This window comes from Brevundimonas sp. AVps31, assembly GCF_058681355.1.
In genome coordinates this window covers 1,665,888-1,721,577 of the sequence record NZ_CM178736.1, presented here as the reverse complement: position 1 = coordinate 1,721,577, position 55,690 = coordinate 1,665,888, and the positions used below count along the sequence as shown (strand labels likewise).

The following is a 55,690-nucleotide window of genomic DNA, read 5'->3' as shown; positions in this document are numbered from 1 at the left end:
CCGTCAGATCATCGCCCAGCATGACCGGAACGGCGCCCGCGAACGGGGCCTCGTCCATGAAGGCCTTCAGCGCCGTTCCCTTGCTGGCTCCCGGCGTCTTCAGCTCAATGACCATGTGACCGGGCTGCAGCGACAGTCCCGTCTCGGCCGCCAGACGGCGGGTCAGGGCCTCGGCGTCCCGGGCCGCCTCGGGCGCGCCGCGGTAATGCAGGCCGGCGGCGACAGCCTTGTCCTCGACCACCACGCCGGGGCGGGTGCGGGCGAATTCCTCGAAGGCGGCGACGGCGTTGCGCACACTCTCCGACGCCTCGGCGCGCAGGAAGGCGCCGTCGGCCCGACGGCGTTCCAGCCCGTGCACGCCAGAGGCCGAGGCCATGCTATCGTCGGAAATCCGGTCGATCTCGGCGATGGTCCGACCACTGATGATCGCGACACGCCCGCCCAGTCTGGGCGCCAGCGCGCGAAGGACAGCGGTCCGCCGCGGCTCGGGAACGACGGCGTCGGGCGTCTCGGCCAGTTCGGCCAATACGCCATCCAGATCCAGGAAAAGAGCGATCCGGTCCAGCCGCGCCGGCGGCGCGGGCAAACGCGGGAAGGTTTCGACCGCCGCATTCACGGCGTCGAGAGTCAGGTCAGACGTCCCCATGGCGGTCTTAACGGCCGCGAAGCCGAAGGGTTTCGCCCAGCTTGGCCTTTTATTTCGCAGGTGCAGCAAACATCGGTCTGCGGCGACGATTGTGAAACGCGCCCGGATGGGTCAATTCCCCGCCATGACCGAACCTGCCCTGCCCGCCGATCACGCCGCCATGGTCGCTCGCGCCCGTGAGGTGATCGCCCTGAACGTCTCCGCCCTGCAGCAGCTGGAAGCGGCCATCGACGACAGCCTGGCCAGGGCGGTCGAGATCATTCTGGCGCGGCCCGGCTATCTGGTCGTCACCGGCATGGGCAAGTCGGGCCACATCGGCGGCAAGATCGCCGCCACCCTGGCGTCCACGGGCACCAACGCCTTCTTCGTCCACCCGGCCGAGATGAGCCACGGCGACCTCGGCATGTTGCGCAAGGATGTGACCCTGCTGGCCATTTCCAACTCGGGCGAAAGCCGCGAACTGCGCGATCCGCTGATCTATTGCCAGCGTGAGGGCATTCCCGTCATCGGCATCACCCAGCGCCCGAACAGCTTCCTCGGACGATCGTCAGCCGTCTGCCTGACCCTGCCGAATGCGCCGGAAGCGCATCCGGACGGCTTGGCCCCGACCACCTCGACCTTGATGACCCTGGCGATGGGCGATGCTCTGGCCATGGTCCTGACCGAGCGCCGCGGCTTCACCGCCGAGGACTTCGGCCTGCACCATCCGGGCGGCAAGCTGGGCATGAGCCTGCAGAGCGTGCGCGACTGGATGGGCGACCGACCGCCCGCGCCGGCCACCGTGCCCCTGACCGCGACCTTCGCCGAGGTCGTCTCCGCCATCACCGAAGGCCGCAAGGGCGCCGCCGCCGTGGTCAACGCCGACGGGACCCTGGCCGGGATCGTCACCGACGGCGACATCCGGCGCGCCTTCGCGCGCGGCGAGCTGACCGGCCTGACGGCGGCCGATGTCATGAGCCCCCGGCCCAAGGTCATCGACCCCAGCGCGCGCATGAGCGACGCCATCGACCTGATGACCCAGAACAAGATCGCCACATTGCTGATTGTCGAGGACGACCGTCCCGCCGCCATCGTCCACATCGCCGAGCTGATGCAGGCGGGATACGTGAGCTGAGGCGTGGCTGGTAACTAGTGGCTAGTGGCTAGTGGCTAGTGGCTAGTGTGCGCGCATTCGCTGGTTGCGGAAGGGCGGCGCGGACCGTGCCGGAGCAGACTGGCGGCCAGTCACTAACCACTAGCCACTAACCACTCTTCAGTAGGCCCTGAACCCGTCGATATTGCCCGGCGGATTGTAGCGGCAGGCCAGCACCGAGCGATCCCCCCGGCTGACGACGGCGCAGCCGACGTGGGTGGTGCGGCTCCAGACCAGCTGGGTGTAGTGGCCGACCGCCGTCCAGTCGCCGTGTCGGCTGACGTCCGGGAAAATCCGGTGACGATACAGCCGCTTCTCCTCGATCCAGTCTCCGACCATGTCCTCGGGCGTGAAGACGCGACCGCCCCAGCCCATCCAGAGGTTCTCTCCGTGCCCGTGCGGGGACGGGTCGTGGGCGAAGGTTCCACTGTCCAGCAGATGCCGGGCCCAGACCCGCGCCTCGGCTTCCAGCGCGTCGTCCCAGATCAGGGGCGCGACGCGGTGGCGCGCCCGTTCCCGGTTATGCGCCATCAGGAGGCGCCCCTCGACCTCGGTTGACGGCCGCGAGTCCACCGGCGGCGCGATCGGCTCCAGCGGGCGCGCGCGGGGGTCCGCCTGCTGAAACAGCACAGGGTCTTGCGCGGCCATCGCGGGGGTGGCGAGCGACAGGGTCAGACTAGCGAGGCAGGCGAGGCGGCGCATGGGCGCTCCGGTCAGATCGAACCGATCAAAGCGTACGCCGCCCCTTCCCGTTCCGCCTAGCGGCGACCTTCCAGCGGCACGCCCTGGCCGTCCATCGGTTCGTCGGTCATCGCGCTTTCGACGTCATCGCCGTGCATGACGCGGGTTTCAGCGGGTTTGCCGGCCTGGAACTCTTCCATGGCCGTCATCTTTCGGGCCCGCATGCGGTCCGCCAGATCGTCCATGTCCAGACCGGCGTCGCGCGCCTGGCTGAACATGCCCTCGACGCGCTGTTCCTCTTCCTTGACGTGATGCTCGATCATCTCGGACAGCACCTTGACCTTGGCGTCGTAGAAGTCCTCGTCCGGGCTGCCGGCCTCGATCTCGTTGATCAGGGTCTTGGCCGAGTCGTGCTCGACATAGCTCTCGTCCAGCAGGTCGTCCTCGATCCGGCCGCGGCAGGCCGGGTAGAAGATCTCCTCCTCGATGGTGGTGTGGACCTTCAGCTCGAGACAGGCCTGCTCGGCCAGCTTCTGCTTGCGGTCACGGCTGGTCGCCTTCTCGAACGCCTCGAAGATTTCCTCCACCTTGCGGTGGTCGGCCTTCAGCATCGCGACGGCGTCCATCTGTTCGTAGGTCTGGGCCATGGTAGTCCTCCTTGGCAATGGCTTCGGGGCCGTAAGCCGGAGCGACAGTCCACGTTCCCGACGCGTGGCCAGCTGAGAGTCGTTCGCTGGATTTCGGCCGTTTGGGCGTCGGAGAGCCGACACAACGGCCGCTTTCGCGCGTTGTAACGCCGGACAGAGGGAGTTCGCGCCATGCTCGACCACATCGGCCTCGACGTCACCGACATCACTCGCTCCCGCGCCTTCTACGAACGGGCCTTGGCCCCGCTCGGCTATGCTGTCGTTCAGGTGATAGAGGAGGGCGGGTCTACCGTCGTCATGTTCGGGGTGAAGGGTCAGGTCGACTTCGTCATCGCCGACAAGGATCGCCCCGGCGAGGCCAACCACGTGGCCTTCCGCGCCACGACGCGGGATCAGGTCTACGCCTTCCACGCGGCGGCGCTGGCGGCGGGCGGGCGCGACCATGGCCCGCCCGGCCTGCGCCCGGACTATGGCCCGAGCTATTACGCCGCCTTCGTCTTCGATCCTGACGGGTTCAATGTGGAGGCGGTCTGCCACGCGGACGGGTGAGCCGATCCCGCATTATGCGATCAATGGGTCATCCACCCCTTTCGGAGACGTGACCACGTCCATACTTGACGTTGACGTAAACGTACGCTTTCTGACGCCCAAGTTTCAATTCCGCACCCTCCCCTAATGCAAAGGCGCCGCGCGCCGAGCGACAGGGGACCCAAGAAAGAGACCTTCCATGGCCGAGGCCTATATCTACGACGCCGTGCGCACCCCGCGCGGCAAGGGCAAGAAGGACGGCTCGCTGCACGAGATCACCGCCCTGTCGCTGGCGACCCAGGTGCTGGAAGCCCTGCGGGACCGCAACGGGCTGGACACCTCGAAGGTGGACGACGTGATCCTGGGCTGCGTCTCGCCGGTGGGCGAGCAGGGCTCGGACATCGCCCGCACCGCCGTTCTCAGCGCCGGCTGGGCGCAAACGGTGGCCGGCGTGCAGATCAACCGCTTCTGCGCTTCGGGCCTCGAAGCCGTGAACATGGCGGCGGCCAAGGTGAAGGCCGGTGAGGCCGACTTCGCCGTCGGCGGCGGCATCGAGGCCATGAGCCGCGTGGCCATGGGTTCGGACGGCGGCGCTTGGCCGATCGACCCGACCTCGGCCTTCCCGACCTATTTCGTGCCGCAGGGCGTCTCGGCCGACATGATCGCGTCGAAATACGGCTTCAGCCGCGACGACGTGGACGCCTATTCGGTCGAAAGCCACAAGCGCGCCGCCCGCAGCTGGGCCGAGGGCCGCTTCAAGGGCTCGGTCATCCCGGTCAAGGACCAGCTGGGTCTGGTCCGCCTCGACCATGACGAGACCATCCGTCCCAACGCCGACATGCAGACGCTGGGCGCGCTGAACCCGTCCTTCGCCCAGATGGGCGAGTTCGCCTTCGACGCCGTGATCAACCAGCGCTACCCCGAGGTCGAGCGCGTCAACCACGTGCACACCCCCGGCAACTCGTCGGGCATCGTCGACGGCTCGGCCGGCGTGCTGATCGGTTCGCTGGAAGCCGGCAAGGCCCTGGGCCTGAAGCCGCGCGCCCGCATCAAGGGCGCCGCCTCCATCGGTTCGGAGCCCTCCATCATGCTGACGGGTCCGGAGTTCGTGACCAACAAGCTGCTGGGCAAGCTGGGCATGACCACGGCCGACATCGACGTGTGGGAGCTGAACGAGGCCTTCGCCGCCGTGGTCCTGCGCTACATGCAGGCGCTGAACATCCCGCACGACAAGATCAATGTGAACGGCGGCGGCATCTCGATGGGCCACCCGCTCGGCGCCACCGGCGCCATGATCACCGGCATCGCCCTGGACGAGCTGGAGCGCTCGAACAAGGAAACCGCCCTGATCACCCTGTGCATCGGCGGCGGCATGGGCACCGCCACCGTCATCGAACGCGTCTGATCCGAGGGAATATGACCATGGAAAACTTCAAGATCGACGTGGATGCCGACGGCATCGCCCTGATCACCTTCGACGTCCCGGGACGCTCGATGAACACCCTGACCGGTTCGGTGATGAACGAGATCCCGCAGTGGGTCGAACGCATCAAGACGGATGACGCCATCAAGGGCGCGGTCCTGACCTCGGGCAAGGCGAGCGGCTTCTGCGCCGGCGCCGACCTAGGCGACATCGCCGGCGGCATGATCGGCGGGACCAGCCTGCAGGACGCCTTCGACGCGGGCTGGAAGATGAACGGCGCCCTGCGCGCCCTGGAAACCTGCGGCAAGCCGGTGGCCGCGGCCATCAACGGCCTGGCGCTGGGCGGCGGCCTCGAGCTGACGCTGGCCTGCCACTACCGTGTGGTGGCCGATGACTCGAAGATCCAGCTCGGTCTGCCCGAGATCAAGGTCGGCCTCTTCCCCGGCGGCGGCGGCACCCAGCGCCTGACGCGCCTGATCGGCGTGCAGGCCGCCCTGATGGCGATGAGCGAAGGCAAGCCGTGGCGTCCGAACGACGCCAAGGGCGCCGGCGTGGTGCACGAAGTCGTGGCGAAAGGAACCGAGGTCGAGGCGGCCAAGGCGTGGATCAAGGGCGGCGGCAAGGCCACCCAGCCGTGGGACGACAAGTCGTTCAAACTGCCCGGCGGCGGCCCCTACCACCCGGCGGGCGTGCAGACCTTCATCGTCGGCAACGCCATGCTGCGCAAGCAGTCCTACGGCAACTACCCGGCCGTGCTGAACCTGATGAAGGCCGTCTATGAGGGCGTTCAGGTCCCGATGGACGCGGCCCTGCGGATCGAGACCCGCTATTTCATCAAGACCCTGATGACGCCGCAGGCCCAGGCCATGATCCGCTCGCTGTTCCTCAGCAAGCAGGAGCTGGACAAGGGCGCCGTTCGCCCGGCGGGCGTTCCGAAGTCGGACCCCAAGAAGGTCACCGTCCTCGGCGCCGGCATGATGGGCGCGGGCATCGCCTATGTGCAGGCGCTGGCGGGCATCGAGACCATCCTGATCGACCAGACGCAGGAAGCCGCCGACAAGGGCAAGGCCCATGTCGAGGAGCTGCTGAAGAAGCGCCTGTCGCGCGGCGCGATCAATCAGGAGAAGTTCGACGCCTTGCTGGCCTCGGTCACGGCGACCACCGACTATGATCTGATCAAGGGTTCCGACCTGGTCATCGAGGCCGTGTTCGAGAACCGCGAGATCAAGGCCGAGGTGACCAGGCGCGCCGAAGCTCAACTCGCGCCGGGCGCCGTCTTCGGCTCCAACACCTCGACCCTGCCGATCACCGGCCTGTCCGAGGCGAGCGTGCGTCCCGAGGACTTCATCGGCATCCACTTCTTCTCGCCGGTCGACAAGATGATGCTGGTCGAGGTCATCCTGGGTGAGAAGACCGGTGAGGCGGCGATCGCCAAGTCGCTGGACTACATCCTGAAGATCAAGAAGACCCCGATCGTCGTCAACGACGGCCGCGGCTTCTACACCTCGCGCTGCTTCGCCACCTACGTCGCCGAAGGTCTGGCCATGCTGGAGGAGGGCTATGCCCCGGCCCTGGTCGACAACATCGGCCGCATGACCGGCATGCCGCGCGGCCCGCTGGAAATGCACGACGACGTCGCGCTGGACCTGTCGATCAAGGTGGCCAAACAGACCGCTCTCGACCTGGGCGACGCCTATGTGCCGCTGCAGGGCGCCGAGATCGTCCGCAAGATGGTCGAGGACCTGGGCCGCTATGGCCGCAAGAACGGCAAGGGCTTCTACGACTACGAGACCAAGCCCAAGAAGCTGTGGTCCGGCCTGTCCGATCTCGCTCCTGTGAAGATCAACGATTCGACGCCCGAACTGGTCGCCGACCAGAAGGAACGCCTGCTGTACCGTCAGGCCGTCGAAGTCGCGAAATGCTGGGACGAGGGCGTCATCAGCGACCCGCGCGAGGCCGACGTCGGCGCCATCCTGGCCTGGGGTTTCGCGCCCTGGACCGGCGGGCCGATCACCTTCATCGACCAGACCGGCCTGAAGGCCTTCGTGGCCAGGGCGGACGAGTTCGCCGAACGTTACGGCGACCGCTTCAAGGTCCCGCAATTCCTGCGCGACATGGCCGCCAAGGGTGAGACCTTCTACGGCAATTTCGAAGGCAAGAAGGCCGCGGCCTGAGAGCCACAGGAAAGGGGACGCCGGCAGCGGCGTCCCCTTTTCAGTTCGACCTAGAGGTTCACCACCTCGAACCCGTCATCGCCGGCCAGCCGCTCGGCCAACACCGCACGATGGCACCCGGCGTGGTCCGCCTCGAAGCACAGCAGGGCGGTCTTCTTCTCCGCCGCCAGCGCTCGCAGCTGCTGGAACGCCGCCTCAGACGTCGGCTCGGCCATATGGCCGGCGAAGATTTCGCGCATCTCGCCGATCCGGCCCTTCTTCGCCGCCTCCCGCCCGGCCTTGGGCGTGCCCAGCGGACGCAGGTGGACGTAGTCGATCCCGGCCTCGCGCAGGCTCGTCCCGAGAATGGTCTTCGAGAAGCCCGCGCGTCGCGACGCCGCCACGGCCCGCACATCGACCAGCACCTCGACGCCCGACGCCTTCAGCCTGTCGATCACGGCCGCCTGCGGCTCGCCCTCATATCCGATGGTGAAAAGTTTCATGGGACGGAGATGGGGATGGGGCGCTGCCCGGCCAGCTTGACCACAAACGAAAGCGGGACGGCCCTTTCGAGCCGTCCCGTCTTGAGGTCTGAAGCCGTTGGCCCTAAGGCAGGGACGGCTCCGCGGGCGTGATGTAGTGGTAGCCTGAAAGCTTCCCAAGCTTTTCGTGCGGGTTCGATTCCCGCCGCCCGCTCCAGCCGCCTCCCCTAGTGAATGCGGACCGCCCGCACGCCGCGACGGGCGAGGATGTTCTGGACGCTGTCCGGCCCGACGAGGTGGGCCGCGCCGACGGCGATGAAGGCGGTGCCTTCGCCATTCAGCAGCGTCTGGATCTGGCCGGCCCAGTTGGTGTTCCGGTCGGTCAGCATGGCGCGATAGATGGCCGGGCTCTCGCGCCGCATCTCGGTGACGCCCAGACGTTCGACGGCGCGCACATCGCCTTCCGACCAGGACGTGACCAGTCCGTCCAGCTCGGTCGTGGCGTCCTCATAGCCCTCCAGCACGCTCCGCAGGAACTGAAGCTGCTCGGCCTCGGGCAGGTTGGCGAGGATGCGGACCTGTTCGTCGATGGTCTCGAAGCCATGGATCGGCTTGCCCGCCGCCTGGGCGCGGGCCTTCAGCGACAGCTCGACCCCGGACTGCGGGTCATACCCCGCCTTGACCAGCGGCGCGACCGACAGGGTCAGGCCGGCCAGCCACGGGCGAAAAACATTCATCTGGGCGGGCGGCACGTTGATGGCGTTGGCCGCCTCGGTCAGCTCGGTGTTCTCGGCCGCAGTCAGCAGGGTGTTCAGGGGGCGGTCGGGCGAGACCCCGTACTGCTGGATCAGCGGAACCATGGCGGCCTGATCGTCAGGGTTGGAAATCTCGAACCAGATCTGGTCGGCGCTGTCGAAGGCGCGCTCCACATCGCCCCAGCGCCAGACGGTCTGGGGCCGCAGGACGTGGACTGTGCCGTAAAGATAGAGGGTCGAGTCCGCGTCGCGGATGACCCACAGGCCGGGCCCGCCGTCAGGCGCGAGGGCCGGGGCGACGGCGGCGGCGCGCGCGGGGGCGGCAGGGCTGGCCTGGGCCAGGGCCGGCGCCGGCTGGAAGGCGACGGCGGCGATCAGGCCGAGGGCGGCGGCGGTGGACTTCAGGCGGGCGACGAGCGTCATCAGCGAGGGCTCCGGGCAACGATGTGAGGAGATGGAAGGGTCAGGCGAGGCCACGGCGGATGGTCACGACCATCGACACCATGAGGTAGACGCCCATCAGGACGACATAGACGTCCCAGGCGGTGATCGGCGGGGCGGCGGCGAGGCGTTCGGCGGCGGCCCACAGGAAGAGCAGGCCCTGCCCGAGCCAGAAGGTGGCCGCGCCCGCCTCCACCACCGTGCGGCGGAACAGTTCGTCGACCGAGCGGAAGAGCTGCAGGTTCAGGGCCGTGTGCACGACCAGCAGCAGCACCACCGCGCCGAGGGCGATGAAGGGCGGCACGGCGAGGCCGGACAGCGCCATCGGCAGGGCCATGATTACCCCCGACAGACCGAGCACGGCGGACTGGATGCGGGCATCGCGGACCTCGCTGTCGCCGGCGGGGCCTTCAAGCTTCAGCATCTGGCCCAAGCCCTTGCGGTTGAGCGACGACAGGGCCGTACCGATGCCCGCCACGAGCAGAAGGGCGGCCAGGGCGGCGGCGATGACATCAGCCCAGCGCAAGCCGATCCCGTCCGGCGTGAAGCCCGGGAAGGCGTCGGCGGCGACCTTGCCGACGGCATAGCCGATGATGCCGAAGATCGCGCCGGAGAGCACGCCCTGACCGACGCGGCGGGCCCAGGACGGTTTGGAAAACGCGGAGAGGACAGACATCGTTGGCTCCTATTCCGAGAAGATGGATTCGATGGGCTGCGCGAAGACCTTGGCGATCTTGAAGGCGAGCGGCAGGGAGGGGTCGTAGCGACCGGTTTCGAGCGCGTTGACGGTCTGGCGGGAGACGCCCAGCGCCTCGGCCAGGTCAGCCTGGCTCCAGTTACGCTCGGCGCGAAGGACCTTGAGACGGTTGTTCATGACTGTGTCCTTACCGACGCTTCGCCCACCAGACGATCCAGGCGATGCCGTAGCCGACGACCTGGCAGGTCAGCATGAGGAGCATGCCGGAAGCCAGCGCCTGATCGGCCGCCATTCCGGCGAGATCCAGCTCCCCTTCCCGGCTGGTGATGGTCAGAAGGAGGGCTCCACCGACGGCCATGCCCGTGCAGCCGCCCCACCACCAGGCCCATTTGTGGGCCTCCCGGGCGGCCTCATCGATCCGCTCCCACCACCACCGGCACAGAAGGAGCGCGGCGAGCATGGCGACAGAGGTGATTCCGAGAGTGACAGCGAACCCCGCAGGGCCGTTCAGCTCGCTCGCGACCCCCGTGCCGATACCGGCGACGCCCCCCACGAGGAGGGACAGGCCCATGATCGCGGCGAAGGCCTTGGCCCCGGCGATCGGGCGCTTCGGTTTGACGTTTGACATGACAAGCTCTCGCGTCTGTTTGACAAGGGTGTTTTACAACACCCGCTCGCGGTGTCAAGCGCGCTTGTCAAATAGACGCCAAGACTTGTCCTATACGCTGTCGGGGAGACTCAGTCGGGCGCTGTCCGTCAACTCGGGGCGGCTGAGGGTGCGCGGAGATTGCTCGATCGGCGGCAGTTCCGGGATGTCCTTGCCCTCGTGATCGACCTGCAGGTCCTCGAAACGGCGGGCCGAGACCATGACCTGGCTTTCCAGCGAGCCGACGAACTGGTTGTACTTGCCGACGGCGGTGTCGAGCGCGCGGCCGACGGCGGCGGCGTGGCCGCCCATCACCGACAGCCGCTTGTAGAGCTCCTTGCCCAGCTTCGCGACATCCTCGGCGTTCTTCGCCTGCTCCTCGGCGCGCCAGCCGTAGGCGACCGCCTTGCACAGGGCGAACAGGGTGGTGGGCGTGACGATGACCACGCGTGAGGCCATGGCCTGGGTCATCAGCTCGGGTTCGTGATCCAGGGCGGCGGACAGGAAGGCGTCGCCGGGCACGAACAGGGCGACGAAGTCCGGGCTGGGCTTGAACTGGTCCTGATAGGCCTTGGAGGCCAGCTGGCGCATATGGGTCTTCAGGCTGGCGGCGATCCGGACCGAGCGGGCGTGGGCGCGGCTCTCCTCGTCGCCCTGATCGGCGCTGTCGTCAAAGGCCAGCGGCACCTTGGCGTCGATGACGAACATGCCGCCGCCGGGCAGGCGAACGATAAAGTCCGGCCGCTGGTGACGCCCTTCGTCATTGGCCGAGGAGTTCTGCTCCTCGAAGTCGAAGCGCCCGGCCATGCCGGCGGCTTCCAGCACATTGCGGCAGGTCTGCTCGCCCCAGCGGCCGCGCCGGCCGGTGTTGCCGCGCAGGGCCTCGGTCAGCTTGCGCGCCTCGTCGCGGGTGGCGGTGGAGGCGGTCATCAACTGGGCCAGTTGCTCCTTGAGCCCGCCGGTCTCCTCGTTACGGGTCTTCTCCAGAGCGGCGACGTGCTCCTGGAAGAGTCTCAAGGTGTCGGCGACCGGCTTGAGCTGGGCCTCCATGCGCTGCTGGGACATCAGCTCGCGGTTGCGGAAGGTCTCGTCGGTCCGCTTCAGCATCTCCTCGGCGGCGGTCTGGGCCGACTGGGCGGCCTGGGCGCGCAGAAGTTCGGTCTGGGTCGCGGCGGCGTCCTCGGCCATGTGCAGCCGGGCTTCGGTGGCGGCGAAGCGTTGGGACAGGTCCCAGGCCCGCTCATCGGCGGCGGCGGCGCGTCGACGCTCCATGAGCGCCCATGCCAGGGCGATGACGGCGATGAGGGCGGCGGCGAGGGCGGCGACGAGCGAGGCGTTCATGCTCCGTTCCTTAGCGGGAGTCGGCGGCGGCGGACAGGGCGAAGCCAGTCGAGGCGCCGGGATGTGCGCTCAAATGTGTTCCTGAATGCACTTTCGCGGACATTTCGTCGGGGGAGGCGGGGGGGGGGCAAAGCGGCCCACACGCGTCATCGCGCCGGTCTGGACCACCCCTCCGTCATTTCTGGACGTAGGCAAGGAGAGACGGCGGCTCGGTGAAGGGGCCGCCGTCATCGATCGTCAGCGAGGGGATCAGCGGGAGTTCGCCGCCGCGCCGTCGCGCGCCGCGATCATGGCCGACACATTAATGTCCGAGCCGACCACGCAGGTGTCGGCGCTGAGCGGACAGATGCCGAGCGTGCGCTCGATCTCGCGCAGACGCACCACCTCGGGGTTGGAGCGGATGGACTCGGCCAACAGACGGTTGGCCTCGGCCTGACCGCGGGCCTGGGCGATGCGGGCCTCCGCGTTGGCGCGTTCGAGGTTCACGCGTTCCAGCGCGGCGCGGGTGTTCTGTTCGGCGGTTGTGCGCGACTGGATCGCGGCCAGAACGCTTTCCGGGTAACGGATGGAACCGACCCACTCCATACGGATGATCTCGAGACCCTGCGGGCTCCATTCCCGCTGGAGCGCTTGCATGGCCTTCTGCAGCACGATCTGGCGACCGGGGCCGATCAGTTGGCCCGGGCAGTCGTCGCCGTCCGGCGTGCCGACGGTGATCGGCTGGGCGCCCGCCACGGCCACGGGCTGCGTCTCCGGCTGGGCCGACTGCTGGGCATTACAGGCGACCGGCAGCTTTTCCGTCTCGCGGGCGATGGCGGCGCGCACCGAGGTGCGCAGCGGACCATCGATGAAGGCGTCGTACTCCTGCCGCCACGTCGCATAGAGGTCGGCGGCCTTGTCCTCGCGGACCCGGAAGGTCAGGGCCACGTCGGCGGTCATGGGCAGGCCCAGCACATCGGAGAAGGTGATCTCCTCGTTCTCGCGCCCGTCGGAGTTGGGCTCACGGGTGTAGCTGTAGGTGCGCTGGAGCGTCTGGTAGGTGCGGATCTTCTCGCCGATGCCTTCCCAGTGGAAGCCCGGCCCGAGTTCGTTGCGCTGGACGCCGGGGTTGGGACCGAATTTCGTGGTCTTGATGCCCATATAGCCGCTCTCGACCGTGACGCTGCAAGACGAGACGGTGCCGATGCCGACGACGATCAGGAGGAGGATCAGCACCACCATGCCGATGGTGCGCCCCATCCGCGAGCCGCCGCCCGTGGGGAGGCGGGAGATATTGCCGAACGCATTGGTCACAGGGCGTCTCCATTGTCTCTGAGGCGGTCAGCCGCCCAGCGCCAGAGCCGCCACCCGGCCCAGACGAGAATCAGAATCCCGCCGATCCCGACCACCGAGGCGGTGATCAGACTGCCGGCGAAATGGGCTTCGAGGATCAGGGGGACCGCGTAACGGATCAGAACGATGAAACCGAGCACCAGGGCGCAGATGCCTGCCGCCAGAACCAGAACCACCTTCATACGCCCACTCCCCCAAGCCCGGACACTGGAGCCTGTTTGGGCGCGCGCTTCAAGCGGCCATCGACGGTTGTTGCGTCATGCGACGATGTATTCAAACACGGGAAAGCGGGGTCAGGCCGGGCGCCGCGCCCTGAGCGCCTGGACGATGGTGCCGTCGTCCAGCCAGTCGAGTTCGCCGCCGACGGGGACGCCGCGGGCCAGGCTGGTGATCTCGACCTCGCCGCCCGACAGACGTTCGGCGATGTAGTGGGCGGTGGTCTGGCCGTCGACAGTAGCGGGCAGGGCCAGCACGACCTCCTTCGCCTCGCCGCCCTTCACGCGCCCGACCAGTTCGGCGACGCGGAGAGCGTCAGGACCGACGCCGTCCAGCGCCGACAGCAGGCCGCCCAGCACATGATATTTGCCGCGGAAGGCGCCAGAGCGCTCCATGGCCCACAGGGCGCCGGCCTCCTCGACCACGCAGATTAGGCCGTTGTCGCGGCTGCCGTCCGAACAGATCGAGCACGGGTTTCGGGTATCGGGCGCGCCGCAGACGCTGCAGGACGAGACCTTCTCCGCCGTCTCGGCCAGCGAGGCGGCAAGCGGGACCAGCAACTGTTCGCGCTTCTTCAGCAGGGCCAGCGCGGCGCGACGGGCCGACCGCGGGCCCATGCCGGGCAGCTTGGCCAGCAGGGCGATCAGGCGCTCGATTTCAGGTCCGGCGGACGCAGCCATCAGCGTTCCAGCCAGTAGGGCGCGCCGGAAGCCGGAACATCGCCCTGCAGATCGCGACCGTTATCGAGCGGCCGCCAGCCGGGATCGGCCTCATCCTCGGTCGGCGCGCGGACGTGGTCGGTGAAGCGCGGATCGCTGACGCCGGCGGTGATGAAGTACAGCTGGCCCTCGGCCAGGCTGACCGCATTGGCCCCGCCACGCAGCAGGGGATTACGCAGCTGCACGCCGTCGTCTTCCCACCAGCAGATGGCGCAGACCTCGAACGAGCCCCAGCCCTCTGCGAGGGTGCGGTAGCCGCAACAGGGGCAGGTGGTCCGCAGGGCCAGTCCCATCAGAAGAGCTTGGGCATCCCGGGGATGTTCATGCCCGCCATCGGTCCGGCGGCCTCGCGCATCAGGGTGGAGTTCACCTCGTCCAGCTTGCGCTTGGCGTCGGCGTGGGCGGCGACGATCAGGTCGGCGAGGATCTCCGCCTCGCCGGGGACCATCAGACTGTCGTCGATGGCTACCGCAGTGATGTCTCCCGGCCCCCGGAGGGACACGGTGACGAGCCCGCCGCCGGAGGTTCCGGAGGCGGCGGTTTCGGCCATCTTGGCCTGGGCCTCCTGCAGACGCTGCTGCATCTGCTGGGCCTGTTGCATCAGGGCGTTGAGGTCTTTCATGAGTCCTAGATAGGGGGTTCGGCAGCCGTGCAACAGAGGGATGTTTCCTCATCCCGCGCCGATCTGTAACAGAATATGTGCCAGAACCCCTTGGCGCGCCCTGCGCCTCCGCCTATTTAGCACTCAATACTGTTGCAGTTTGTTTTCCGGAGGGACCATCCCATGGCGTTCGACGCCCAAACCACCCGCGACGCCCCGCTGTCGGACGCCGCCCTCGCCCAGCTTTTCACAGACGCCCGCACCCGCAACGGCTGGACCGACCGTCCCGTGCCGGAAGCGCTGCTGCGCAAGCTGTACGACCTGACCAAATTCGGCCCGACGGCGGTGAACAACACCCCGGCCCGCTTCGTCTTCGTGACCTCGCCCGAGGCCAAGGCGCGCCTCGTGCCGCTGATGGCGGAAGGCAACCAGGCCAAGACGGCACAGGCGCCCGTGACCGTGATCATCGGCCAGGACCTGGACTTCCCCGACCACCTGCCAACCCTGTTCCCCCACGCGCCGGGGGCGAAGGACTGGTTCGCCGACGAGGCGATGCGTCGGGAGAGCGCCTTCCGTAATGCCTCGCTGCAGGGCGGCTATATGATCCTCGCGGCCCGCGCCCTCGGTCTGGATGTCGGCCCGATGTCCGGCTTTGATCCGGCCGGCGTGAAAGCCGGGTTCTTCCCGAATTCCAACGTCGAGCCGAACTTCATCATGAACCTGGGCTACGGCTCGGACGAGAACCTCTTCCCCCGCTCGCCGCGCCTCAGCTTCGAGGATGCGTCGCAGATTCTGTGAGGCAGCAGGCAGCAGGCAGCAGGCAGCAGGCAGCAGGCAGCAGGCAGCAGGCAGCAGGCAGCAGGCAGCAGGGTCGCAGACGGGCGGGGAGAGAGCAACCGCGCCTATTGCCTACCTGCCTACCTGCCTACCTGCCTACTGCCTCTGTCAGTCTTCCTCATCCCCCTCGTCGGGGATCACCGGCAGTTCCACCGGCGCGGCCGTCGTGCGGATTTCACCGATGCGGGCGCCCGGGAAGGCTTCCATGATGGCCTTCACGAAGGGATCGGCCGCGACCTCGGCGCGCTCCTCGGCGCGTTTGCGACGGTCGATCTCGATGACGGTTTCACCGCCGCCCTGGCCGTTGGCCGCGATCAGCCAGGTGCGGCCGGTCCACTCCTTGAGCCGGGACGACAGCTTGCGGGCCAGATCGATCGGCGCGCCCTGCACGCTTTCATAGGTGATGGCGCCGGGCTTGAAGGCCACGGGGCGCACGAAGCGCTGCACGTCCATCTGCAGGCCGACCTCGCGCTTCTCGCCGATCAGGGCCACCACCTGTTCGAACGACTGCGGGTCCGGCAAAGCGGGCGCGGCCACCGGCCGGGCGGCCAGCTGAGCCGAAGCGCCTCCACCACCACCGCCCCCGACGCGCTGGCCCGCACCCGGACCGCCGCCACCCAGCGGTTCGCCGTCGCGCAAAGCCTTCAGCGCCTCCTCCGGGCCGGGCAGGTCGGCGGCATAGGCCAGCCGGACGATCGCCATCTCGACCGCGTCGGCGGGGTTGGGCGCGCGCCGGACCTCGTCCAGCGCCTTGAGCAGCATCTGCCACACCCGCGCCAAGGTGCCCGCCGAGATGACCGCGCCCAGCGCCGCCAGCTTCTGCGCCTGGTCGTTAGGCAGGCGCGTCGCGTTCGGCCCCAGCATCTTGGCGACCGAGGCGGCGTGACAGTGTTCCAGCAGGTCGTTGGTCACCTGCACCGGATCGGCGCCGTAGCCGTAGAGGGTGCGGAACAGCTCCAGCGCCTCGGGCGTGCGACCGGCCATGATCGCCTCGAACAGGGCGATGGTCTGGGTGCGGTCGGCCAGACCCAGCATGTCGCGCACGACCTCGGTCTTCACCGTCTCGCCGCGCTCGCCCTGCACCAGGGCCTGATCCAGCAGGGACAGGCCGTCGCGGACCGAGCCCTCCGCCGCGCGGGCGATCAGGGCCAGGGCTTCGTTCTCGACCTTCATCCCCTCGCGGTCCGCGACGCGGGCCAGGTGTTCGACCAGAATTTCCGGCTCCACGCGGCGCAGATCGAAACGCTGGCAGCGCGACAGGATGGTCACCGGGACCTTGCGGATCTCGGTGGTGGCGAAGATGAATTTCGCGTGGGGCGGCGGCTCTTCCAGCGTCTTCAGCAGGGCGTTGAACGCCTGCGTCGACAGCATGTGGACCTCGTCGAGGACATAGACCTTGTAGCGCGCCTCGACCGGGGCGTAGCGGACGCTCTCCAGGATGTCGCGGATGTCGTTGACGCCGGTGTGCGACGCCGCGTCCATCTCCATGACGTCCATATGCTGGCCGGCCATGATGGCGGCGTCGTGGCGGCCATGGGCCGTCAGCTCCAGCGACGGACGGTCGATGACATCGGTCTCGTTGTTCAGGGCCCGGGCCAGCAGGCGGGCGGTCGTGGTCTTCCCGACGCCGCGGACCCCCGTCAGCATGAAGGCGTGGGCGATCCGGCCGGTGGCGAAGGCGTTGGTCAGGGTGCGCACCATCGCCTCCTGCCCGATCAGGTCCTCGAAGGTGCGCGGCCGGTATTTGCGCGCCAGCACCTGATAGGCGGCGCCGTCATCCTCGTGGGCGGCAATCTCGGACGGGGCCGGAGCGGACTTCTGCGGTTGATGGGCAGCGGGCGGGGTTGAAGCGGCCTCGGCCAAGGCGACTTCCTGCGCGGGATCGGGCGCCACCGGCGGCGCGCCGAACATGTCCTCGGTATTGGGATCGCGCTCTTCCACCGCCCCTTCCGGGGCGTCCTCGTCCCACGGGGGGCCTTCGAGACTCGGGTCGATGTCGCTCATGGGCACAGTCTTAGCGTGACGGGGCCGCCGGGCGAAGGGGTTGCGCGAGCGAGTTTCCGGGCGGCTGTGGGTGATCGGGCGCTGCGCAGGCGAAACGGCGGATTGTGAAGCGAAATTCGCGTGCTACGGTCGGAGGGCCGAAGGGGCGTGGGGGATAGAGATGTTGAAGATCGTTCACGCGGCGGCGCTGACCGTCGCCGCCGCCCTGCTGGCCGCCTCGCCGGCGGCGGCCGATCCGTTCCAGTCCTTCCTCAAGGCCTGCGTGACAACCGACGGCGACGCGGCGGCGGCCATTTCCGCGATGGGCGATATCGGCTGGAAGCCGCTGCCGCCCGAGGCCCTCGGAGGCGCCGAACTGGACGATGTGCAGGATCTGACCATCCACATCAATTTCGACCCCGCGTCGAACGTCGCACCGGACTCGCTCGAAATGTTGATGACCGGCATCGCGGACGGCGCTGTCCTCTTCGACACGCCCGGCGTGATGATGAACATCTGCGGCGTGATGTCGTCGGATGCGAACGCGCAGGCGTTGATCGAACAGATGAACGCGTACCTGAACGCCCCGCCCCAGCTGACCGAGAGCGCCTATAGCGCCTGGATCTATTCCCGACAGAATGGCCGGTTCGTGCCGGAGACCGAGCTGATGGAAGCCGAGGACGAAGCCCTGCTCGCCGCCCTGCGGCAGCGTCCGCTCTTTGCGATCTACGTGCTCGAGGAGGACGAACTGGGCGGCCTGATGCTGGGCGCCTTGCGCGCGACCAAGGGCGCCGAGCGTCAGACCGGATCGTCAGAGAGAAAGTAGAGACCGCGACCCGAAGGGGAATTCGTTGTGGCTGCTGCCTTCCGGCCCTGACCAGATTGGCGAAGCCTTCGCCCGCGATCTCCGAGCGGGGATATGACGGTTTGGGCTCGCCGATGCAAGTGTGGCCTTGCTAGAACGAGGTCATGCCCCTCCCCGTCCTGAACACCTTCGCCGGCAATCCGCTCGATCGGGCGGGGGATCGGCGCAACGATCCCGCCTGGCTGACCGAGCAGGCGGGCAATCCCGAGGCGCTGGCCATGGTGATGTGGCAGGGGCGACCGCTGGTCGAGGACCATGCGGACGGGCCGCGCCTGCAATGGCTGGGACTGACGCATGCGCGCGCCGTTGTGCCGGATCGCGAGCTGTTTCTCGGCCTCTGGAAAGACGCGCCCGTGTTCGCGGTCGAGGTCGAGGGATCGGTCGATCCGGCGGCGGGTCCGCTGCAGGGGCTGGGCGCCTTCATGGACATGCGCGAGGCGGCCGGGGCGCTGTCGGGCGTGGACGCGGCCATGGCCGGACTGGCCAAGAGCCTGTTCGACTGGCGCGCGCGGCATGGCTTCTGCGCCGCCTGCGGGCACGAGAGCGACACGGCCTCGGGCGGCTGGAAACGCATCTGCCCGGCCTGCAAGACGGAGCATTTTCCGCGCGTGGACCCGGTCACCATCATGCTGGCCATCCACAAGGGCGGCCCCGAAGACCGATGCCTGCTGGGCCGTCAGGCGGCTTGGCCGGAAGGTCGGATGTCCGCGCTGGCGGGTTTCCTGGAGCCGGGCGAGACCATCGAGGAAGGCTGCGCCCGCGAGATCGAGGAAGAGGCCGGGCTGACGGTGACCAAGGTCCGCTACCACTCCAGTCAGCCCTGGCCCTTCCCGTCCCAGCTGATGATCGGCCTGTTCGCGGAGGTGGACTCCGACGACGCGCGGCCGGATCAGACAGAGCTGGAGGCGGTGGCGTGGCTGACGCGGACGGAAGCCGCCGCCGTGCTGGCGGGGACGCATGAAAGCATCAAGGCGCCGCCGAAAATCGCGATCGCGCGGACGCTGTTGCAGGCGTGGGTGGACGGGTTTGACGTCTGAGGAGGGATTAGGGATTGGGGATTAGGTCTCTGAGATCGATCGATTCGACTTTTACGGGATCGAGACCCTGCTCTAGGGTTGCGCCGTCAAGGAGAAGACGATGGCGCAATCGCATCGGGAACTGACCGTTTGGCACAAGGGGCTCGACCTCGCCTGTCAGGTCTATGCGTTAACCCGCATCATGCCGAAGGAGGAGATGTACCGTCTCTCCGGGCAGATCATCCGCTGCTCGACCTCCATTCCCGCCAACATCGCCGAAGGAAACGCCCGAGGCACGAGGCGTGACTACGCGCACTTCATCAGCATTGCCCGCGGCTCGGCGGCTGAACTCGAGACCTTCCTGCTCATCATCAAACGCCTGACGCTCGCACCCGACGAGCAGGTTGATGACTTGCTAGTCCGAACGGAGGAGGTCGGCCGTATGCTGAGCGCGCTCCGAACCAAGCTCGCGCCTAATCCCTAATCCCTGCTCCCTAATCCCTCTCGGCAAGCGCCCGAGCCGCCTCCAGATCCCCCGGATTGTCCACCGACAGCGGGGCCTCGTCGATCACGGCGGCCCAGATCTGCAGGCCCATCTCCAAGGCCCGGAGCTGTTCCAGCTTTTCGCGTTTCTCCAGCGGCGACGGCGGCGCCGCGCAGAAGCGCAGCAGGGCCTCGCGGCGATAGCCGTACAGGCCGATATGCCGCCAGACGGGGGCGTCGCCGTACAGGGTCGAACGGGTGAAGTAGAGGGCGCGGGCGTGGCGCTCGCCTTCGGACAGGGCCAGCACGGCCTTGACCACGTCGGGGTTGGCGCGGTCGGACACATCCGCCTCGCGCGCCACCAGGGTCGCGATGTCGCACTCGGGCTCGCCATGCAGCAGGGCGGCGCAGGCGGTGGCCAGGCCGGGATCGGCGAAGGGCATGTCGCCCTGCAGGTTGATGACCGCGTCAAAGGCGCCGTCGGGATCGATGCTTTCCAGCGCGGCGCGAATGCGGTCCGAGCCCGACGGCAGGTCCGGATCGGTCAGGATGGCCGTGCCGCCAATGGCTTCGATCGCGTCCACGATCGCCTGATCCCCCGCCGCCACCGCGACCGGAAGACCCGACAGGGCGGCCTGTTCATAGGCGCGCACGATCATGGGCTTGCCGCCGATATCCGCCAGCGGCTTGTTGGGCAGGCGGGTCGCCGCCATGCGAGCGGGAATCATTATCAGGGGATTCATCGGTCTGCCTCGCTGCCTGCGACGCCGGGCGCGCGGAAAGGTCGCTCCGGGCCGGTTGCGAAGGCCGCGCTAGCGTGTAAGAGACGCCCACGCAAGAATTCGCCTGCCGCTCACGCGGCCGGGCCCTAAATTACGGGATGCGACGACACGCATGAGCGGCAATCTGAACGGCAATAAAATCCTGGCCGCCGCCTTGGCGACCGCCTTCGTCATCATCGGCGTGCAGCAGGTGACGGGCGCGATCTATCATTCCGAAGCCCCTGAAAAGATGGGCTACTTCGTCGACGCCCCGGAAGAAGCCGCCGGCGGACCGGCCGAAGTGGTCCTGCCGCCGGATTGGGGCACGGTCCTGCCGGCCGCCGATCTGGCCGCCGGTGAAGCCGCCTTCGCGCGCTGCCAGGCCTGCCACAACGTCGCTTCGGGCGGCGCGGACGGCATCGGCCCGAACCTGTACGGCGTCGTCGGCGGTCCGGTCATGCACCGCGCCGGTTTCGCCTATTCCGAAGCCATGGCCGGCCACAAGGCCGAGGCGCCGACCTGGGGCTACGACCAGCTCGACCAGTTCATCACCGCCCCGGGCCGCTATGTCCCGGGCACCAAGATGTCGTTCGCCGGTATTCGCGACCAGCAGACCCGCATCAACCTGATCGCCTGGCTGCGCAGCCAGGGCTCGGGCGGCTTCGGCATCCCGGCCCCGGATCCCGCGCGCCAGCCGGGCGCCGCTCCGGTCGAGGGTGCGGCTCCGACCGAAGGCGCCGCCGCCACGGAAGCCGCCGCTCCGGCCGCTGACGGCGCCGCTCCCGCCACCACCCAGGCGACCCCGGCGGCTCCGCCCGCCGCGACCAGCGCCGCTCCGCCCAACCAGTAAGGTCGGTCACAGAGACAAAAAGGCCCCGCTGGCGACAGCGGGGCCTTTTTCGTTTGAGCTTCGCTCGGGTCAGAGTCTCCTGAACACCGGCGCCGTGAAGCCGTCCGCCGCATAGCGGGCCTCGGCCTCCGCAAGCGGCTCTACGACCACCGCCCCGTGATGGCCGGTGGCGTGCAGAACGCGGTCGGCGTCAAGCAGGATGGCCGAATGCCCGTTCCACGGTCCCAGATCGTCATGCAGCCAGACGACCAGATCGCCCCGGCGCGCATCGGCGCGGGCGACGGCGGCGCCGAGTTCGGCCTGCTGGTCCGGATAGCGGGGCGCGGCGCGGCCGCAGGCGTACAGCGCCTGCTGCACCAGACCGGCGCAGTCGATGCCGCGTGAGGTGCGGGCGCCCGGAACATGGGGCACGCCGATCAGGCGTTCAGCCACCGACACGGGATCGGCCTCGAAGACGCCGACGGGCTGGAAGCCGGAGTCTTCGCCCTCGATCACCAGGGCGTTCAGCGGCAGGGCGGCGTCGACGACAGCCACCCGAACCCTGGGAAGGACGACACCCTCGGTGACGTCTGCGCGGCTGATCCAGCCGACGACGCCGTCCCGACGGGCGCGGCCCCAGAGGCGGTCGCCCTCGGCGTCCAGAACATCGAACAGTTCACCGAACACCAGCTGGTCGATCCGCGCGCCGGTTTCGCCATGCACATCAGCCACCGGCGCCGTGCAGCGCATCGGCCGGGTCGCGCGATAGGTCGCGGCGCGGACCACGCCCTCCAGCGCCTGCTCGGCCAGATCGGGCCGGGCAAGAGTGGTGCGGGGATCCAGAATGTCTGCCGTTGCGGTCAAACGAGGCTCGTCCGGTTGAGCCGGTGTTCTAACGCGCGGTGGTGGAGGGGCGGTTAACGGGAGCGGGCAATAGGCAGGTAGGCAGTAGGCAATAGGGAGATTGCGCTCTGCGCCCGCGATCCGCGACCCTACTGCCTACTGCCTACTGCCTAAGCCGCGAAGCGACGCTTCAGCATCTCGAACGACGCCCGCAGACCCTGCGCCTCGCCGCCTTCGGGCCAGCCGGGGCGGGCGCGGGGGTTCCAGGCGAAGATGTCCATGTGGGCCCAGGCGCCGGTCGTCGGGGCGAACTTCTGCAGGAACAGGGCGGCGGTGACCGAGCCGGCCTGGGCCCAGGCGGCGGGGTCGTTGCGCAGGTCGGCGATCTCGGCCTCCAGCGCGGGCCTGTAACCGGCCCAAAGCGGCATCCGCCACAGGGGGTCGCTGACGGCGGTGGCGGCGGCCAGCATGTCGGCGGCCAAGGCCTCGTCATCGGTATAGAGCGGCGGCAGCTCCGGCCCCAGCGCCATGCGCGCGGCCCCGGTCAGGGTGGCGAAGTCCAGCGTCAGATCCGGCGCATGTTCCGCCGCGCGGGTCAGGACATCGGCCAGCACCAGCCGCCCCTCGGCGTCCGTATTGCCGACCTCGACGGTCAGGCCCTTGCGCGTCTGCAGCACGTCGCCGGGGCGGAAGGCGTCGCCCGACACGGCGTTCTCGACGGCGGCGACCAGCACCACCAGCCGCACCGGCAGGCCGGACTGCATGACCAGACGCCCCAGCCCCAGCACATGGGCCGAGCCGCCCATGTCCTTCTTCATGTTGCGCATGCCCGCCGCGGGCTTGAGGTCCAGTCCGCCGGTGTCGAAGACCACGCCCTTGCCCACCAGCGCCACCAGCGGGAGATCGGTCCGAGCGAGGTTCCAGCCGATCTCGATCACGCGCGGCGCCCGGTGCGGCGCGGCGGCGCGGCCGACCGCGTGGACGGACGGGTAGTTCTCCTCCAGCAGGGCGTCGCCGGTGATGACCGAAAGGGCCGCGCCATGGGCCTCGGCGATCTCGCGCGCGATGGTCTCGATCTGGAGCGGCCCCATGTCGGCGGCGGGGGTGTCGACCATTTCGCGCGTCAGGGCGCAGGCGGCGGCGATGTTCAGCTGGGGTTGCACGTCCACGCCGGGCACGGCCAGCCGGGCGCGGGTCGCGGATTTGGCCTTGTAGCGATCAAACCGGTAGGCCCCGAGCGCGAAGGCCAGCGCCGCCTGCGCCGCCGCCTCGCCCTCCACCCCGTCCAGCCGCCACAAGCCGGCGGGCAGTTTCGCGGACAGGGCGCGGGCCGTGAGCGGCTCGAACCGGTCGCCGGCGCCGAACAGGGCCCCGACCGGCGCGCCGCCCGGGCCGGGCAGCAGCAGGAATTGTCCCGCCTTGCCGGTAAAGTCATTGGCGTCGGCCCAGGCGCGCTCGGCCCCATCCAGCGCCGCACCCTTGCCCACTACGCGCACCGGCAGCGCGCCCGTGGCGTCGGCGGTCAGGAGGTCGGGATGAAGAACGGACATGGCGGCGGCCTTTGTTAACCAGCAGTTGACGCGGAAGGCCGATTCTGGAGGCGACCTTCCCGGAGCGCCTTCCCCATGTCGCGCACGACCGCCTGTATCGCAACCGTCGCCCTGTTCGCCGCTCTCGCCTCGCCCGCGCTGGCGCAGCAGCCGCCCACCGCCCCGGCGGCCACTTCGGCTCCGGCGCCCCGCCCGGCCGGACCGGAGTCGCGGGCCGCCGCCGACCGCGCCGACGCCCTGACCCGCTCGGTCTTCTGGACGCAGGAGGCCGAGATCGCGCCGAACGACACCGTCGCGGGCGTGAAGGCATCACAGGCGCTGCGGGAACTGGGCCGCTACGACCAGGCCGCCGACATGGCCCAGCGCGTGCTGATGGTGCAGCCCGCCAACTACGACGCCCAGCTGGAGCTGGGTCGCGCCCACATCGCGCGCGGTCAGGCCTTTTACGGCATTCTGGCGCTGGAGCGCGCGCGCGACACCAATCCCGGCGACTGGCGGCCCTGGTCCCTGCTGGGCACGGCCTATGAGCAGGTGCGCCGCTCCGAGGACGCCCGCGCCGCCTGGGCCCAGGCGCTGGCGATCTCTCCCGAGAACCCGGACGTCCTGACCAATATGGCCGTCTCGGCCATGGCGAGGGGCGACAACGCCGCCGCCGAACCCCTGCTGCGCCGCGCCGCCGCCCAGCCCGCGGCCTCGCTGAAGGTGCGGCTCAACCTGGCGATGGTGCTGGGTCTGAACGGCAAATTGGGCGAGGCCGAGCAGATCCTGCGCCGCGACCTGCCGCCGGATCAGGCGGACAGCAACATGGCCTGGCTGAACGCCCGCCTCGCCGGCGGTGCGCAACAGGCCGCCGCGATGGCGCCGGGCCGCACCTGGGGCTCGCTGCAGGGCGGCTGATCGGGCGGCTGGGCGGTTGTTCCGCGACGCCCCCTGTGGTGAACAGGGGGCATGGCTTCCTCCCCCGCCGATCCCCGCCTGTGGCAGGCCTTCCTGTTCGACATGGATGGGACGCTGATCAGTTCGACCGCCGCCGCCGAACGCGTCTGGACCCGCTGGGCCGAGCGGCACGGGCTGGACGTCGCCCGCTTTATTCCCACCATTCACGGCGTCCGCGGACCCGACACCATCCGCAAGCAGAACCTTCCGGACATCGACCTCGCCGCCGAAGCCGCCTGGGTGGAGCGCGGGGAGATCGAGGATGTGGACGGGGTCGCACCCATCCCCGGAGCGATCGATTTCCTGAAGCGACTGCCCCCCGACCGCTGGGCCATCGTCACCTCGGCCAGCGTGCCTCTGGCCAAGGCGCGGCTGAAGGCGGCGGGGGTGACGCCGCCGGCCGTAATGATCACCGCCGAACGCGTCGCGCGCGGCAAGCCGGACCCTTCGGGCTATCAACTGGCGGCGCGGACGCTGGGCGTCGATATCGCCGACTGCCTGGTGTTCGAGGACGCCGAAGCGGGCATCCAGGCCGGCGAGGCGGCGGGCGCGGGCGTGGTCGTCGTAACGGCGGCCTGGACGCACCCGATCGAGACGGAGCATCCGAAGCTGGCGGACTATGCGGAGGCGACGCTGGAGATCGGGCCCGACGGGCTGACCTTCCGCCTGTGACAGCCTTCCCTCCCCTGTCCTCCCGTCCTATCTTCATCCCATGATCGACGAGCTCTACAGCGCGCGCATCCTCAGGCTGGCGGCGAACCTGCCGCACAGCGGACGGCTGCCTGCGCCGGACGGCACGGGCGATCGGGTCGCCAAATTGTGCGGCTCCAGGGCCATCGTGGACGTGACTCTGGATACTGAGGGCCGGGTCGAAACCTTCGCCCAGGACGTGAAGGCCTGCGCCTTGGGGCAGGCCGCGGCGGGCGTGCTGGGCGAGGCGGTGATCGGCGCGACGGTCGATGAGCTGACGCGCGCGCGCGACGCCATGCTGGCCATGCTCAAGACCGGTGGTGAAGGCCCCGAGGGCCGGTTCGAGGGCCTTCGCGCCCTGAAGCAGGTGGCCGACTATCCGGCCCGCCACGCCTCCACCATGGTCGCCATCGAGGCGACGCTGGAGGCGGTGCAGCAGGCGTTGACGCGCAAAGACCCCGACACCCGAACTCGGTTCGCCGGTGCGGCCTGATCGTCGCTTGTCGTAACCGCGCGCGCGGTTGATAAGCGCAACCGACATGGCCCTCGGCGATACCCTCTACGAACGCGGCGTGCGCCTGGCCCATCGCGGGTACAAGGTGACGCTGTCGCCCCTGATCGGGCAGCAGTGCCGGTTCCAGCCGACCTGCTCCGACTATGGGCGGGACGCGCTGATCCAGCACGGACCGCTCCGGGGGGGATGGCTCACCGTCCGACGCCTCTGTAAATGCCATCCCTTCAGCGGCATGGACTGGACCTATGATCCGGTGCCGCCGCCGCCCGAAAAGACAGACCGATGATCGACCTGAAATTCCCCGACGGCGCCGTGCGCCAGTATCCCGAAGGCTCCACGGCGTTTGACGTGGCGACCTCCATCTCGCCCTCTTTGGCCAAGAAGGCCGTGCTGGCCGAGCTGAACGGCGAGCAGCGCGACATGCGCCGCGTGCTGGAAACCGGCGGCGACTTCCGCCTGATCATGCGCGACGATCCCGCCGCGCTGTACACCATCCGCCACGACACGGCGCACGTGCTGGCCGAAGCCGTGCAGACCCTGTTCCCCGGCACCCAGGTCACCATCGGCCCGGCCATTGACGACGGCTTCTATTACGACTTCTTCCGCGAGGAGCCGTTCTCGACCGACGACTTCGCCGCCATCGAAAAGCAGATGGCGAAGATCGTCGACCGGGATGCGAAGTTCGAGCGCGAGGTCTGGGAACGGGCCGACGCCATCAAATTCTTCGAGGACCGGGGCGAGAAGTTCAAGGCCGAGCTGATCCGCGACCTGCCGGGGACGGAGACCATCACCCTCTACAAACAGGGCGACTGGATCGACCTGTGCCGGGGGCCGCACTTCCCCTCGACGCGCCACGTCGGCAAGGCGTTCAAGCTGACCAAGCTGGCCGGCGCCTATTGGCGCGGCGACTCCAAGCGCGAACAGCTGCAGCGCATCTACGGCACCGCCTGGGCGACCAAGGAGGATCTGGACGCCCACATGCAGCGTCTGGAGGAGGCCGAGAAGCGCGACCACCGCAAGGTCGGCAAGGCGATGGAGCTCTTCCACATGCAGGAAGAGGGCCGCGGCATGGTCTTCTGGCACCCCAAGGGCTGGGTGCTGTGGCGCGTGCTGGAGGCCTATATGCGCCGCCGTCTGGACGCCGCCGGCTATGTCGAGGTGAAGACCCCGCAGGTGCTGGACCGGAAGTTCTGGGAACAGAGCGGCCACTGGGAGAAATACCGTCCCAACATGTTCGTCTGCGAGACGGTCGAGGGCGAGGAACTGAGCCTCAAGCCGATGAACTGCCCGGGCCACGTGCAGATCTTCGATCAGGGCCAGCGGTCCTATCGCGAACTGCCGCTGCGCATGGCCGAGTTCGGCGCCTGCCACCGCTATGAGCCGTCGGGTTCGCTGCACGGCCTGATGCGGGTGCGCGGCTTTACGCAGGACGACGCCCACATCTTCTGCCGCGAGGACCAGATCGTCGAAGAGACGGCCGAGTTCATCGCCCTGGCCCGCTCGGTCCATGCCGACCTGGGCATGGAAACCGCCTACATCAGCCTGGGCACCCGCCCGGAGACCCGCGCCGGGACGGACGAGTTCTGGGACAAGGCCGAGGCCCTGATGCTGGAGGCCGCCCGCGCCGCCGGAACCGAGCCGGTCGTCACCGAGGGGGACGGCGCCTTCTACGCGCCCAAGCTGGACTTCATCGTCAAGGACGCCATCGGCCGTGAATGGACCTGCGGCACGATCCAGCTGGACTATGTCCTGCCGGAACGACTGGATGCGACCTACATCGCCGAGGACGGCCAGAAGCACCGGCCGGTCATGCTGCACCGGGCGATCCTGGGCTCGTTCGAACGCTTCATCGGCATCATGATCGAGAACTACGCCGGGGCCTTCCCGCTGTGGCTGGCGCCGACCCAGGCCGTGGTCGCGACCATCGTCTCCGACGCCGACGACTACGCCCGTGACGTGGTGACGAAGTTCAAGGCCGCCGGCCTGCGGACCGAGATCGACCTGCGCAACGAGAAGGTCGGCTACAAGGTGCGCGAGCACTCGGTCGCCAAGGTCCCGGTCATCGCCGTGGTCGGCAAGCAGGAGGCCGAAACCGGCATGGTCGCCATCCGCCGCCTCGGCTCGCAGGCGCAGGAGCTGGTCACCGTCGAGGAGGCCATCCGCATCCTGACCGAAGAGGCCACGCCGCCGGATCTCAAGCGGGGCTGATACAATCTTGACGTGCACGATGGATGAGCATTTTATTCCGCTCATCCCCGCGAAGGCGGGGACCCAAGGTTTTAGCCACGGTCTCCGCCCTTGGGCTTTCACACCTACATCATGGCGAGCCGCCGCAACGGGACTCTATACACAGGCTCGACCGACAGCCTGATCGTCAGGGCGTGGCAGCATCGCACCCACATGCGGCCAGCCAGTTTCACGGCCAAACACGACGTGGACAAGCTGGTCTGGTTCGAGGCGCACGAGTCCCGCGCCGGGGCCTTCAAACGCGAGCGCCAGATCAAGAAATGGAACCGGCAATGGAAGCTGCGGCTCATCGAGGAGATGAATCCGGGCTGGCACGACCTGTTCGACCGATTGGAACCCTAGCTCAAGCCTAGGTCCCCGCCTTCGCGGGGATGAGCGGATCCCAGGGAAAACTCGAAGCCCAGAAAGAAAGCCCGCCCCGTGGATCACGGGGCGGGCTTTTTCATACGCCGATGACGCAGCCGCTCAGAGCAGGCGCTTGCGCATCGCCTGCGACAGCATGTCGATCAGGGTGACGGCCACGACGATGATGATCGCAATGGTCGAGACCTTGGAATATTCGAAGGCCTGCAGGCTTTCGAACAGGGTCTGGCCGATGCCGCCGGCGCCGATCAGACCCAGCACGGTGGCCGCGCGGCTGTTCGATTCGAAGCGGTAGAGCGCGAAGCTGGTCCACAGCGGGGCCACCTGCGGGATGACGCCCCAGGCGATCTCATGCAGCCCACCGGCGCCGGTGGCCTTGACGCCCTCGATGGGCCCCTTGTCGATCGACTCGACGGCTTCCGAGAACAACTTGGCGAGCACGCCGGCGGTGTTCAGGGCGATGGCGAGCACGCCCGCCAGCGGACCGAGGCCCACGGCGACGATGAACAGGGTGGCGACGACGAGGTCCGGGACCGAACGCAGCAGGTCCATCACGCGACGGACCGGCCACACCAACCAGGCGGGCGACAGGTTGCGCGACGCCATCAGGCTGAGCGGCACGGCCAGGAAAACCGCCAGGAAGGTGCCCCAGAGAGCTATCTGCACCGTCAGCCACATCTGGCCAACCAGCAGCCTCCACTGGCTGAAGTCGGGGCTGAGGAAGGCCTTGCCGTAACGTTGCATCTTCTCCGGCGCGGAGAACAGGTTGCCCAGGTTGGGCAGGTCCACGCGATTGAAGGCGGCCAGCAGGATGATGGCGAAGCCGCCCCAAAGCAGGATGTCCAGCGACCATGCGGCCATGGACTTTTTCGGAGCGCCCGGGATCACGGCCGGATCGACCGCAACCGGCGTGGCCTTGGGCAGGAGGTTCATGATGATGGCGAAGACGGCCAGCATCGCGATCAGGGCGAACGGGCTCCATTTGGCGAACTGGGCGCTGTTCGACGGCGGCGCCACGTCCGGGGGACGGCCCTCCCGCTTGGCCTGATCGGCCTTCATCTCGCGAATGGGATCGAGGTAGCTGTTATCGGCGGCGCGGAACTGGGAATAGTTCAGCTTGGTCATCACCGCGCGTTGGCGCTCGGCGTCGGGTCCATAACCCTGACCGTAGGTGGTGAAGAACTGGCGGATTCTGGCCTTGACGTCCGCAGGCAGGTCGCCGCGGATCAGGATGCCCGACTCCGGAATGGGGGGAGACTGCCAGATCACCTCGATCTGGTCGGCGATGTCCGGATTCTCGCGGCGCAGGAAGATGGTGTTGACCGAGTTCGAAGTCGCCACATCCACCAAACCGTTCGCGATGGCGAAGGAGTTCGCCTGGTGGCTGGCCGAACGCACAGTGGAGAAACAGGTCTGCGGGTTGATGTTTCGCGGACTGAAGAAATAGGTCATCGGCGCCAGGGTGCCGGACGTCGACTGGGCGTCGCCGATGCCGAAGTCATAGCGCTTGCCGCACTTGACGACGTCATCGAGGGTGATGCCCGATCCCTTCTTTACGATCAGGGACGACGTGTAGGAATCCTTGCCGTCCACATCGACGGTGCGGGCGATGACTTCCGCCCCGGCGCGGTCGATAGCCTGCACGGCGGGCAGGGCCGAGAACCAGCCGATCTGGGCCTGGTCGGCGCTCATGGCCTCGACCAGAACGCTGTAGTTGGAGCCGAAGACCGGCTCGACCGGAATACCGACCGAGCGCTCCAGATCATCCAGCAGCGGTTGCCACATCGGGCCCGACGAGGCCTGGCCTTCCGCCGACAGGATGGTGAAGACCAGCTTCTGCGGGCGCTCTTGCGCCTGGACCGCATTGGGGACCGAAGTCAGGCCGAGAACGACCACGGCGAGCGCCAGAACGGCGGCGAAGACAGTACGAAGGCGGCTCATGCCCTTGGCTTTCCGGAACGCGCCCGTGCGAGCGGCGGTGGGGGTCATTGGGTGGTTCACGGCTGAACCTCACGTCGTTTCGCCCGAAGGCGCTGAAGTTCCTGCTCGGCCTCGGCCACGCCGGCGGCGTTGCGTTCGGTGCGGGCGGCGGTCAGTCGCTGGTCGGCCATCATCTCACGGACTGGATCCAGATAGTCGTCTTCGGCGGCATTGAAGCGCGAATAGCGCAGGCCCGCCAGCACGCGGCGCTGGCGCTCGGCCTCGACGCCGTTGCCCTGTCCATAGGTCAGGAAGAAGCTGCGGATCTTCTCTTTCAGCGCCGGCTCCAGATCCTCGCGCACGACGATGCCGCCCTCCGGGATCGGGGGCGACTGCCAGATGACCTGGATCTGCTCGGCGAGTGTCGGGTTCTGGGCCTGCAGCGCCGCGGCGCTGACGGTGTTCGAACTGGCCACGTCCAGCACGCCGGACGCCACCTCGAAGGCGTTGCGCTCATGGTTGTTCGACCGGACAGTCGAGAAGCACCGCTCCGGGTCGATGCCGCGCGGATTGAACAGCCAGGTCAGCGGGGCCAGCGTGCCCGAGGTCGACTGGCTGTCGCCCAGACCGAAGCTGTAGCGACGCCCGCAGGCCATGACGCTGTCCAGGGTGATGCCCGAGCCCGCCTTGACGATCAGGGTGGCGCGATAGCTGCCCAGCCCTTCGGCACTGACGGTGCGGGCGATCAGTTCGGCGTCCGCGTCACGAATGGCGTCGATGGCGGGCTGGGCCGAGAACCAGCCGGCCTGGGTCTCGCCCCGCTTCATGTCCTCAACGAGGGCGGCGTAGGTCGAGGCGAAATGCGGCGTCACCGGCGCGCCGATGGCCTTGGACATATCGTCCAGCAGCGGCTGCCACAGGGGGCCGGCGGAGGCCTGTCCCTGGGCCGACAGGATAGAGAAGCTGACCGCCTCGACCGGCTTGCCGGACACAGCCGTCCGATCGCCGCAGGCGACCAGCGCCAGACCGGACAGGCCCAGCGCGGCGGCGGCGAGAACGCCGCTGCCCGAACGGCGCGCCCAGCCGGAAAGGATCATACCTTGGCTTCCCAGAAGGCGTCCTCGAACTCCGGGCCGTAGATTTCGATCAGCCGAGCGGTGTCCAGGCCGGTCGAGGGCCCGTCGTAGACCACCTTGCCCTTCTGCAGGGCGATGACACGCTCGCAGTAGCGGATGGCGTAATCGACCTGGTGCAGGGTGACGATCACGCCCATGCCGTCGCGCTGGTTCAGCTCGACCAGAAGCTCCATGACCTTGCGGGCCGAAACCGGGTCCAGCGAAGCGACCGGCTCATCGGCCAGGATGGCCTTGGCGCCCTGTACGATGGCGCGGGCGATGGCGCCGCGCTGCTGCTGGCCGCCGGACAGGGTATTGGCGCGTTGGGCCGCATAGTCGGACACGCCGACGCGGTGCAGGGCGGCCATGGCCTGGGCCTTGTCCTGCGGCTCCCAGATGCCGAAGAAGCCGCGCCAGCCGGGGACACGCCCGAGCGCGCCGAGCATGACGTTGGAGAACAGCGACAGGCGGCCGACCAGATTGAACTGCTGGAAGATCATGCCCAGCTTCTGGCGCGCCTTGCGCACCTGACCGGTCACGCGACCGTCTTTCTGGACCACTTCGCCGAAGACGGTGATGGTGCCGCCCTTGTCGATCGACTGCAGGCCCGTGATCGAGCGGAGCAGGGTCGACTTGCCCGACCCCGAGGGGCCGATCAGGGCGACCATTTCGCCCGCGCCGACTTCGACGGAGACGCCGTTCAGCGCCTTGCGGGCGCCGAAGGTTTTGGACACGTCCTTGACGGACGCGACAGCGGCGGTGGCTGAGGTCATGAGCACGCAGGTCTGCGGTTGCAAGGGCGCGCCGCATCGCCCGTGAGGGCTCGCGAGGCAAGTCTTAATGGCACGTCCGCGACGATTTCGTCCAGCGGAAGGGCGCCGGGGGCACGCCCCACGCCCTCGGCGACGCCGCTTTGTAATTGGCGGGACGCCCGCCGGGGCCGACGCACGGTCCGCATGCGGACAAATGCCGAGCAAACTCAACGCCCGCCTAGAAAAAACCGCTTTACATGACAGTCGTATGACCTCATATCGCGCCTTCCGGCGGACCCCGTAGGTCTAACGTTGCGCTGCTAACGCCGGTCTGGGTTTAACAATTACAGGGGTTTACGTGAATTGCGCACGTATCAATTTCCCCTGGACCTGGTCCGCGAGCGGTCCCCTGAACGTCCAGTCGCACTCGTGCGACCGCGTTCGGTTTCCGTAGCGGCGCGCTGGTTCCAGGACAATCTGAACGCTGACGTCTTCTATGCTGTGAAGGCCAATCCCTCGCGCTGGGTCATCGAGACCCTGATCGAGTCTGGCGTCACCGCCTTCGACGTCGCCTCCATCGCCGAGATCGAGCTGGTTCGCTCGGTCAGCGCCGACGCGCGTCTGGCCTTCATGCACCCGGTCAAGAGCCGGGGCGCGATCACCCGCGCCTATTTCGATCACGGCGTCCGCACCTTCTCGCTCGACAGCCACGATGAGCTGAACAAGATCATCGAGGCCACGGGCGGCGCCAGCGACCTCAACCTGCTGGTCCGCATGACGGTCTCGGCGGACGGCGCGGCCTATTCCCTGTCGGGCAAGTTCGGCGTTTCGCCGGACCAGGCCCCGTCCCTGCTGCTGGCCACCCGCCAGGCGGTCAAGGACGGCCTGATGGGCGTCTGCTTCCACGTCGGTTCGCAATGCATGAGGCCCTCCGCCTACGAGGCCGCCATGGCCCAGGTCGGTCGCGCCATCAGCCGCGCCGGCGTCTTCGTGGACATCGTCGATGTCGGCGGCGGCTTCCCCTCGGTCTATCCGGGCATGGTCCCGCCGGACATGAGCGAATACGCCGACGCCATCCACCGCGGTTTCCGCGAAATGCCCGTGTCGGAAACGACCGAGCTGTGGTGCGAGCCCGGCCGGGCGCTGGTCGCCGAGTCCTCCTCGGTCCTGTGCCGCGTCGACCTGCGCAAGGGCGACGCCCTGTACCTGAACGACGGCTCCTACGGCTCGCTGTTCGACGCCACCCACTCGCGCTGGCCCTTCCCGACCAAACTGGTCCGGGACGGTGAGAGCTCGGGCGATCTGAAGCCCTTCCGCTTCTACGGTCCGACCTGCGATTCCATCGACCACATGCCCGGCCCGTTCTGGCTGCCGGCCGATGTGCAGGAAGGCGACTTCATCGAGATCGGCATGCTGGGCGCCTATGGCGTGGCCATGTCGACCGGTTTCAACGGCTACGGCGAGCATGATCTCGCCGCGGTCGAGGACGCCCCGATGGCCTCGCTCTACGGCCTGGCGCCCCGCTCCATCCCGACCGTGCGCACCACGGCGGAAGAGCAGGCCCGCAAGATCGTTCGTCTGTCGCGCCCCAAGGGCAAGGCCGGCCAGCGCAAGAAGTCGCGCCGGTAACAGTCACGCTGACGCGAAAGCGTCGCTCACGCGTTCCATAAGCAGCGGCCCGTCGCTCCGTCCGGGCCGCTGTTCCTTTTCAACGACGGGCGCTCAAATCAAAGGGAAACCCTTGCAATGAACGCTCCCGTTCAATCGAACCAGAAGGCCCAGCTGCTTCAGAACACGGTGGAGCACGTCGACATCACCTCGTTCGACGCCCGCCCGATCATCGACAGCATGCGCAAGATGTCGTTCTCGTCGCGCGACACCGCCCGCGCCGCCGACATCTTCAACATGGCGCTGGAAGACAAGGCCTGCTCGCCCTGGCTGATCCTGGCCGGTTCGACCTCGGCCGGCGGCTGCATGCACGTGTACCGCGACATGGTGAAGTTCGGCATGATCGACGCCGTGGTCGCCACCGGCGCCTCGATCGTCGACATGGATTTCTTCGAGGCCTTGGGCTTCAAACACTACCAGGCCGCCGGCGAGGTGGACGACAACGTCCTGCGCGAAAACTACATCGACCGGATCTACGACACCTACATCGACGAGGAAGAGCTCCAGAACTGCGATCACACCATCCTGGAGATCTGCAACCGTCTGGAGCCGCGCGCCTATTCGAGCCGCGAGTTCATCTGGGAAATGGGCAAATGGCTCAGCGAGGGCAACGCCAAGAAGCCCGGTTCGCTGATCCAGACCGCCTATGAAGAAGGCGTGCCGATCTTCTGCCCGGCCTTCGTCGACAGCTCGGCCGGCTTCGGTCTGGTCAAGCACCAGAAGGAGCGCATCGCCGAGGGCAAGCCCTATCTGATGATCGACGCAGTCGCCGACTTCCGCGAACTGACCGACATCAAGATCGCCGCGGGCGTCACCGGCCTGTTCATGGTCGGCGGCGGCGTGCCCAAGAATTTCGCCCAGGACACCGTCGTCTGCGCCGAAATCCTCGGCATCGACGCCGAGATGCACAAATACGCCGTGCAGATCACCGTCGCCGACGTCCGTGACGGCGCCTGCTCGTCCTCGACGCTCAAGGAAGCCGCCTCCTGGGGCAAGGTGCAGACCACGCACGAACAGATGGTCTTCGCCGAAGCCACCACGGTCGTGCCGCTGATCGGCTCGGACGCCTATCACCGCGGGACGTGGAAGAACCGCGACAAACGCCGCTGGGCCAAGCTGTTCGGCAAGTAAGACCGGACCGCTGTCGGACGATCAAAGGGGAGGCCTCGCAAGGGCCTCCCCTTTTTCATTGGCGCCTTCCCCCGGGCCCGGGCGTTCCGGTGTGAAGACCCCACTTCCCGAGGACACGCCCGATGAACCGCCCCCTCAAGCTGGCCCTGATCGCTCTCGGCCCCTGCGTCCTGGCCACGGCCGCCCTCGCGCAATCACAGTCGCAGATGAACGCCGCCGCCGCCCGGGACGAGCGCGCCGCCGATCAGGCGCTGAACAGCCAGTACACGGCCACCATCAACGGGCTGTCGCCCGCCTCCCGCACTCTGCTGCGCAACGCCCAGCGATCGTGGATCAGCTTCCGCGACCAACAGTGCCGGTTTGAATCCTCCGGCGTCCGGGGCGGCTCCGCCTGGGCCATGGTTCAGTCGGGATGCATCGCCCGCCTGTCGAACGAGCGGACCCGCGACCTGCGTCGCATCGCCCAGTGCCGCGAGGGCGACCTGTCCTGCCCGCGCTAGGCGGGCGGAACCCCGCCCCTCCCTGCCCGCTATGCCTTTGAAGGAGCTTCGCCATGACCCAGCAACAGCAGCCGCCGCTCACCGAAGACGCCCGCGAGGCCGATGATCAGGGCGAGAAGCCCGATCTGGGCCGGACCCGGGACGCCCTGATCGACGCCCTGTCCGGCTCGGACATGGGCTCCGACACCCGCGCCGGCTCCCTGCAGGGCGGCGCCGCCACCGGTTCCGACAACGACCCCGATCAGGACACGATCAACGAAAGCCTGACCAGCGAAGGCATCAAATCCGCCGACAAGTGACGGGCGCCGGGTTGACGCTTTGACAGGGTCGGTCCCCGATCGGGCCTTATGTCGCCTTGCCGCCGCCGCATGGTTGGGCCACGGTGACGCCAACAAAACAGTCTCAAGGACAGACACGGGATGAAGCGTACGCTTTCGGCCGTCGCGATTTCGGCGGCCATCGTCATGACGGGCTGCAATCGCAACGAAGACAAGGGTCCGGCGGTGGACGCCACGCCGGCGACCGCCGCGACCGATGCGGAGACGGCAGCCGGTCCCGCCTCCGCCCCCTCGGCGACCACGCCTTCGACCCCGGCCCAGCCCGCTGCGCCCGGTGCGCCCGAGTTCGCTGTCGTCTATCCGGGCGGAACGCCGTCCGGCGCCCCCACCGTCGCCCAGGGGCCTGCGGGTCCCGGCGGCATTCTCGCCTTCACGACCGACGCCTCGCCGGACGAGGTGGTGACCTTCTACCGCCAGCGGGCCGAGGCCTCGGGCCTTAAGCCGATCAACAGCCTGAACCGGGACGAAGCGCGCGCCTATTCCGCCGGTGACGGCGGCAATCGCCTGTTGCAGGTCGTCGCCACCCCGATCGTCGATGGCCCCACCGATGTTCAGCTGACGTGGTCCGGCGGCTGATCCGACCGGCCCTCGCGGCCGCCCTGCTCTTGCTGTCGGGCGCTTGCGCCACTGTGGGCGGGACCGGCCCTGCCCCCCTGCCTGCGTCCGGCTATCTGGACGGCGGTGCGCTGGACGGGTTGGCGAGCCAGTTCACGCCCAGCCCCCAGACCCTCATCTGGACTGGAGACACACCCGGCGGCGGCCCCGGCACGGATCGCTGGTGGCTGGCGACCGCCCAGGCCGAACTGCGCGCGCCCGAGGCGGCCCAGCACTTTGACTGCATCCTGGGCACGCGGCTGACGGAACAGCCGCGTCCGGCCCTGACCCGGCTGATGAACCGGCTGCTGGTGGATTCTGACGCTCTGACCCGCCGTCTCGCCGCGACCTGGACCCGTCCTCGCCCGGTGGCCGTGGATCCGATGCTCCAGCCCTGCCAGCGTCTCACCGACACCCTGCGTGACAGCCCGTCCTGGCCCGCCGGCGGCGCGGTCGCGGGCGCGGCCTATGGCCGTCTGTTCGCGGAACTCGCCCCGGACAAGGGGGCCATGCTCCAGGGTATGGGCCGCGAGATCGGCCTCAGCCGCCGGATCTGCCGCCTGAACTGGCAGGGCGACGTCGCCGACGGTGAACGGATCGGCGAGGCCCTCTATGCCCGCGCCGCCGCCTCGCCCGGCTTCGCCGCCGATCTGGAGGCCGCCCGCTCGGAGGTCACGGCCGCCCGCGCCGAGGGCCTGACCAACCCGTCCTGCGCCGCCGAGCGGCTGGCGCTCGGCCCGTCGACCAACTAGGCCGGACGCGGCCCGCTGATCGCGCTGTACAGGTCCGTGCGGCGGTCGCGGAAGAAGCCCCAGGCCGCGCGGTGGCGATCCAGGAAGTCCAGATCGAAGGTGTGCACCAGCACCCCTTCCTCGCCCTCCAGGCTCTCGACCAGATCGCCGCGATGGTCGGCGATGAAGGAGTGGCCGTAGAAGCTCTGGCCCGCCGCCGTCACCTGTTCATGCCCGATGCGGTTGGCGCCCACGACCGGCACGACATTGGACACGGCGTGACCCTGCATGGCGCGGCGCCAGGGCAGGGCGGTATCCAGGGTCTCGTCATGCGGCTCGCTGCCGATGGCGGTCGGGTACAGCAGGACTTCCGCCCCCTGCAGCATCATCGCGCGGGCGCTCTCGGGGTACCACTGGTCCCAGCAGATGCCGACGCCGATGCGGCCGAACCGGGTGTCCCAGACCTTGAAGCCGGTGTCGCCGGGCCGGAAATAGTATTTCTCCTGATAGCCGGGGCCGTCCGGGATATGGCTCTTGCGATAGACGCCCATCAGCGTCCCGTCGGCGTCGATCATCACCATCGAGTTGAAGTAGTGCGGCCCCTCGCGCTCGAAAATCGAGACGGGAATAACCACGCCCAGCTCCCTGGCCAGCGGCTGCAGCTGGACCACGGCCGGATGCTCGCGCCACGCATAGGCGGTCCCGAACCACTTCTCTTCCTGCGAGACGCAGAAATACGGCCCCTGGAACAGCTCCGACGGCAGGATCACCTGCGCGCCACGGCCGGCGGCCTCGCGGATGAAGCCGATGGTCTTGTCGATGTTCGCCTGAATGTCCTCGGACGCATACGAGGTCTGGATGGCGGCGACGGAAACGGTGCGGGTCATTACGCCGGCTCCTGCTGGGAGATGCAGTGGAACGAGCCGCCGCCGGTCAGGACGGCCAGCGACGGCAGGGGGATGATTTCCCGATCGGGGAAGGCGGACGCCAGGGCCTCGCAGGCCAGACGCGCGGCCATGTCGTTGCCATAGGTCGGCACGATCACCGCCCCGTTGGCGATGAGGAAATTCATATGGCTGGCGGGGATGGGGCGTTCGTCCTCGTCGCCGACGAAGCCGGGCGAAGGAATGCGCAGCACCTTCAGCGGGTTGCCCGCATTGTCCCGCGCGCCGCTGATCACGGCGGCGGCGGCGTCATAGGCGTCGGCGTTGGGATCATTCCGGCCGAACGCGATCGGCACCGCCACCACGCCGGGCGCGACGAAGCGGGCCAGGTTGTCGACGTGGCCGTCGGTGTGGTCGTTCAGCAGGCCGTCGCCCAGCCAGACGAAATGACCCGCGCCGAGCGCCGCCGACAGCGCGCGCTCGGCGTCAGCCTCATTCTTCCATTCGGGATTGCGGTTGGCGTTCATCACGCACTGGCGGGTGGTCAGGATGGTGCCCAGCCCGTCGTGGTCCAGGGCGCCGCCCTCGATGATGAAGTCATTCCGGTCCAGCGGGGTGCCCGAGGCTTCGCCGATCTGGGTGGCGACGGTGTCATCGTGCGCATACACATATTTGCCGCCCCAGCCGTTGAAGCGGAAGGCGGCGGCAGTCTTCGAACCGGCGCCGAAGATCGGGCCGGTGTCGCGCAGCCAGATGTCGCCGAACAGGCCGTCGACCACCTCGATCCCGTCCACGCCGGCGAAGCGGGCGCGGGCGTCGTCCAGCGCCTCGGGCTTGCCGACCATCAGCTTGACCTGTTCACGCCCCGGACCGGCCAGGGCGCGGACCAGCGCCTCGACCTCGGCCTGGGCCTGTTCGAGGTTGTCCTCCCACAGCTCGCCGTGGCTGGGCCAGCCGACCCACATGGCGCGGTGCGGGGCCCATTCGGCCGGGACGAAGGTGGTCATGGTCGGAAACGATCCTCATCGGCGCCGAAAGCGCGCCAGCCGCGCCAGATAGACACCCCGGCCCCCGACTTCAACGCTTGGCGCCGAATAGGGGCTCGTAGCCGTCGTCCTCGCCAAAAAGAAAAAGGGCGGCCCGTTTCCGGACCGCCCTCCTCTGTCTTGACCTGTGTGAGCCTTAGAAGGCGACGCGCAGGGTGGCCGAGATCGTGCGCGGGGCGCCGACCGAGGCGAAGGGTTGGCTCGTGGCGCTGTAGCCGACCGTGCCCGGGGTGCCCGAAGCGCGGGTGCCGAGGTTGGCGTAGTATTGCTCGTCGAAGACGTTGTCGGCGTTCACCTGGATGAACGTGCCTTCGTAGCCGAACGGAGCCAGGTCGATGCGGACGTTGGCGTCGACCACAGTGAAGGCGTCAACCGTCATGTCGTTGGTGTCGGTCAGGAAGCGCTCGCCCGTGTACTTGGCCTGGATGCCGGCTTCCAGCCAGTCGGTGAACTGGTAGCTGGCACGGGCCGAGAACATCCATTCCGGGGTCTCGACCAGTTCCTTGCCCTTGGTGCGAACGATTTGCGCAACGCCGCCAGAGGTGTTGTTGACATAGTCGTCCTGCACTTCGCTCTGCAGCCAGGTCGCCGAGGCATACAGGCTGAGGGCTTCAACCGGCGACCAGCCGATGGAGCCTTCGGCGCCGATACGCTCGACCGAACCCACGTTACGGTCGACGAACTGGCCGAGGGCGTCATCGAAGGTGCTGACGATACGGTTTTCTTCGTTGTTGGCGAAGACCGACACGGTGCCGACCAGGGTCGGGTTCGAGTAGCGGTAGCCCAGGTCGAAGTTCTGGGCCGATTCCGGTTGAACAGTCGGGTTGCCCAGGCTGCCGTCGGCAAGGCGGGAGACATTGTAGAGGCTGTCCGTCCGCGGCGCCGACAGGGTCTCTGCGTAGCTTACATAGACCGAATGACCGTCACCCCAGCGGTACGAGGCGCCGATGTTCGGCAGGATGTCGTCGTATTTCTCGTTGGCCGAGAACGCCGGGATGTACTGGATGGAGGTTTGAGTCGGAGCCGTACCCGTGACGCGTCCCGGGATCGCAACGTTGCCGTTGGTCAGAACGGTGGGGACACCGTTGATGAGCGCGGTCGTCGTGGTGGTCTCGGTCGTGCAGAGCACGTTCGAGGAGCGGTCCTGGGTCAGGCAGTACTGATTCAGATCGCGGCTGAAGAACGGAGCCCGGACGCCGATGTTGATCGTCAGGGCGTCGTCCAGGAACTGGCCGCGATATTCGAGCGAGAACTGGTTCAGCTCAGCGATCGACAGACGGTCACGAGTGCGCAGCTCATAGCCATTGAAGTTGACGATGCGGTTGGCTTCATCATTGCGGCCGGCGAACCAGTCGGCGAAACGCGGATCGGCAGGGTTGCTGCGATTGATGCGGCCGTATTGGCCCGTCTGGCGGTGACGACCGTAGTCCAGCGCATAGGCAGCGCGCACGCGGTGGTTGTCGTCCAGATCCCAGATCAGCGAGGCGTTCAGGCCATAGCGGTGGGTGTTGGTGTTGTTGGTGGCATGAACGCGGACGCTGTCCAGCGTATCGCCGTCACCGTTCAGGTCCAGGCCGCCCGTGGCGAACGTGCCGCGGATTACACGGTCGGTTTCCGACAGGACAACCTGACCGGTGCCGCCGTTGGCGAGGGTGTACTGGAGCGACGGATCGACCGTCAGGACCAGGCCGTCCATCAGGGTGAAGCGCGACTGGCCGCGAATGTTGCCCGTGTTGGACGGGTTGATACGCAGACCCCAGTAGTTGGAGTTGCCCGACGGATCGACGTCAGCGACGCCGTTGCGGCCCGTGAAGCTTGCAGCATTCGCACCGACGACGGGATAGGGCAGGTAGGTGTCGTTGAAGTCGATGTCCCAGCCACGCGGGTCGGTCTCGACCTGAGGCAGGATCGTGCGGTCGGCGTTGCCGAGGTTCGGCCCGAGGTAGTTGTTGTTGCGGTTCTCGTTCCAGTGACCCGACAGCGACAGGAAGTCGCCGTTGTCGCCCAGCGGCTGGTAGAGGCGCGCGTTGAACTGCGTCTTCTGCAGATCGCCGCGGCCCTTGAACTTGTCGTAGTCGGTCTTCGAAACGGCGAACCAGGCCGAGGTGCCCCACGGACCAAACTCGCCCGAGTTGATCAGGAACATGTAGCGGCGATAATCGAAGTCGCCGAACGAGGCCTGGGCCCAGCCGCCGAAGTCAGCGGTCGGACGCAGCGTCGTATAGTTGATGGCGCCGCCGGTGGCCGCGGCAGTGGGGCTGTCGACGTCAGTCGAGCCGGTGTTGACCGAGGCGCGCTCGATCAGTTCCGGGTCCATCTGCTGGTTGGTGTAGCTGGCGTAGTTGCCGGTGTCGTTCAGCGGGATGCCGTCGAAGGTCAGCGACACGCGGTTACCGTCAAAGCCGCGCAGACGGATGTTGCCGCCCGACGAACCATAGGGATCGGTATTGGTGAAGCTGAGGCCCGGCGTCAGGTTCAGGGTCTGCAGGATCGTCTGGCCCGGGGTCTGGGTCTCGATGAATTCCTGGGTGATGGAGTTACGCGTCTTGGTGACGGTTTCGGCGACGGCCAGACCGTCGATGCTGCGCGTACCGCGGGAGCCGGTGACGACGACGTCGCCCAGGCTGGTGGCTTCGGTCGTTTCCGAACCGGTCGATTGGGCCGAGGCGGCGCCGGCGAGAAGCAGGCCGCTGCAGAGGGCGGTCGTCGCCCAGAACGCGCGTTTGCGGTTCGTCATTGTCATCATATCCCCGATGAGTTGGGCGGAAGCGCCCCGACCGGAAAAGGTCGTTCAAGATCACGCCCCCCTTAGGCGCGCCGTTGGAAAGTGGGACGACACTGATGTGACAGTGATATGACAAGCGCCCGGGGTGGCCCGGGAGACACACCCTGCCGCAGCGCACAACTGTGGATCAAATCAGGACCAGATGCGGGCCAGGCGCGCCGCGCGCCCGCAGAATCGGCTGTAGCCGGCGTAGCGGACCGGATTGCGGCGCGCGAAATCCTGGTGCTCGGACTCGGCGGGCCAGAAGCGGGCGGCCGGCAGCACGGGTGTCACAAACCGGTTCGGGCCGATGACGCGAGCGGCGGCGACGCGCGAAGCGTCTGCGGCGGGACGCTGCGATTCGCTGGCGAAGACCGCCGTGCCGTAGTTGGCGCCCCGGTCACAGAACTGGCCCCGCGCGTCCGTGGGGTCGATCGTTCGCCAGAAACGGTCGACCAGGGCGCGGTAGGATATCCGGGCCGGATCGAACGTGACCTGGACCGCCTCCAGATGCCCCGTGCCGCCGCCGACCACCTGTTCATAGGTCGGTCGCGCCGTGCGGCCGCCCGCATAGCCCGACACGGCGGTCACCACCCCGGGAATGTGCTCGAAATTCGATTCCACGGACCAGAAGCAACCGCCCGCGAAGACCGCCGTCTCGCGCCGGCCGCTGTCCGGCTGTTGCGCGCCTTCCGCCCGGTCGCCGCCTGAACAGGCCGCTGCGGCGAGGATAATGAGGATCAGGGGCATGCGACGCGTCATGGACGGTCTCCAGGATGATGTCCTGATACGAACGCGGGGTCGTGATGGTTTCCATCCGCCCCCCGCAAAGCAAAACCGCCGGCCCTCTTTCGAGGACCGGCGGCTCTGTGTCTTGTCTGCCGTCCTTCAGCCCCGGAGGGCCGAAGGGATCGGATCAGCGTCCGGGTTTAGCGGAAGTTGATGCCGATGGTGGCGCGACGGTTCAGCGGCTCGCGAACGCCATCGGCGGTCGGGCGGGCCAGGGCGGTTTCACCCTTGCCGTCCAGCGAGATCACGCCGCCGTTGACGCCTTGAGCGACCAGGGCGTCAGCCACGGTGCGCGCACGGCGGTTCGACAGGCCGATGTTGTACGCCGCCGAGCCCGAGGTATCGGCGTGGCCGACGATCAGGACGCGGGTCGGACGGCCCGACTTGGCGTAGTTGGCGGCCTGCGTGACCACCGACTGGGCTTCAGCCGTCAGTTCCGAGCGATCCCAGTCGAAGTAGACCACGAACTCACGGTTCGCCTGCACCGCGGGAGGCGGCGGGGGCGGAGGCGGCGGCGGCGGGGGCGGCGGCGGGGGCGGCGGGGGCGGCGGGGGCGGGATGTACGCCGGCTCGTCGGCGCCGAACGCATAGCGCAGGCCCAGGGTCACGGTGTGGCTGTCGTCGTAACGACCGGCGAACGGTCCGCCCAGACCGGCGTCAACGACCGGGTTGATGGCGGCTTCGAACTCCATGTCCGACACCAGGTAGCGATAGGTCAGGTCCAGATGGGCCCGATCGCTGATCGCCCAGGCCACGCCGGCGAGGGCTTGCGCCGCCAGCTTGGTCGAGGAGTCGTCGATGCCGATGGCGGTCGTGCGACGGCCGCCCAGGGTGCCCAGCAGTTGGGTGTCGACGCGGTTGACGCCGGCGCCCAGACCGATGAACGGACGGAAGGCCCACGACTCGTCGCCGAAGTCATAGATCACGTTGGCCATCAGGGTGGTCGACTTGATCTCGCCTTCCGGGCTCGTGCACACGGTGGTCGGCGTGATGTTGCAGACGCCGGTGATGACGCTCGCGTTCGGGTTGGTCACGGAGGCGATGTCGCCACCGTCACGGTAGCCGCCCTCAAGTTCCACGCGCCAGTTCTCGTTGAACCGGTAGCCCAGACGGGCGAACGCCGCCCAGGAGTCGTCGACTTCGAAGTCGAACTGCGGACCCGCCGCTTGCGACGTGGTCTCGATGTCGCCGATCGTGTGGTAACCGGCGTCAATAGCACCGTACCAGCCGTTCGGCTCGGCGGCGGCGACACCGGCCGACAGGGCGAGGGCCCCGGCGGCGCTCGACGCCAGAATGAAAGTCTTAACGCGCATTGGTGGATGCCCTCCGCAGCCAGGATGATCTCAGGACGGCGTACAGAGCCGCCGCTAAGCTTTCATATCAGTCCCTTCGCCCGAGGTCGAGCCGGACTAAGGCAGAACAATGTTCAGCGTGACCGGAAGGTTACAGCCACCCTGCACCCCTGCCGACCGCCCGGGAAAGCCCGCGTCGGGAAACGCCCCGCCGGAGGGATCCGGCGGGGCGCGTTCGTCAGAGCGCCGTTACGATCAGAGCGCCGTTCAGGCCCAGGGATCGTGAGCCGGCACGCTGCCGACCAGGCTGTCGTCCGGCAGCAGGTACAATCCATGCGAGGCGTCGATCACCAGATGGGGGTCGATATCCAGCGCCGTCAGGGCGGCGAACCGTCCGCTGATTTCGCCGTCCACGCGCCCTGCATCATCCGTCAACGCCGGCAGAACCTGCGGTCCCGCATCGCCACTGACGATGAAGTCGTCATGCGCCAGGGGCTGCACCTGCGGCCCGGCCGCGACCGAGGCGCCCTTGTCTACGGCCAGCGTCGGCAGGACCTGCGGCGCATCGCTCGACCCCTTGTCGAACAGGGCCGACAGGAAGTGGTCGTCATCCAGCGAGGGCAGGATGAAGTCCGGCCCCATGACATCCTTGACGCCGGCGGCCGACGCGGACGCGGCCGGCTGGGTCAGGGACTGGGTGGAGCCGTCGCTGAAGCGCAGGGTCTCGATACTGGTGAGCAACAGGGAGCCGTCACGGCCGGCCGTGGTGTCGGTGACCCGCCAGCCCGCGCCCTCGGCGACGACGGTGTACTGGCCGGCCGTGCCCGCCAGAACCACGGTGTCATTGCCCAGACCGCCCTGAAGGGTGTCGTTGCCGCCGCCCCCGCGCAGAACGTCGTCACCGGCGCCGCCGATGATGAGGTTGTTCAGGCTGTTGCCCGTGCCGGTGAAGTTGCCCGACCCGCCGAAGATCAGGTTCTCGATGTTGGCGCCCAGGGTGTAGGTCAGGATGCGCGCGTCGACCGTGTCCCTGCCCGCCCCGACGCCCTCGATCACCGTGTCGGCGACCTGCAGGATGTAATAGTCGTCGCCTTCGCCGCCGTAGAGCTCGTTGGCGGCTCCGGTCCCGCCGATCAGGATGTCGTTGCCGCCGCCTCCCAGCAGGACGTCGCGCAGCGTTCCGCCGCGGATGGTGTTGCCCAGCGCATTGCCGACGCCGGTGAAGGTTCCGGTTCCGGTATAGGTCAGGTTCTCGACATTGGCCGACAGATTGATCTGGAACAGGGCCGACAGGACGGTGTCGATGCCCTCGCCCGCGTTCTCGATAATCGAGTCGGTGCGTTCCTCGACAATGTAGGTGTCATTGCCGAGGCCGCCGTACAGCTCGTTCGGCACGCCGGAGCCGCCGTTGATCGTGTCATCCCCGGCGCCGCCGATGATGACGTCACGGCCAAGACCGCCGGACAGGACGTTGTCGCCCGTGTTGCCGATCAACAGGTCGTTGAAGGCCGAGCCGGTCAGGTTCTCGATCGACTGGAACGTGTCCACGCCGCCGTCGCCGTCGTTGGACGCGGACTGGCTATCCAGTCGGGCGGTGACCGCCGCCGCCGCCAGACTGTAGTCGGCGGTGTCGACGCCCGCGCCGCCGATCAGGGTGTCGTTGCCGCCCCGCCCGCGCAGGATGTCGTTCCCGCCGCCGCCCGTCAGGACGTTGTCCAGGGTGTTGCCGCCGGCGGTGAAGTTGCCGCCTCCGGTGTAGGTCAGGTTCTCGATATTGGCGCCAAGATTATAGCCGGTCAGGGTCGAGGTGATGACCGTATCCGTGCCGTCGCCGACGTTCTCGATGACAGTGTCGGCCGCGTCGAGCATATAGGTGTCATCGCCCGTGCCGCCGTACAGTTCGTTGGCCGCGCCGGCGCCGCCGTACAGCACGTCATTGCCGCCGCCGCCAATCAGGGTGTCGCGCAGCGCGCCCCCGCGGATGGTGTTGGCCTGGGCGTTGCCGACGCCGGTGAAAGTGCCCGTCCCGGTGTAGACCAGTTCCTCGACGTTGGCGGCCATGTTGATCTGGAACAGGGCCGAACGGATGGTGTCGTAGCCCTCGCCCACAGCCTCGACGATCGAGTCCGAGCGGTGTTCGAGGATATAGGTGTCGTTGCCGGTGCCGCCGTACAGCTCATTCGGAACGTCGCCGCCGCCGTTGATCGTGTCGTCGCCACCGCCGCCGATGATGACGTCACGGCCCAGACCACCCGACAGGATGTTGTTCCCGACGTTGCCGACCAGAAGGTCGTTGAAGGCCGAGCCGGTCAGGTTTTCGATCGAGGTGAAGGTGTCGGTTCCGCCGTCGCCGTCGTTCGACGCCGACTGGCTGTCGATCCGGGCGGTGACCGCGCCGGCTGCGCCGGAATAGTCCGCCGTATCGGAACCCGCGCCGCCGTTCAGCACGTCCACGCCCGCGCCGCCGGCGAGGACGTCGTCTCCCGCGTCGCCGTTCAGGGTGTCATTGCCGCCGAAGCCGTACAGACGGTCATTGGTCGCGCCGCCCGCCAGGGTCTCACCGGCATTGGCGCCGATCAGGGTGACGCCGCCCAGCGCGCTGACCGCCAGTTCGACGCCGGCGAAGCGCAGGCGTTCGATGTTGGTCAGGCTGTCGACCCCGTCCGAGCTGGTCACCGTCGCCACGCCGCCGAGCACGGAGATCGAGTAGGACACGCCGCCGACGGCGAAGACCGCCGTATCGGTTCCGGCGCCGCCGTTGATGGCATCGGAGCCCGGTCCGCCCGTGACCACATCGTCGCCGTCGCCGGCGTCAATGGTGTCATTCCCCGCCGCGCCGTCGATGACATCCGCGCCGGCGCCGCCCTCGATCTGGTCGTTGAACGCTGTGCCGTTGAGAGTGTCGGCGTTCGGCGTGCCGGCGACATACTGTCCGCCGCCCGCGCCCACGATCAGGACCGCGTCGTCGAAACGCAGGCGTTCGATCGTGGTCAGGGTGTCCACCCCGTCCGGACCGGTCACCGTGGTCGTCGCGCCGTTGGTGACGACCGTGTAGGCCGAGGCCAGACCCGCGAAGACCGCGGTGTCCGTACCCGCCCCTCCATCAAGGGTGTCATTGCCGAGGCCGCCGGTCAGGATGTCGTTGCCGTCGCCGCCGTTAATGGCGTCCACCCCCGAAGTGCCGACGAGCGTGTCGGCGTTGGGCGTTCCGTTCACCGTGTTGATGATCGGGGCACCGCTGATGTCGTAGAAGCCGTCCGCGAACTGCAGGCGCTCGACATTGGTCAGGGTGTCGGTCCCGTCCGGACCGGTGAGGGTGGTCACGCCCGAGACCGTGCTGAGGGTGTAGGCGGAACGGTTACCCGCGAAGACCGCCGTGTCCGCCCCCGACCCGCCGTCGATGGCGTCATTTCCGGCGCCGCCGGTGATGGCGTCGTCGCCATCGCCCGCATTGATCGTGTCGTTTCCCCCCGCGCCGTTCAGGGTGTCCGCACCCGCGCCGGCGTCAATCACGTCATTGAAGGCGGTGCCCGTCAGGCTGTCGGCGTTGGCCGTGCCGGTGAACAACTGGCCGCCGCCGGCGCCCACGATCAAGGTGCCGTCGCTGAAGCGCAGGTATTCCACATTGCTGAGACTGTCCGTGCCGTCCGGGCCCGTGACGGTCGTCACGCCCGCGCTGGTCGCCACCGTCGAGCCGGCGATCGTGCCGCCGAACACCGCCGTGTCCGACCCCGCGCCGCCGTCGATGGTGTCGTTGCCCGTCCCGCCGGTGATCACGTCGTCGCCGTCGCCGGCATTGATCGTGTCGTCGCCCGCCGCCCCGCTGATGGTGTCGAGGCCCGCGCCGGCATTGATGGTGTCATTGAAGGCGGTGCCCGTCAGGGCGTCGGCATTGGCCGTTCCCGTGAACAACTGACCCCCGCCGGCGCCCACGATCAGGGTGCCGTCGGTGAAGCGCAGGTATTCCACGTTGGTCAGGCTGTCCGTGCCGTCCGGGCCGGTGACCGTGGTCACGCCGCCGCTGGTGGCGACGGTCGACTGCGCGATCGTGCCGCTGAAGACGGCGGTATCGACGCCGTCACCGCCGTTGATCGTGTCGTTGCCGACGCCGCCGTTGATGACGTCGTCGCCGGCCAGGCCGTTGATGACGTCGGCGCCGGCGGTTCCGTTCAGGGTGTCGGCATTGGCTGTCCCGTCGATCGGGGTGGTGGCCGTGATCGGATTGCCCGCGATATCGAACAAGCCATTGCTGAACTGCAGGCGTTCGACATTGGTCAGGGTGTCCGTGCCGTCCGGACCGGTGATGGTGGTGACAGAGCCGGTGGTGCTGATCGTGTAGGAGGAGCGCGCGCCCGAGAAGACGGCCGTGTCGACGCCGTCGCCCCCGTTCAGCGTGTCATTGTCGCCCCCGCCATTCAGGATGTCGTTATCCGCGCCGCCGTTCAACGTGTCGGCGCCGGTCCCGCCGGTCAGGGTGTCCAGACCCGTCCCGCCGTTCAGGGTCGAGCCTGCCAAAGCGATGGGCTGAACAGCCTGCCCCGGAATGGAGACGTGCATCGTATAGGTGCCGCCCGCGTCAATCCCGCCCGAGTTGAAGGTTCCGCCGCTGTTGTTGCTGACCCACTCGCCGACCTGGATGTAGTAGGCGCCCGGCGCCAGGGTGGTGATGATGCGGGAATCCGTTTCGCTTCCGCCGTCCGCCGCATCATCGTCGTTGGTGGCGATTTCCGCACCATCCGCCGAGTACAGGCGAAGGGTGGAATCGAAGCTGGCGTTGTCGATGTCGATGACGACTTCGCCGGTCTCGGTCACCGTGATGGCGTAATATTCGACGCCGCCGCCGTGCGCCGTGGCCACCACAGTGGAGTGGGGGGTCGTGGTTGGATCGACGATGGCGGTGTTGGGCAGCAGGTCGAACGTGCCCGTCAGGGACACGGCCGTCTCGCGCGTGCTGTTCACGGTCGTGGCGGCCTTTGCGACGTCAGGCGCACCGCCGGACAGTCCGGGATCGCCTGCGAACAGCTGATCGTCGCCGCCGCCGCCGTTCAGGGTATCGATGCCGCCGCCGCCGCGGATGATGTTGGCGTTGCCGTCGCCGGTGATGGTGTCTGCCTGGGCGGTGCCGGTGACGTTTTCGATGCTGACGAGCGTATCCGTCACCGTCCGGCTGGTGGCCAAGCCCTGGAGCAGATTGACGGTGACGGCCGTGCTGAGACCCGAGAAATCCGCGGTGTCGTTGCCGGCGCCGCCGTCCAGCGTGTCTTCCCCCAGCCCGCCCAGCAGGGTGTCATTGCCGTCGCCTCCGTTCAGGATATCGTCGCCCGAACCGCCGTCCAGATAGTCGTCGCCGGCCAGACCGTTGACGGTGTCGTTGCCACCGAGGCCGCCGAGCGTGTCGCCGAGCGCGGAGCCGTTGATGGTTTCGTTGGTGATGTCACCCCCGACGAACAGCCCCCCGGTCGGCGTCGCGGCGATGGTCTGGTCCGAGAATTTCAGGAACTCGACATTGGTGATCGTCACCGCCGGCTGTCCAACCGCGGTCACCGTGCCGACCTGACCGTTCCAGGTAATGGTGTAGTTGGCGCGCGGTCCCGAGAAGACCACCGTGTCCGACCCCAGCCCGCCGTCGATGACGTCAGCGCCGCCGTTGCCGGTGATGGTGTTGTCGGCCGAGTTGCCGCGAATGGTGTCCGCGGCGGTCCCGCCGATCACGTTCTCGATAGTGACGCCGATGGCGATCGAAACGTTGCCGGTCAGACCGCCGACGTTGGAGAAGGCGCCCTGCCGCAGGTCGATAACCTGGGCCCGATTATAGCCGGAGAAGTCGAAGGTATCGACGCCGCCGGCGTCCCAGACCGCGAAGATCAGCGTGGACGTCGAGGTCGTGGCCGAGAACCAGGGCGAGCCGGCGTTCGAATTGAAGCCGTAGACGGTGTCGCCGGTGCGGGTCGTGGTGTTTGCACCGTACAGTCGCTGGGCCGCCGCGATGTCGTCCATCAGCGGCGCCGAGGCGTAGCGGTTACCGAAGCTCGCCCCCGTGTTGGCTTCGCTGAAATAGCTCATCACCGTGTACTGGCGCGAATCCTCGAAATAGGTCGCGTGCTGATCGTAGGTGATAGTGACGCCTTCGGAAGCGTTGTACGCCGCCGGGTGGCTGAGACCGATCGCATGGCCGATCTCGTGCAGCAGGGTCTGGGTGCCGTAGCCGTAGAGCACCGGGTTGGCGTTGTAGGACAGCGAGCTGTTGATCCAGACGTCGCCCGCAGCCGAGCCGATCCCGGTGGCGCCCGGCATGCCGCCGGGCAGGTAGGCGAAGGCGGCCGCGCCGGACTGGCCGTCGGCATAGTTGCCGAACAGCATCGTCGCATTGTTCGAATACTGGCTGCCGGCGTCAGAGACCCGCACGAAGGTGATGTTGGCCACGTCCGACCAGGCCGCCATGGACTGGAGCGCTACGGCGATCTGGGCGGCGGTGAACTGGGTGAACCCCGACGTATCGGTCGGCATGGAATCAGCCGACAGACGGAAGGCGAACGTCACCGTCGCCGCCTGGCCGAGCCCCGCAGCCCAACTGGTGTTGCTGCGCGTGATCTGGGCGCCGGCATCGCCGGGCGAAAGGGACAGCTTGCCGTTCGACCCCGTGCCGCCCCGGTCGTCGCCGTTCAGGATCGCGCCCTGACCGCCGTCGCCGGTCGAGGTCGCGCTGTGAAGACGGGCGCAGCACGAGCAGACCTGATAGCTGGCGATCGCGCCGAAGCCGTAGTCGTTTGCGCCGCTGGACGCGCCGGCGTCATGCCCGGAGCGTGAGGTGGAGAAGTCCAAACCCTCCGCGAAGCGACCCGACTGGCTCGCGCCGACGCGATTGTTGAAGCTATCGAACATCTGGAAACCCACCGACCGGAATAGGAAGGCAGTCAACCTAACGCCGCGCGCTGAAACGACAAGCGTCAGCGCACGGGGATATTTTTAACCTCAGGAGATTCACCCGGGCCACCTGGTTCCGGGTTGTAGAGCCTAGCCGCCGCCGGTTCGCCCGGTGGCCTTGCCCGTCCCCTCGCACACGGGGCAGGTCTCGCCGTCCGGCAGGGCGCCGGACCCTTGGCATTCCGGGCAGAGGGTGGCGTCCGGATGCTGGAGCGAGGCCGGGTCTGTCGGGTCGGAGGGCGCCAGGCCCTGATCATCGATCTCATGCGGGTTCATATTGACGAAACGGCCCGCCAAGGTTCCGGTTTCATGATGACAGGCTGCGGCCTTGGCTTTAGGGAGCCGCTGATCATGGATGAAACAGAACGGCAATCCGAGGAACGCGGCTGGGCTACGGCGAAGACGCTGGCCGAGGCGCTTCCATATATCCAGGTCTATGACCGCGAGACCGTGGTCATAAAGTACGGCGGCCATGCCATGGGCGAAGTCGCCGTGGCCAAACAGTTCGCCGCCGACGTCGTGCTGCTGAAGCTGATGGGCGTGAACCCGGTCGTGGTGCACGGCGGCGGACCGCAGATCAGCGCCATGCTGGACAAGGCCGGAGTGAAGTCGAACTTCGTCGACGGCCTGCGCGTGACCGACGCCGACACCATGGCGGTCGCCGAGATGGTCCTGTCAGGCGCGGTCAACAAGGAGATCGCCCACTGGATCACGGTGGCGGGCAAGGAGGCGGACGTTCGGGGCGTCGGCCTGTCCGGCAAGGACGCGGGCCTGCTGACCGTGAAGAAGACCTCGCGCAAGAAACGCGATCCCGACAGCATGATCGAGCACGAGGTCGATCTCGGCTTCGTCGGCGACCCGACCAAGGTGGACGCCAAGCTGATCCGCAACCTGATCGCCTCGGAGACCGACGACTGGGTCCCCGTCGTCGCCCCGATCGGCGTGACCGAGGAAGGCGCGACGTTTAATGTGAACGCCGACACCGTGGCGGGCGCGCTCGCGGGCGAACTGAAGGCCAAGCGGATGCTTCTGCTGACCGACGTGGCGGGCGTGAAGGGCGCGGACGGCGACATCATCCGCCAGATGACGGTCGGCGAGGCGTCGCAACTGATCGCCGACGGGGTCGCGACCGGCGGCATGATCCCCAAGCTGCAGACGGCCATGGCCGCCGTGCGCGCGGGCGTTGAGGCCGTGGTCATTCTGGACGGCCGCCGTCCTCACGCCATGCTGGTCGAACTGTTCACCGAATACGGCGCCGGCACGCTGGTGAAGGCGTCTTGATCGAGCGCACGGCGATAGATCTGGAGCATATCCAGACCTGGGTGTTCGACATGGACGACACCCTGTACCCGCGCGAGCAGGGGTTGATGCGGCTGGTGCAGGCGAGGATCAACGCCTACGTCGTCGAGGCCGTCGGGCTGCACCCTGAGGAGGCCGCCGTGCTGCAGCGGCAGTTTCTGGACGAGCACGGCACGACCCTGGCCGGGCTGATGGCCAACTATACGATCGACGCCCCCCACTTCCTGCACGATGTGCACGACGTGCCGATGGACAGTCTGGAGCCCAATCCCCGGCTGGCCGAGCAGCTGCGTCGCCTGCCGGGCCGACGCTATGTCTTCACCAATGGCGCGCGGGAGTATGCGGGCCGGGTGCTGGCGCGACTGGGGGTCACCGACTGTTTTGACGGGGTCTTCGCCATCGAGGACGCGGACCTGACGCCCAAGCCCGCGCCCTCGACCTTCCGCAAGGTGATCGAGCGGTTCGGTTTCGAGCCCCGGCTGGCCGCCTTCTTCGAGGACACGCCGAAGAACCTGGAGCCGGCCAAGGCGCTGGGGATGACCACCGTCCTGATCGGGGACGGACATGGCAAGCCGCTGGGTGAGCATATCGACCACATCGCCCCTGATCTGACTGACTTCCTGACCGACCTGACCTTCAAGGACGCCGCCGCATGACCGACCTGGCCCATCTGGAATCCGTCATCGAAGCCGCCTGGGAAGACCGGGCCGAGGTCTCGACCGCGACCCACGGCGAGGTCCGCAAGGCGGTCGAGCAGGCCCTGGCCCTGCTGGACTCGGGCGAGGCGCGGGTCGCTTCGCGGGGCGAGGACGGCGTCTGGACCACCCATCAGTGGCTGAAGAAGGCGGTGCTGCTGTCCTTCCGCCTGAACCCGAACGTCCGGATGGGCGCGCCGGTCGGGGCGACCATGGGGGTCAGTGATCCGACGCCGGGCCCCTATTGGGACAAGGTGCCGGTCAAATGGGCCCACTGGACCGAGGCCAATTTCGAGAAGGCCGGGTTCCGCGCCGTGCCCGGAGCGGTCGCCCGTCAGGGCGCCTTCATCGGCCGGAATGTGGTCCTGATGCCGTCGTTCGTGAACATCGGGGCCTATGTGGACGAAGGCTCGATGGTTGACGCCTGGGCCACGGTCGGCTCCTGCGCCCAGATCGGAAAGAACGTGCACCTGTCAGGCGGGGCGGGCATCGGAGGGGTGCTGGAGCCCCTGCAGGCCAATCCGACCATCATCGAGGACGGCTGTTTCATCGGGGCCCGGGCCGAGGTGGCCGAGGGCGTGATCGTCCGCGAGGGCGCGGTTCTGGCCATGGGGGTCTACCTGTCGGCCTCGACCAAGATCGTCGACCGGGCGACCGGCGAGGTCTTCCGCGGCGAGGTTCCGGCCTATTCGGTCGTCGTGCCCGGCAGCCTGCCGGATCCGAACGGCGGGCCGGGCCTGTACTGCGCCGTGATCGTCAAGCGCGTCGACGCCCAGACCCGGGCCAAAACCGGGGTGAACGAGCTTCTTCGCGATTGAATTTTTCCGGTTTGAGAATTCGGAACGAGAAGACTCCAACTCCAACTTGAACAGCCTGCCCTGCGATCGGGAAGAGCATCGCATGCCCGTGCGTCGGAATTGGACGCAGGGAGTCGCCAAGGGGGCGAAGGCGCGGCATAGTCCCGTCATGTCAGGGAAAGCGGCTTCAGAGGGCGTCGAGAACGATCCGCCGGCCCCGGACATCGGGACGGTCTCGCGCATCAACGCCGTGCCGTCGATCCTGGAGGTCTGTTGCCGCATCACGGGCATGGGCTATGCCGCCGTCGCGCGCGTCACCGAGGATCGCTGGATCGCCTGCGCCGTGCGCGACGAGATCGGGTTCGGGCTGGGCGTCGGCGGCGAGCTGCCGGTGCGGACGACCCTGTGCAACGAGGTGCGCCAGAGCCGTGAGGTGATCGTCTTCGACCACGCGGACCAGAACCCCGCCTTCGCCAACCACCACACGCCCCTGACCTATGGGCTGCAAAGCTATATCTCGGTGCCGATCGTGCGCGGGGACGGCAGCTTTTTCGGCACCCTCTGCGCCATCGATCCGAACCCGCATAACGCCTCGAGACCGGAGACGGTCGACACCTTCCGGCTGTTCGCCCAGCTGATCGGGACCCAGCTGGACGCCGAGGAGCGGCTGGCCCGGTCGGAGGCCGCCCTGCTGGACGAGCGCGAGGCCGCCGAGCTGCGCGACCAGTTCATCGCCGTGCTGGGCCACGACCTGCGCAATCCGCTGGCCGCCGTCCAGGCGGGCGCGGCCCTGCTGAGAAAGACGCCGCTGACCGACAAGGCCCAGGTCATCCTCGACCAGATGCAGGACAGCGGTCAGCGGATGAGCCGCCTGATCAACGACGTTCTGGATTTCGCCCGCGGCCGTCTGGGCGGCGGGCTGCCGGTCGCGCCGCGCCGCCCGGTCCGGATCGGCCCGGTGCTGGAGCAGGTCATCGGCGAGTTGAAGTCCGGTCACGCCAATCGGGTGATCCGGACGGATCTGGCGCTGGCGCAGCCGGTCGCCTGCGACCCCGACCGCATCGGCCAACTGCTGTCGAACCTGCTGGGCAACGCCCTGAGCCATGGCGACCCGCAAGGCGCCGTGTCCGTGCGGGCCACCAGCGACGACAGGGATTTCATCCTGTCCGTGGCCAACGGCGGCGCGCCGATCTCGGAGACGGCCCGGACCGAGCTGTTCAAACCGTTCAGCCGCCTGCGGCAGGGCGAGGTCCGCGAGGGGCTGGGCCTGGGCCTCTATATCGCCTCGCAGATCGCCCTGGCGCACGGGGGCGACATCGACGTGGTCTCGGACGAGACCGAGACCCGCTTCACCTTCCGGATGCCCGTCGACTAGGTCGCCGACAGGCGGACCAGCTTGCCGTTCTGCTCGTCCGTGATGGCCCAGACCGCCCCGTCGGCCCCCACCGCCACGTCGCGCACGCGTTCACCCAGATCGGTCAGCAGATATTCCTCGCCGACCACGCGGTTGTCCTGAAGCACCAGACGCGAGATCCGCTTTTCCTTCAGGCCAGCGACCAGCAGATTGCCGCGCCAGCCCGGGAACATGGCGCCCTCGTAGAGCGTCATGCCGCCCGGCGCGATGACCGGGTCCCAGTAATAGACCGGCTGTTCCAGACCGTCGCGGGCGGTGACGCCCTCATTGATTCGGCCGCCCGCATATTCGACGCCATAGGCGACGATCGGCCAGCCATAGTTCTTGCCCGCCTGATCGAGGTTGATCTCGTCGCCGCCGCGCGTGCCGTGCTCGACCGTCCAGACGTCGCCGTCGGGGGCGATGGCGATGCCCTGAACGTTACGATGGCCCAGCGACCAGATCTCGGGCCGGGCGCCCTGACGGCCGACGAAGGGGTTGTCGGACGGCACGGTCCCGTCGGCGTTGATGCGGATGACCTTGCCCATGTGCGAGGCCAGGTCCTGGGCCTGCGGACGCATGGGCGCGTCGGAGCGTTCGCCCAGGGTGATGAACAGATGGCCCTGCGGATCGAAGGCGAGGGCGGAGCCGAAATGCTTGTCGCCGTCATAGGTCGGGGAGGCGCGGAAGATGACCTGCAC

Annotated in this window: 54 protein-coding genes, 1 tRNA gene, 1 other RNA gene and 1 pseudogene (2 of these 57 only partly in view); 26 read left to right on the top strand and 31 right to left on the bottom strand. The window is 68.0% G+C overall.

What is annotated here, in order from left to right:
- Positions 1-646 carry the 5' portion of a trehalose-phosphatase gene (gene otsB, locus ACW174_RS08290; RefSeq protein ID WP_492017173.1) on the bottom strand. The gene continues 143 nt to the left of window position 1, outside the view, so only the first 646 of its 789 coding nucleotides appear in the window; the start codon lies at positions 644-646; its stop codon lies off the left edge, out of view.
- A 124-nt stretch (positions 647-770) separates the two neighbouring features.
- Between otsB and ACW174_RS08285 the strand changes: the two genes are divergently transcribed.
- On the top strand, positions 771-1,760 hold the full coding sequence (locus ACW174_RS08285) for a KpsF/GutQ family sugar-phosphate isomerase (RefSeq protein WP_492017172.1): 990 nt from the start codon (positions 771-773) through the stop codon (positions 1,758-1,760).
- A gap of 138 nt (positions 1,761-1,898) precedes the next feature.
- Here the strand turns inward: ACW174_RS08285 and ACW174_RS08280 are convergent, their stop codons facing one another.
- Positions 1,899-2,480, bottom strand: coding sequence for a CAP domain-containing protein (locus ACW174_RS08280; RefSeq protein WP_492017171.1), 582 nt, complete (start codon positions 2,478-2,480; stop codon positions 1,899-1,901).
- Positions 2,481-2,536: 56 nt separating this feature from the next.
- Entirely contained in the window at positions 2,537-3,106 is a 570-nt protein-coding gene (locus tag ACW174_RS08275) for a hemerythrin domain-containing protein (RefSeq protein ID WP_492017170.1), read from the bottom strand.
- A 171-nt stretch (positions 3,107-3,277) separates the two neighbouring features.
- Between ACW174_RS08275 and ACW174_RS08270 the strand changes: the two genes are divergently transcribed.
- The 3 genes from ACW174_RS08270 to ACW174_RS08260 all read left to right on the top strand — a co-directional run bounded on the left by ACW174_RS08270 (position 3,278) and on the right by ACW174_RS08260 (position 7,231).
- Positions 3,278-3,655, top strand: a complete 378-nt coding sequence (locus ACW174_RS08270; RefSeq protein WP_492017169.1) for a VOC family protein — start codon at positions 3,278-3,280, stop codon at positions 3,653-3,655.
- Positions 3,656-3,833: 178 nt separating this feature from the next.
- Positions 3,834-5,039: an acetyl-CoA C-acetyltransferase gene (locus ACW174_RS08265; protein WP_492017168.1), complete on the top strand. Its 1,206-nt coding sequence runs from the start codon at positions 3,834-3,836 to the stop codon at positions 5,037-5,039.
- Between the two features lie 17 nt (positions 5,040-5,056).
- Positions 5,057-7,231 carry a 3-hydroxyacyl-CoA dehydrogenase NAD-binding domain-containing protein gene (locus tag ACW174_RS08260; protein ID WP_492017167.1) on the top strand — a complete coding sequence of 725 codons (2,175 nt, stop codon included), beginning with the start codon at positions 5,057-5,059 and terminating at the stop codon, positions 7,229-7,231.
- A gap of 50 nt (positions 7,232-7,281) precedes the next feature.
- Here ACW174_RS08260 and ACW174_RS08255 read toward each other — a convergent pair whose 3' ends face one another.
- Entirely contained in the window at positions 7,282-7,713 is a 432-nt protein-coding gene (locus tag ACW174_RS08255; protein ID WP_492017166.1) for a DUF488 domain-containing protein, read from the bottom strand.
- Between the two features lie 122 nt (positions 7,714-7,835).
- Here ACW174_RS08255 and ACW174_RS08250 point away from each other — a divergent pair.
- Positions 7,836-7,909 (top strand) — tRNA-Gly (locus tag ACW174_RS08250).
- Between the two features lie 10 nt (positions 7,910-7,919).
- Here the strand turns inward: ACW174_RS08250 and ACW174_RS08245 are convergent.
- The 10 genes from ACW174_RS08245 to ACW174_RS08200 all read right to left on the bottom strand — a co-directional run bounded on the left by ACW174_RS08245 (position 7,920) and on the right by ACW174_RS08200 (position 14,461).
- Entirely contained in the window at positions 7,920-8,870 is a 951-nt protein-coding gene (locus ACW174_RS08245) for a TraB/GumN family protein (RefSeq protein WP_492017165.1), read from the bottom strand.
- Positions 8,871-8,910: 40 nt separating this feature from the next.
- The gene (locus ACW174_RS08240) at positions 8,911-9,564 is read right to left on the bottom strand and encodes a hypothetical protein (RefSeq protein WP_492017164.1); all 654 of its coding nucleotides are present in this window, start codon (positions 9,562-9,564) and stop codon (positions 8,911-8,913) included.
- Between the two features lie 9 nt (positions 9,565-9,573).
- Complete coding sequence (locus tag ACW174_RS08235; protein WP_492017163.1) at positions 9,574-9,762, bottom strand: helix-turn-helix transcriptional regulator; 189 nt, start codon at positions 9,760-9,762, stop codon at positions 9,574-9,576.
- Between the two features lie 10 nt (positions 9,763-9,772).
- The gene (locus ACW174_RS08230; RefSeq protein ID WP_492017162.1) at positions 9,773-10,213 is read right to left on the bottom strand and encodes a hypothetical protein; all 441 of its coding nucleotides are present in this window, start codon (positions 10,211-10,213) and stop codon (positions 9,773-9,775) included.
- A gap of 90 nt (positions 10,214-10,303) precedes the next feature.
- Positions 10,304-11,572 carry a DNA recombination protein RmuC gene (locus ACW174_RS08225; protein ID WP_492017161.1) on the bottom strand — a complete coding sequence of 423 codons (1,269 nt, stop codon included), beginning with the start codon at positions 11,570-11,572 and terminating at the stop codon, positions 10,304-10,306.
- A 249-nt stretch (positions 11,573-11,821) separates the two neighbouring features.
- The gene (locus tag ACW174_RS08220; protein ID WP_492017160.1) at positions 11,822-12,865 is read right to left on the bottom strand and encodes an SPFH domain-containing protein; all 1,044 of its coding nucleotides are present in this window, start codon (positions 12,863-12,865) and stop codon (positions 11,822-11,824) included.
- Positions 12,862-13,086, bottom strand: coding sequence for a hypothetical protein (locus tag ACW174_RS08215; protein WP_492017159.1), 225 nt, complete (start codon positions 13,084-13,086; stop codon positions 12,862-12,864). Before ACW174_RS08215 ends, ACW174_RS08220 begins: the two co-directional genes overlap by 4 nt.
- A 111-nt stretch (positions 13,087-13,197) precedes the next feature.
- Positions 13,198-13,800: a recombination mediator RecR gene (recR, locus tag ACW174_RS08210; protein WP_492017158.1), complete on the bottom strand. Its 603-nt coding sequence runs from the start codon at positions 13,798-13,800 to the stop codon at positions 13,198-13,200.
- Complete coding sequence (locus ACW174_RS08205; protein WP_492017157.1) at positions 13,800-14,132, bottom strand: CPCC family cysteine-rich protein; 333 nt, start codon at positions 14,130-14,132, stop codon at positions 13,800-13,802. Before ACW174_RS08205 ends, recR begins: the two co-directional genes overlap by 1 nt.
- On the bottom strand, positions 14,132-14,461 hold the full coding sequence (locus ACW174_RS08200) for a YbaB/EbfC family nucleoid-associated protein (RefSeq protein ID WP_492017156.1): 330 nt from the start codon (positions 14,459-14,461) through the stop codon (positions 14,132-14,134). Before ACW174_RS08200 ends, ACW174_RS08205 begins: the two co-directional genes overlap by 1 nt.
- A 162-nt stretch (positions 14,462-14,623) precedes the next feature.
- Between ACW174_RS08200 and ACW174_RS08195 the strand changes: the two genes are divergently transcribed.
- Positions 14,624-15,238 (top strand): malonic semialdehyde reductase, encoded by a 615-nt coding sequence (locus ACW174_RS08195; RefSeq protein WP_492017155.1) that lies wholly within the window; start codon positions 14,624-14,626, stop codon positions 15,236-15,238.
- A gap of 147 nt (positions 15,239-15,385) precedes the next feature.
- On the opposite strand, the gene ACW174_RS08190 is transcribed toward ACW174_RS08195, so the two are convergent.
- Positions 15,386-17,281 (bottom strand): DNA polymerase III subunit gamma/tau, encoded by a 1,896-nt coding sequence (locus tag ACW174_RS08190; protein WP_492017154.1) that lies wholly within the window; start codon positions 17,279-17,281, stop codon positions 15,386-15,388.
- A gap of 40 nt (positions 17,282-17,321) precedes the next feature.
- On the opposite strand from ACW174_RS08190, the gene ACW174_RS08185 reads away from it, so the two are divergent.
- Entirely contained in the window at positions 17,322-18,086 is a 765-nt protein-coding gene (locus ACW174_RS08185; protein ID WP_492017153.1) for a hypothetical protein, read from the top strand.
- On the opposite strand, the gene ffs is transcribed toward ACW174_RS08185, so the two are convergent.
- An RNA gene (gene ffs, locus ACW174_RS08180) (signal recognition particle sRNA small type) lies at positions 18,078-18,173 on the bottom strand. The two genes, ACW174_RS08185 and ffs, sit on opposite strands and share 9 nt — an antisense overlap.
- Positions 18,174-18,229: 56 nt before the next feature.
- On the opposite strand from ffs, the gene nudC reads away from it, so the two are divergent.
- Together nudC and ACW174_RS08170 are read left to right on the top strand one after the other, a co-directional pair.
- A complete protein-coding gene (gene nudC, locus ACW174_RS08175; protein ID WP_492017152.1) occupies positions 18,230-19,162 on the top strand; it encodes an NAD(+) diphosphatase in 933 nt (310 codons plus the stop codon).
- Between the two features lie 100 nt (positions 19,163-19,262).
- Positions 19,263-19,625: a four helix bundle protein gene (locus ACW174_RS08170; protein ID WP_492017151.1), complete on the top strand. Its 363-nt coding sequence runs from the start codon at positions 19,263-19,265 to the stop codon at positions 19,623-19,625.
- A 10-nt stretch (positions 19,626-19,635) separates the two neighbouring features.
- Here the strand turns inward: ACW174_RS08170 and ACW174_RS08165 are convergent, their stop codons facing one another.
- Positions 19,636-20,367, bottom strand: a complete 732-nt coding sequence (locus ACW174_RS08165; RefSeq protein ID WP_492017150.1) for a 3-deoxy-manno-octulosonate cytidylyltransferase — start codon at positions 20,365-20,367, stop codon at positions 19,636-19,638.
- A gap of 151 nt (positions 20,368-20,518) precedes the next feature.
- Here ACW174_RS08165 and ACW174_RS08160 point away from each other — a divergent pair, with 151 nt between their 5' ends.
- A complete protein-coding gene (locus ACW174_RS08160) occupies positions 20,519-21,235 on the top strand; it encodes a c-type cytochrome (RefSeq protein WP_492017149.1) in 717 nt (238 codons plus the stop codon).
- A gap of 69 nt (positions 21,236-21,304) precedes the next feature.
- Here ACW174_RS08160 and ACW174_RS08155 read toward each other — a convergent pair whose 3' ends face one another.
- Together ACW174_RS08155 and ACW174_RS08150 are read right to left on the bottom strand one after the other, a co-directional pair.
- Positions 21,305-22,078, bottom strand: a complete 774-nt coding sequence (locus ACW174_RS08155) for a C40 family peptidase (RefSeq protein ID WP_492017148.1) — start codon at positions 22,076-22,078, stop codon at positions 21,305-21,307.
- A 149-nt stretch (positions 22,079-22,227) separates the two neighbouring features.
- Positions 22,228-23,607, bottom strand: coding sequence for a leucyl aminopeptidase family protein (locus tag ACW174_RS08150; RefSeq protein ID WP_492017147.1), 1,380 nt, complete (start codon positions 23,605-23,607; stop codon positions 22,228-22,230).
- Between the two features lie 75 nt (positions 23,608-23,682).
- Between ACW174_RS08150 and ACW174_RS08145 the strand changes: the two genes are divergently transcribed.
- From ACW174_RS08145 to ACW174_RS08120, 6 genes are all read left to right on the top strand, one after another.
- Positions 23,683-24,504, top strand: coding sequence for a tetratricopeptide repeat protein (locus ACW174_RS08145; RefSeq protein ID WP_492017146.1), 822 nt, complete (start codon positions 23,683-23,685; stop codon positions 24,502-24,504).
- Between the two features lie 51 nt (positions 24,505-24,555).
- Complete coding sequence (locus tag ACW174_RS08140; protein WP_492017145.1) at positions 24,556-25,215, top strand: HAD-IA family hydrolase; 660 nt, start codon at positions 24,556-24,558, stop codon at positions 25,213-25,215.
- Positions 25,216-25,255: 40 nt separating this feature from the next.
- Positions 25,256-25,726, top strand: a complete 471-nt coding sequence (locus ACW174_RS08135) for an iron-sulfur cluster assembly scaffold protein (RefSeq protein ID WP_492017144.1) — start codon at positions 25,256-25,258, stop codon at positions 25,724-25,726.
- Positions 25,727-25,772: 46 nt separating this feature from the next.
- Positions 25,773-26,033 (top strand): membrane protein insertion efficiency factor YidD, encoded by a 261-nt coding sequence (gene yidD / locus ACW174_RS08130; protein ID WP_492017143.1) that lies wholly within the window; start codon positions 25,773-25,775, stop codon positions 26,031-26,033.
- The gene (thrS, locus tag ACW174_RS08125; RefSeq protein WP_492017142.1) at positions 26,030-27,955 is read left to right on the top strand and encodes a threonine--tRNA ligase; all 1,926 of its coding nucleotides are present in this window, start codon (positions 26,030-26,032) and stop codon (positions 27,953-27,955) included. Before yidD ends, thrS begins: the two co-directional genes overlap by 4 nt.
- A 90-nt stretch (positions 27,956-28,045) precedes the next feature.
- On the top strand, positions 28,046-28,336 hold the full coding sequence (locus tag ACW174_RS08120) for a GIY-YIG nuclease family protein (RefSeq protein ID WP_492017141.1): 291 nt from the start codon (positions 28,046-28,048) through the stop codon (positions 28,334-28,336).
- A gap of 123 nt (positions 28,337-28,459) precedes the next feature.
- On the opposite strand, the gene phnE is transcribed toward ACW174_RS08120, so the two are convergent.
- The 4 genes and pseudogenes from phnE to phnC form a co-directional block, all read right to left on the bottom strand.
- Positions 28,460-29,290 carry a phosphonate ABC transporter, permease protein PhnE gene (gene phnE, locus ACW174_RS08115; RefSeq protein WP_492017253.1) on the bottom strand — a complete coding sequence of 277 codons (831 nt, stop codon included), beginning with the start codon at positions 29,288-29,290 and terminating at the stop codon, positions 28,460-28,462.
- A gap of 207 nt (positions 29,291-29,497) precedes the next feature.
- A pseudogene (gene phnD / locus ACW174_RS08110) lies at positions 29,498-30,298 on the bottom strand (phosphate/phosphite/phosphonate ABC transporter substrate-binding protein); the annotation flags it as partial.
- 56 nt (positions 30,299-30,354) lie between these two features.
- A complete protein-coding gene (gene phnD, locus ACW174_RS08105; protein ID WP_492017140.1) occupies positions 30,355-31,374 on the bottom strand; it encodes a phosphate/phosphite/phosphonate ABC transporter substrate-binding protein in 1,020 nt (339 codons plus the stop codon).
- Complete coding sequence (gene phnC / locus ACW174_RS08100; RefSeq protein ID WP_492017139.1) at positions 31,371-32,165, bottom strand: phosphonate ABC transporter ATP-binding protein; 795 nt, start codon at positions 32,163-32,165, stop codon at positions 31,371-31,373. Before phnC ends, phnD (ACW174_RS08105) begins: the two co-directional genes overlap by 4 nt.
- Before the next feature lie 342 nt (positions 32,166-32,507).
- Here phnC and ACW174_RS08095 point away from each other — a divergent pair, with 342 nt between their 5' ends.
- From ACW174_RS08095 to ACW174_RS08070, 6 genes are all read left to right on the top strand, one after another.
- Positions 32,508-33,773 carry a type III PLP-dependent enzyme gene (locus tag ACW174_RS08095; RefSeq protein WP_492017138.1) on the top strand — a complete coding sequence of 422 codons (1,266 nt, stop codon included), beginning with the start codon at positions 32,508-32,510 and terminating at the stop codon, positions 33,771-33,773.
- Positions 33,774-33,890: 117 nt separating this feature from the next.
- Complete coding sequence (locus ACW174_RS08090; RefSeq protein ID WP_492017137.1) at positions 33,891-34,943, top strand: 1,9-bis(guanidino)-5-aza-nonane synthase; 1,053 nt, start codon at positions 33,891-33,893, stop codon at positions 34,941-34,943.
- Between the two features lie 122 nt (positions 34,944-35,065).
- A complete protein-coding gene (locus ACW174_RS08085; protein ID WP_492017136.1) occupies positions 35,066-35,443 on the top strand; it encodes a lysozyme inhibitor LprI family protein in 378 nt (125 codons plus the stop codon).
- Between the two features lie 53 nt (positions 35,444-35,496).
- Positions 35,497-35,742: a ribonuclease gene (locus tag ACW174_RS08080; protein ID WP_492017135.1), complete on the top strand. Its 246-nt coding sequence runs from the start codon at positions 35,497-35,499 to the stop codon at positions 35,740-35,742.
- Positions 35,743-35,862: 120 nt separating this feature from the next.
- A complete protein-coding gene (locus ACW174_RS08075) occupies positions 35,863-36,357 on the top strand; it encodes a hypothetical protein (RefSeq protein ID WP_492017134.1) in 495 nt (164 codons plus the stop codon).
- Positions 36,342-37,127, top strand: a complete 786-nt coding sequence (locus ACW174_RS08070) for a phosphatase PAP2 family protein (RefSeq protein ID WP_492017133.1) — start codon at positions 36,342-36,344, stop codon at positions 37,125-37,127. The genes ACW174_RS08075 and ACW174_RS08070 overlap by 16 nt, the downstream gene beginning before the upstream one ends.
- On the opposite strand, the gene aguB is transcribed toward ACW174_RS08070, so the two are convergent.
- The 7 genes from aguB to ACW174_RS08035 form a co-directional block, all read right to left on the bottom strand.
- Entirely contained in the window at positions 37,124-37,993 is an 870-nt protein-coding gene (gene aguB / locus ACW174_RS08065; RefSeq protein ID WP_492017132.1) for an N-carbamoylputrescine amidase, read from the bottom strand. The two genes, ACW174_RS08070 and aguB, sit on opposite strands and share 4 nt — an antisense overlap.
- Entirely contained in the window at positions 37,993-38,997 is a 1,005-nt protein-coding gene (locus ACW174_RS08060) for an agmatine deiminase family protein (RefSeq protein WP_492017131.1), read from the bottom strand. The genes aguB and ACW174_RS08060 overlap by 1 nt, the downstream gene beginning before the upstream one ends.
- Positions 38,998-39,172: 175 nt before the next feature.
- Complete coding sequence (locus ACW174_RS08055; RefSeq protein ID WP_492017130.1) at positions 39,173-41,773, bottom strand: TonB-dependent receptor; 2,601 nt, start codon at positions 41,771-41,773, stop codon at positions 39,173-39,175.
- 180 nt (positions 41,774-41,953) lie between these two features.
- Positions 41,954-42,562 carry a peptide-methionine (S)-S-oxide reductase MsrA gene (gene msrA, locus ACW174_RS08050; protein ID WP_492017129.1) on the bottom strand — a complete coding sequence of 203 codons (609 nt, stop codon included), beginning with the start codon at positions 42,560-42,562 and terminating at the stop codon, positions 41,954-41,956.
- Positions 42,563-42,729: 167 nt separating this feature from the next.
- The gene (locus ACW174_RS08045) at positions 42,730-43,902 is read right to left on the bottom strand and encodes an OmpA family protein (RefSeq protein ID WP_492017128.1); all 1,173 of its coding nucleotides are present in this window, start codon (positions 43,900-43,902) and stop codon (positions 42,730-42,732) included.
- A gap of 246 nt (positions 43,903-44,148) precedes the next feature.
- Entirely contained in the window at positions 44,149-50,763 is a 6,615-nt protein-coding gene (locus ACW174_RS08040; RefSeq protein WP_492017127.1) for a M10 family metallopeptidase C-terminal domain-containing protein, read from the bottom strand.
- 132 nt (positions 50,764-50,895) lie between these two features.
- A complete protein-coding gene (locus ACW174_RS08035; RefSeq protein WP_492017126.1) occupies positions 50,896-51,102 on the bottom strand; it encodes a hypothetical protein in 207 nt (68 codons plus the stop codon).
- 54 nt (positions 51,103-51,156) lie between these two features.
- Between ACW174_RS08035 and argB the strand changes: the two genes are divergently transcribed.
- The 4 genes from argB to ACW174_RS08015 all read left to right on the top strand — a co-directional run bounded on the left by argB (position 51,157) and on the right by ACW174_RS08015 (position 54,971).
- Positions 51,157-52,086, top strand: a complete 930-nt coding sequence (gene argB / locus ACW174_RS08030; RefSeq protein WP_492017125.1) for an acetylglutamate kinase — start codon at positions 51,157-51,159, stop codon at positions 52,084-52,086.
- The gene (locus ACW174_RS08025; RefSeq protein WP_492017124.1) at positions 52,083-52,760 is read left to right on the top strand and encodes a pyrimidine 5'-nucleotidase; all 678 of its coding nucleotides are present in this window, start codon (positions 52,083-52,085) and stop codon (positions 52,758-52,760) included. Before argB ends, ACW174_RS08025 begins: the two co-directional genes overlap by 4 nt.
- Positions 52,757-53,617, top strand: a complete 861-nt coding sequence (dapD, locus tag ACW174_RS08020) for a 2,3,4,5-tetrahydropyridine-2,6-dicarboxylate N-succinyltransferase (protein WP_492017123.1) — start codon at positions 52,757-52,759, stop codon at positions 53,615-53,617. Before ACW174_RS08025 ends, dapD begins: the two co-directional genes overlap by 4 nt.
- A 148-nt stretch (positions 53,618-53,765) precedes the next feature.
- Entirely contained in the window at positions 53,766-54,971 is a 1,206-nt protein-coding gene (locus ACW174_RS08015; RefSeq protein WP_492017122.1) for a GAF domain-containing sensor histidine kinase, read from the top strand.
- Here the strand turns inward: ACW174_RS08015 and ACW174_RS08010 are convergent.
- A protein-coding gene (locus ACW174_RS08010; RefSeq protein WP_492017121.1) for a PQQ-dependent sugar dehydrogenase crosses the window boundary here: on the bottom strand, positions 54,968-55,690 show its 3' portion. It continues 510 nt past the right edge of the window; only the last 723 of its 1,233 coding nucleotides appear in the window; its start codon lies beyond the right edge, outside the window; its stop codon occupies positions 54,968-54,970. The two genes, ACW174_RS08015 and ACW174_RS08010, sit on opposite strands and share 4 nt — an antisense overlap.

Bases quoted from the DNA above. Each gene is read 5' to 3' on its own strand.
- ACW174_RS08285 (WP_492017172.1), top strand. From the start codon at position 771: ATGACCGAACCTGCCCTGCCCGCCGATCACGCCGCCATGGTCGCTCGC.
- ACW174_RS08280 (WP_492017171.1), bottom strand. From the start codon at position 2,480: ATGCGCCGCCTCGCCTGCCTCGCTAGTCTGACCCTGTCGCTCGCCACC.
- ACW174_RS08275 (WP_492017170.1), bottom strand. From the start codon at position 3,106: ATGGCCCAGACCTACGAACAGATGGACGCCGTCGCGATGCTGAAGGCC.
- ACW174_RS08270 (WP_492017169.1), top strand. From the start codon at position 3,278: ATGCTCGACCACATCGGCCTCGACGTCACCGACATCACTCGCTCCCGC.
- ACW174_RS08265 (WP_492017168.1), top strand. From the start codon at position 3,834: ATGGCCGAGGCCTATATCTACGACGCCGTGCGCACCCCGCGCGGCAAG.
- ACW174_RS08260 (WP_492017167.1), top strand. From the start codon at position 5,057: ATGGAAAACTTCAAGATCGACGTGGATGCCGACGGCATCGCCCTGATC.
- ACW174_RS08255 (WP_492017166.1), bottom strand. From the start codon at position 7,713: ATGAAACTTTTCACCATCGGATATGAGGGCGAGCCGCAGGCGGCCGTG.
- ACW174_RS08245 (WP_492017165.1), bottom strand. From the start codon at position 8,870: ATGACGCTCGTCGCCCGCCTGAAGTCCACCGCCGCCGCCCTCGGCCTG.
- ACW174_RS08240 (WP_492017164.1), bottom strand. From the start codon at position 9,564: ATGTCTGTCCTCTCCGCGTTTTCCAAACCGTCCTGGGCCCGCCGCGTC.
- ACW174_RS08235 (WP_492017163.1), bottom strand. From the start codon at position 9,762: ATGAACAACCGTCTCAAGGTCCTTCGCGCCGAGCGTAACTGGAGCCAG.
- ACW174_RS08230 (WP_492017162.1), bottom strand. From the start codon at position 10,213: ATGTCAAACGTCAAACCGAAGCGCCCGATCGCCGGGGCCAAGGCCTTC.
- ACW174_RS08225 (WP_492017161.1), bottom strand. From the start codon at position 11,572: ATGAACGCCTCGCTCGTCGCCGCCCTCGCCGCCGCCCTCATCGCCGTC.
- ACW174_RS08215 (WP_492017159.1), bottom strand. From the start codon at position 13,086: ATGAAGGTGGTTCTGGTTCTGGCGGCAGGCATCTGCGCCCTGGTGCTC.
- recR (WP_492017158.1), bottom strand. From the start codon at position 13,800: ATGGCTGCGTCCGCCGGACCTGAAATCGAGCGCCTGATCGCCCTGCTG.
- ACW174_RS08205 (WP_492017157.1), bottom strand. From the start codon at position 14,132: ATGGGACTGGCCCTGCGGACCACCTGCCCCTGTTGCGGCTACCGCACC.
- ACW174_RS08200 (WP_492017156.1), bottom strand. From the start codon at position 14,461: ATGAAAGACCTCAACGCCCTGATGCAACAGGCCCAGCAGATGCAGCAG.
- ACW174_RS08195 (WP_492017155.1), top strand. From the start codon at position 14,624: ATGGCGTTCGACGCCCAAACCACCCGCGACGCCCCGCTGTCGGACGCC.
- ACW174_RS08190 (WP_492017154.1), bottom strand. From the start codon at position 17,281: ATGAGCGACATCGACCCGAGTCTCGAAGGCCCCCCGTGGGACGAGGAC.
- nudC (WP_492017152.1), top strand. From the start codon at position 18,230: ATGCCCCTCCCCGTCCTGAACACCTTCGCCGGCAATCCGCTCGATCGG.
- ACW174_RS08170 (WP_492017151.1), top strand. From the start codon at position 19,263: ATGGCGCAATCGCATCGGGAACTGACCGTTTGGCACAAGGGGCTCGAC.
- ACW174_RS08165 (WP_492017150.1), bottom strand. From the start codon at position 20,367: ATGAATCCCCTGATAATGATTCCCGCTCGCATGGCGGCGACCCGCCTG.
- ACW174_RS08160 (WP_492017149.1), top strand. From the start codon at position 20,519: ATGAGCGGCAATCTGAACGGCAATAAAATCCTGGCCGCCGCCTTGGCG.
- ACW174_RS08150 (WP_492017147.1), bottom strand. From the start codon at position 23,607: ATGTCCGTTCTTCATCCCGACCTCCTGACCGCCGACGCCACGGGCGCG.
- ACW174_RS08145 (WP_492017146.1), top strand. From the start codon at position 23,683: ATGTCGCGCACGACCGCCTGTATCGCAACCGTCGCCCTGTTCGCCGCT.
- ACW174_RS08140 (WP_492017145.1), top strand. From the start codon at position 24,556: ATGGCTTCCTCCCCCGCCGATCCCCGCCTGTGGCAGGCCTTCCTGTTC.
- ACW174_RS08135 (WP_492017144.1), top strand. From the start codon at position 25,256: ATGATCGACGAGCTCTACAGCGCGCGCATCCTCAGGCTGGCGGCGAAC.
- yidD (WP_492017143.1), top strand. From the start codon at position 25,773: ATGGCCCTCGGCGATACCCTCTACGAACGCGGCGTGCGCCTGGCCCAT.
- thrS (WP_492017142.1), top strand. From the start codon at position 26,030: ATGATCGACCTGAAATTCCCCGACGGCGCCGTGCGCCAGTATCCCGAA.
- phnE (WP_492017253.1), bottom strand. From the start codon at position 29,290: ATGAACCTCCTGCCCAAGGCCACGCCGGTTGCGGTCGATCCGGCCGTG.
- phnD (WP_492017140.1), bottom strand. From the start codon at position 31,374: ATGATCCTTTCCGGCTGGGCGCGCCGTTCGGGCAGCGGCGTTCTCGCC.
- phnC (WP_492017139.1), bottom strand. From the start codon at position 32,165: ATGACCTCAGCCACCGCCGCTGTCGCGTCCGTCAAGGACGTGTCCAAA.
- ACW174_RS08090 (WP_492017137.1), top strand. From the start codon at position 33,891: ATGAACGCTCCCGTTCAATCGAACCAGAAGGCCCAGCTGCTTCAGAAC.
- ACW174_RS08085 (WP_492017136.1), top strand. From the start codon at position 35,066: ATGAACCGCCCCCTCAAGCTGGCCCTGATCGCTCTCGGCCCCTGCGTC.
- ACW174_RS08080 (WP_492017135.1), top strand. From the start codon at position 35,497: ATGACCCAGCAACAGCAGCCGCCGCTCACCGAAGACGCCCGCGAGGCC.
- ACW174_RS08075 (WP_492017134.1), top strand. From the start codon at position 35,863: ATGAAGCGTACGCTTTCGGCCGTCGCGATTTCGGCGGCCATCGTCATG.
- aguB (WP_492017132.1), bottom strand. From the start codon at position 37,993: ATGACCCGCACCGTTTCCGTCGCCGCCATCCAGACCTCGTATGCGTCC.
- ACW174_RS08060 (WP_492017131.1), bottom strand. From the start codon at position 38,997: ATGACCACCTTCGTCCCGGCCGAATGGGCCCCGCACCGCGCCATGTGG.
- ACW174_RS08055 (WP_492017130.1), bottom strand. From the start codon at position 41,773: ATGACGAACCGCAAACGCGCGTTCTGGGCGACGACCGCCCTCTGCAGC.
- msrA (WP_492017129.1), bottom strand. From the start codon at position 42,562: ATGACGCGTCGCATGCCCCTGATCCTCATTATCCTCGCCGCAGCGGCC.
- ACW174_RS08045 (WP_492017128.1), bottom strand. From the start codon at position 43,902: ATGCGCGTTAAGACTTTCATTCTGGCGTCGAGCGCCGCCGGGGCCCTC.
- ACW174_RS08040 (WP_492017127.1), bottom strand. From the start codon at position 50,763: ATGTTCGATAGCTTCAACAATCGCGTCGGCGCGAGCCAGTCGGGTCGC.
- argB (WP_492017125.1), top strand. From the start codon at position 51,157: ATGGATGAAACAGAACGGCAATCCGAGGAACGCGGCTGGGCTACGGCG.
- dapD (WP_492017123.1), top strand. From the start codon at position 52,757: ATGACCGACCTGGCCCATCTGGAATCCGTCATCGAAGCCGCCTGGGAA.
- ACW174_RS08015 (WP_492017122.1), top strand. From the start codon at position 53,766: ATGTCAGGGAAAGCGGCTTCAGAGGGCGTCGAGAACGATCCGCCGGCC.